At 42.8% G+C, this 57,671-nt stretch carries 56 protein-coding genes (1 of these 56 cut by a window edge); 33 read left to right on the top strand and 23 right to left on the bottom strand.

The window, feature by feature from the left end:
• Both ACQEXS_RS06610 and ACQEXS_RS06605 read left to right on the top strand, forming a co-directional pair.
• Positions 1-277: the 3' end of an AraC family transcriptional regulator gene (locus ACQEXS_RS06610; RefSeq protein ID WP_427013245.1), read on the top strand. It extends 320 nt beyond the left edge of the window; only the last 277 of its 597 coding nucleotides appear in the window; its start codon lies off the left edge, out of view; it ends in the stop codon at positions 275-277.
• An 80-nt stretch (positions 278-357) separates the two neighbouring features.
• On the top strand, positions 358-2,226 hold the full coding sequence (locus ACQEXS_RS06605) for a methyl-accepting chemotaxis protein (RefSeq protein WP_427013244.1): 1,869 nt from the start codon (positions 358-360) through the stop codon (positions 2,224-2,226).
• A gap of 41 nt (positions 2,227-2,267) precedes the next feature.
• On the opposite strand, the gene ACQEXS_RS06600 is transcribed toward ACQEXS_RS06605, so the two are convergent.
• Positions 2,268-3,623 (bottom strand): alpha-amylase family protein, encoded by a 1,356-nt coding sequence (locus ACQEXS_RS06600; RefSeq protein WP_427013397.1) that lies wholly within the window; start codon positions 3,621-3,623, stop codon positions 2,268-2,270.
• 315 nt (positions 3,624-3,938) lie between these two features.
• Between ACQEXS_RS06600 and ACQEXS_RS06595 the strand changes: the two genes are divergently transcribed.
• Complete coding sequence (locus ACQEXS_RS06595) at positions 3,939-4,598, top strand: DsbA family oxidoreductase (protein ID WP_427013243.1); 660 nt, start codon at positions 3,939-3,941, stop codon at positions 4,596-4,598.
• On the opposite strand, the gene ACQEXS_RS06590 is transcribed toward ACQEXS_RS06595, so the two are convergent.
• Entirely contained in the window at positions 4,595-5,500 is a 906-nt protein-coding gene (locus tag ACQEXS_RS06590; protein WP_427013242.1) for a DUF808 domain-containing protein, read from the bottom strand. The genes ACQEXS_RS06595 and ACQEXS_RS06590 overlap by 4 nt on opposite strands.
• Positions 5,501-5,721: 221 nt before the next feature.
• On the opposite strand from ACQEXS_RS06590, the gene ACQEXS_RS06585 reads away from it, so the two are divergent.
• The gene (locus tag ACQEXS_RS06585) at positions 5,722-6,645 is read left to right on the top strand and encodes a M14 family metallopeptidase (protein ID WP_427013241.1); all 924 of its coding nucleotides are present in this window, start codon (positions 5,722-5,724) and stop codon (positions 6,643-6,645) included.
• On the opposite strand, the gene ACQEXS_RS06580 is transcribed toward ACQEXS_RS06585, so the two are convergent.
• Complete coding sequence (locus tag ACQEXS_RS06580; RefSeq protein WP_427013240.1) at positions 6,637-7,425, bottom strand: AraC family transcriptional regulator; 789 nt, start codon at positions 7,423-7,425, stop codon at positions 6,637-6,639. The genes ACQEXS_RS06585 and ACQEXS_RS06580 overlap by 9 nt on opposite strands.
• Positions 7,426-7,525: 100 nt before the next feature.
• On the opposite strand from ACQEXS_RS06580, the gene ACQEXS_RS06575 reads away from it, so the two are divergent.
• The 3 genes from ACQEXS_RS06575 to ACQEXS_RS06565 all read left to right on the top strand — a co-directional run bounded on the left by ACQEXS_RS06575 (position 7,526) and on the right by ACQEXS_RS06565 (position 10,254).
• Positions 7,526-8,425 carry a DMT family transporter gene (locus tag ACQEXS_RS06575; protein ID WP_427013239.1) on the top strand — a complete coding sequence of 300 codons (900 nt, stop codon included), beginning with the start codon at positions 7,526-7,528 and terminating at the stop codon, positions 8,423-8,425.
• Positions 8,426-8,525: 100 nt separating this feature from the next.
• A complete protein-coding gene (locus ACQEXS_RS06570; protein ID WP_427013238.1) occupies positions 8,526-9,449 on the top strand; it encodes a sensor domain-containing diguanylate cyclase in 924 nt (307 codons plus the stop codon).
• Between the two features lie 82 nt (positions 9,450-9,531).
• A complete protein-coding gene (locus ACQEXS_RS06565) occupies positions 9,532-10,254 on the top strand; it encodes a helix-turn-helix transcriptional regulator (protein WP_367989708.1) in 723 nt (240 codons plus the stop codon).
• Here ACQEXS_RS06565 and ACQEXS_RS06560 read toward each other — a convergent pair.
• Positions 10,251-10,838: an acyl-homoserine-lactone synthase gene (locus tag ACQEXS_RS06560; RefSeq protein WP_427009667.1), complete on the bottom strand. Its 588-nt coding sequence runs from the start codon at positions 10,836-10,838 to the stop codon at positions 10,251-10,253. The two genes, ACQEXS_RS06565 and ACQEXS_RS06560, sit on opposite strands and share 4 nt — an antisense overlap.
• 274 nt (positions 10,839-11,112) lie before the next feature.
• Entirely contained in the window at positions 11,113-12,930 is a 1,818-nt protein-coding gene (locus ACQEXS_RS06555; RefSeq protein ID WP_427013237.1) for an MOSC N-terminal beta barrel domain-containing protein, read from the bottom strand.
• A 208-nt stretch (positions 12,931-13,138) separates the two neighbouring features.
• Between ACQEXS_RS06555 and ACQEXS_RS06550 the strand changes: the two genes are divergently transcribed.
• Together ACQEXS_RS06550 and pyrC are read left to right on the top strand one after the other, a co-directional pair.
• The gene (locus tag ACQEXS_RS06550; RefSeq protein WP_367989705.1) at positions 13,139-13,300 is read left to right on the top strand and encodes a YqaE/Pmp3 family membrane protein; all 162 of its coding nucleotides are present in this window, start codon (positions 13,139-13,141) and stop codon (positions 13,298-13,300) included.
• A 155-nt stretch (positions 13,301-13,455) separates the two neighbouring features.
• On the top strand, positions 13,456-14,484 hold the full coding sequence (pyrC, locus tag ACQEXS_RS06545; RefSeq protein WP_427013236.1) for a dihydroorotase: 1,029 nt from the start codon (positions 13,456-13,458) through the stop codon (positions 14,482-14,484).
• A gap of 74 nt (positions 14,485-14,558) precedes the next feature.
• Here the strand turns inward: pyrC and ACQEXS_RS06540 are convergent, their stop codons facing one another.
• Positions 14,559-14,912, bottom strand: coding sequence for an MmcQ/YjbR family DNA-binding protein (locus ACQEXS_RS06540; RefSeq protein WP_427013235.1), 354 nt, complete (start codon positions 14,910-14,912; stop codon positions 14,559-14,561).
• Between the two features lie 11 nt (positions 14,913-14,923).
• Positions 14,924-15,409, bottom strand: coding sequence for a MarR family winged helix-turn-helix transcriptional regulator (locus ACQEXS_RS06535; RefSeq protein WP_427013234.1), 486 nt, complete (start codon positions 15,407-15,409; stop codon positions 14,924-14,926).
• Positions 15,410-15,516: 107 nt separating this feature from the next.
• Here ACQEXS_RS06535 and ACQEXS_RS06530 point away from each other — a divergent pair, with 107 nt between their 5' ends.
• Both ACQEXS_RS06530 and ACQEXS_RS06525 read left to right on the top strand, forming a co-directional pair.
• Positions 15,517-16,401 (top strand): DMT family transporter, encoded by an 885-nt coding sequence (locus ACQEXS_RS06530; protein WP_427013233.1) that lies wholly within the window; start codon positions 15,517-15,519, stop codon positions 16,399-16,401.
• 208 nt (positions 16,402-16,609) lie between these two features.
• Positions 16,610-17,626 carry a GGDEF domain-containing protein gene (locus ACQEXS_RS06525; protein WP_367989700.1) on the top strand — a complete coding sequence of 339 codons (1,017 nt, stop codon included), beginning with the start codon at positions 16,610-16,612 and terminating at the stop codon, positions 17,624-17,626.
• Between the two features lie 61 nt (positions 17,627-17,687).
• Here ACQEXS_RS06525 and ACQEXS_RS06520 read toward each other — a convergent pair whose 3' ends face one another.
• Positions 17,688-18,620 (bottom strand): exopolyphosphatase, encoded by a 933-nt coding sequence (locus tag ACQEXS_RS06520; protein WP_427013232.1) that lies wholly within the window; start codon positions 18,618-18,620, stop codon positions 17,688-17,690.
• Positions 18,621-18,833: 213 nt separating this feature from the next.
• Between ACQEXS_RS06520 and ACQEXS_RS06515 the strand changes: the two genes are divergently transcribed.
• Positions 18,834-19,100 carry a putative hemolysin gene (locus tag ACQEXS_RS06515; protein WP_427013231.1) on the top strand — a complete coding sequence of 89 codons (267 nt, stop codon included), beginning with the start codon at positions 18,834-18,836 and terminating at the stop codon, positions 19,098-19,100.
• Between the two features lie 168 nt (positions 19,101-19,268).
• Entirely contained in the window at positions 19,269-19,946 is a 678-nt protein-coding gene (locus ACQEXS_RS06510; protein WP_427009674.1) for a hypothetical protein, read from the top strand.
• Here ACQEXS_RS06510 and ACQEXS_RS06505 read toward each other — a convergent pair.
• Positions 19,933-20,790, bottom strand: coding sequence for a YdcF family protein (locus ACQEXS_RS06505; protein ID WP_427013230.1), 858 nt, complete (start codon positions 20,788-20,790; stop codon positions 19,933-19,935). The two genes, ACQEXS_RS06510 and ACQEXS_RS06505, sit on opposite strands and share 14 nt — an antisense overlap.
• A gap of 206 nt (positions 20,791-20,996) precedes the next feature.
• Here ACQEXS_RS06505 and ACQEXS_RS06500 point away from each other — a divergent pair, with 206 nt between their 5' ends.
• Together ACQEXS_RS06500 and ACQEXS_RS06495 are read left to right on the top strand one after the other, a co-directional pair.
• Positions 20,997-22,367: an L-serine ammonia-lyase gene (locus tag ACQEXS_RS06500; RefSeq protein ID WP_427013229.1), complete on the top strand. Its 1,371-nt coding sequence runs from the start codon at positions 20,997-20,999 to the stop codon at positions 22,365-22,367.
• A gap of 220 nt (positions 22,368-22,587) precedes the next feature.
• Positions 22,588-24,063: a peptide MFS transporter gene (locus ACQEXS_RS06495; RefSeq protein WP_427013228.1), complete on the top strand. Its 1,476-nt coding sequence runs from the start codon at positions 22,588-22,590 to the stop codon at positions 24,061-24,063.
• Between the two features lie 63 nt (positions 24,064-24,126).
• Here the strand turns inward: ACQEXS_RS06495 and ACQEXS_RS06490 are convergent, their stop codons facing one another.
• The 3 genes from ACQEXS_RS06490 to ACQEXS_RS06480 form a co-directional block, all read right to left on the bottom strand.
• Positions 24,127-24,483, bottom strand: a complete 357-nt coding sequence (locus ACQEXS_RS06490; RefSeq protein WP_367989693.1) for a DUF3316 domain-containing protein — start codon at positions 24,481-24,483, stop codon at positions 24,127-24,129.
• Between the two features lie 455 nt (positions 24,484-24,938).
• Complete coding sequence (locus tag ACQEXS_RS06485) at positions 24,939-25,643, bottom strand: UTRA domain-containing protein (protein WP_427013227.1); 705 nt, start codon at positions 25,641-25,643, stop codon at positions 24,939-24,941.
• Positions 25,644-25,719: 76 nt separating this feature from the next.
• The gene (locus ACQEXS_RS06480; protein ID WP_427013226.1) at positions 25,720-26,256 is read right to left on the bottom strand and encodes an NUDIX domain-containing protein; all 537 of its coding nucleotides are present in this window, start codon (positions 26,254-26,256) and stop codon (positions 25,720-25,722) included.
• A 190-nt stretch (positions 26,257-26,446) separates the two neighbouring features.
• Between ACQEXS_RS06480 and ACQEXS_RS06475 the strand changes: the two genes are divergently transcribed.
• Positions 26,447-26,776, top strand: a complete 330-nt coding sequence (locus ACQEXS_RS06475; RefSeq protein ID WP_427013225.1) for a hypothetical protein — start codon at positions 26,447-26,449, stop codon at positions 26,774-26,776.
• A gap of 71 nt (positions 26,777-26,847) precedes the next feature.
• Positions 26,848-27,534, top strand: a complete 687-nt coding sequence (locus ACQEXS_RS06470; protein ID WP_427013224.1) for a helix-turn-helix transcriptional regulator — start codon at positions 26,848-26,850, stop codon at positions 27,532-27,534.
• 78 nt (positions 27,535-27,612) lie between these two features.
• Here ACQEXS_RS06470 and yjjG read toward each other — a convergent pair whose 3' ends face one another.
• Positions 27,613-28,287 (bottom strand): pyrimidine 5'-nucleotidase, encoded by a 675-nt coding sequence (gene yjjG, locus ACQEXS_RS06465; RefSeq protein ID WP_427013223.1) that lies wholly within the window; start codon positions 28,285-28,287, stop codon positions 27,613-27,615.
• Between the two features lie 196 nt (positions 28,288-28,483).
• Here yjjG and ACQEXS_RS06460 point away from each other — a divergent pair, with 196 nt between their 5' ends.
• The 3 genes from ACQEXS_RS06460 (at position 28,484) to yiaY (ending at position 30,775) form a co-directional block, all read left to right on the top strand.
• A complete protein-coding gene (locus ACQEXS_RS06460) occupies positions 28,484-28,624 on the top strand; it encodes a hypothetical protein (protein WP_367989680.1) in 141 nt (46 codons plus the stop codon).
• A gap of 78 nt (positions 28,625-28,702) precedes the next feature.
• Positions 28,703-29,353, top strand: coding sequence for an isoprenoid biosynthesis glyoxalase ElbB (gene elbB / locus ACQEXS_RS06455; RefSeq protein ID WP_427013222.1), 651 nt, complete (start codon positions 28,703-28,705; stop codon positions 29,351-29,353).
• Positions 29,354-29,626: 273 nt separating this feature from the next.
• Complete coding sequence (yiaY, locus tag ACQEXS_RS06450; RefSeq protein ID WP_427013221.1) at positions 29,627-30,775, top strand: L-threonine dehydrogenase; 1,149 nt, start codon at positions 29,627-29,629, stop codon at positions 30,773-30,775.
• Positions 30,776-31,134: 359 nt separating this feature from the next.
• Here yiaY and secF read toward each other — a convergent pair whose 3' ends face one another.
• The 4 genes from secF to ACQEXS_RS06430 form a co-directional block, all read right to left on the bottom strand.
• Positions 31,135-32,037, bottom strand: coding sequence for a protein translocase subunit SecF (secF, locus tag ACQEXS_RS06445; protein WP_427013220.1), 903 nt, complete (start codon positions 32,035-32,037; stop codon positions 31,135-31,137).
• A gap of 3 nt (positions 32,038-32,040) precedes the next feature.
• Positions 32,041-33,882 (bottom strand): protein translocase subunit SecD, encoded by a 1,842-nt coding sequence (secD, locus tag ACQEXS_RS06440; protein WP_427013219.1) that lies wholly within the window; start codon positions 33,880-33,882, stop codon positions 32,041-32,043.
• A 146-nt stretch (positions 33,883-34,028) separates the two neighbouring features.
• Entirely contained in the window at positions 34,029-34,481 is a 453-nt protein-coding gene (locus tag ACQEXS_RS06435; protein WP_427013218.1) for a hypothetical protein, read from the bottom strand.
• A 142-nt stretch (positions 34,482-34,623) separates the two neighbouring features.
• A complete protein-coding gene (locus ACQEXS_RS06430; RefSeq protein ID WP_427013217.1) occupies positions 34,624-35,283 on the bottom strand; it encodes a hypothetical protein in 660 nt (219 codons plus the stop codon).
• A 270-nt stretch (positions 35,284-35,553) separates the two neighbouring features.
• Here ACQEXS_RS06430 and ACQEXS_RS06425 point away from each other — a divergent pair, with 270 nt between their 5' ends.
• Both ACQEXS_RS06425 and ACQEXS_RS06420 read left to right on the top strand, forming a co-directional pair.
• Positions 35,554-35,871: a hypothetical protein gene (locus ACQEXS_RS06425; protein WP_427013216.1), complete on the top strand. Its 318-nt coding sequence runs from the start codon at positions 35,554-35,556 to the stop codon at positions 35,869-35,871.
• Positions 35,872-36,102: 231 nt separating this feature from the next.
• Entirely contained in the window at positions 36,103-36,663 is a 561-nt protein-coding gene (locus ACQEXS_RS06420; RefSeq protein ID WP_427013215.1) for a hypothetical protein, read from the top strand.
• On the opposite strand, the gene ACQEXS_RS06415 is transcribed toward ACQEXS_RS06420, so the two are convergent.
• Both ACQEXS_RS06415 and phhA read right to left on the bottom strand, forming a co-directional pair.
• Positions 36,660-37,004 carry a 4a-hydroxytetrahydrobiopterin dehydratase gene (locus ACQEXS_RS06415; protein WP_367989671.1) on the bottom strand — a complete coding sequence of 115 codons (345 nt, stop codon included), beginning with the start codon at positions 37,002-37,004 and terminating at the stop codon, positions 36,660-36,662. The genes ACQEXS_RS06420 and ACQEXS_RS06415 overlap by 4 nt on opposite strands.
• Positions 36,994-37,788: a phenylalanine 4-monooxygenase gene (phhA, locus tag ACQEXS_RS06410; protein WP_427013214.1), complete on the bottom strand. Its 795-nt coding sequence runs from the start codon at positions 37,786-37,788 to the stop codon at positions 36,994-36,996. The genes ACQEXS_RS06415 and phhA overlap by 11 nt, the downstream gene beginning before the upstream one ends.
• Before the next feature lie 223 nt (positions 37,789-38,011).
• Between phhA and ACQEXS_RS06405 the strand changes: the two genes are divergently transcribed.
• Positions 38,012-39,985: an acetoacetate--CoA ligase gene (locus tag ACQEXS_RS06405; RefSeq protein ID WP_427013213.1), complete on the top strand. Its 1,974-nt coding sequence runs from the start codon at positions 38,012-38,014 to the stop codon at positions 39,983-39,985.
• A gap of 78 nt (positions 39,986-40,063) precedes the next feature.
• Here the strand turns inward: ACQEXS_RS06405 and ACQEXS_RS06400 are convergent, their stop codons facing one another.
• Positions 40,064-40,639: a class I SAM-dependent DNA methyltransferase gene (locus ACQEXS_RS06400; protein ID WP_427013212.1), complete on the bottom strand. Its 576-nt coding sequence runs from the start codon at positions 40,637-40,639 to the stop codon at positions 40,064-40,066.
• A 142-nt stretch (positions 40,640-40,781) separates the two neighbouring features.
• Between ACQEXS_RS06400 and ACQEXS_RS06395 the strand changes: the two genes are divergently transcribed.
• Complete coding sequence (locus tag ACQEXS_RS06395) at positions 40,782-41,660, top strand: LysR family transcriptional regulator (protein WP_427013211.1); 879 nt, start codon at positions 40,782-40,784, stop codon at positions 41,658-41,660.
• A gap of 196 nt (positions 41,661-41,856) precedes the next feature.
• The gene (locus ACQEXS_RS06390; protein ID WP_427013210.1) at positions 41,857-42,750 is read left to right on the top strand and encodes a cation diffusion facilitator family transporter; all 894 of its coding nucleotides are present in this window, start codon (positions 41,857-41,859) and stop codon (positions 42,748-42,750) included.
• A gap of 58 nt (positions 42,751-42,808) precedes the next feature.
• Here the strand turns inward: ACQEXS_RS06390 and ACQEXS_RS06385 are convergent, their stop codons facing one another.
• Positions 42,809-45,169, bottom strand: coding sequence for a Lon protease family protein (locus tag ACQEXS_RS06385; RefSeq protein WP_427009698.1), 2,361 nt, complete (start codon positions 45,167-45,169; stop codon positions 42,809-42,811).
• Positions 45,170-45,380: 211 nt separating this feature from the next.
• On the opposite strand from ACQEXS_RS06385, the gene ACQEXS_RS06380 reads away from it, so the two are divergent.
• Complete coding sequence (locus ACQEXS_RS06380) at positions 45,381-45,875, top strand: hypothetical protein (RefSeq protein WP_367989664.1); 495 nt, start codon at positions 45,381-45,383, stop codon at positions 45,873-45,875.
• 12 nt (positions 45,876-45,887) lie between these two features.
• Positions 45,888-47,513, top strand: coding sequence for an ABC transporter ATP-binding protein (locus ACQEXS_RS06375; RefSeq protein ID WP_427013209.1), 1,626 nt, complete (start codon positions 45,888-45,890; stop codon positions 47,511-47,513).
• A gap of 87 nt (positions 47,514-47,600) precedes the next feature.
• On the opposite strand, the gene ACQEXS_RS06370 is transcribed toward ACQEXS_RS06375, so the two are convergent.
• Together ACQEXS_RS06370 and ACQEXS_RS06365 are read right to left on the bottom strand one after the other, a co-directional pair.
• Positions 47,601-47,762 carry a hypothetical protein gene (locus tag ACQEXS_RS06370; protein ID WP_427013208.1) on the bottom strand — a complete coding sequence of 54 codons (162 nt, stop codon included), beginning with the start codon at positions 47,760-47,762 and terminating at the stop codon, positions 47,601-47,603.
• Positions 47,763-47,932: 170 nt separating this feature from the next.
• Entirely contained in the window at positions 47,933-48,832 is a 900-nt protein-coding gene (locus ACQEXS_RS06365; RefSeq protein WP_367989661.1) for a LysR family transcriptional regulator, read from the bottom strand.
• A 164-nt stretch (positions 48,833-48,996) separates the two neighbouring features.
• Between ACQEXS_RS06365 and ACQEXS_RS06360 the strand changes: the two genes are divergently transcribed.
• The 6 genes from ACQEXS_RS06360 (at position 48,997) to ACQEXS_RS06335 (ending at position 57,653) form a co-directional block, all read left to right on the top strand.
• Positions 48,997-50,685: an L-lactate permease gene (locus ACQEXS_RS06360; protein WP_427013207.1), complete on the top strand. Its 1,689-nt coding sequence runs from the start codon at positions 48,997-48,999 to the stop codon at positions 50,683-50,685.
• A 162-nt stretch (positions 50,686-50,847) separates the two neighbouring features.
• Positions 50,848-51,987 carry an FMN-dependent L-lactate dehydrogenase LldD gene (gene lldD, locus ACQEXS_RS06355; protein WP_427013206.1) on the top strand — a complete coding sequence of 380 codons (1,140 nt, stop codon included), beginning with the start codon at positions 50,848-50,850 and terminating at the stop codon, positions 51,985-51,987.
• 137 nt (positions 51,988-52,124) lie between these two features.
• On the top strand, positions 52,125-54,956 hold the full coding sequence (locus ACQEXS_RS06350) for an FAD-binding and (Fe-S)-binding domain-containing protein (protein WP_427013205.1): 2,832 nt from the start codon (positions 52,125-52,127) through the stop codon (positions 54,954-54,956).
• Between the two features lie 162 nt (positions 54,957-55,118).
• Positions 55,119-55,913, top strand: a complete 795-nt coding sequence (locus ACQEXS_RS06345; protein WP_427013204.1) for a PhzF family phenazine biosynthesis protein — start codon at positions 55,119-55,121, stop codon at positions 55,911-55,913.
• 167 nt (positions 55,914-56,080) lie between these two features.
• Positions 56,081-56,710 carry an esterase/lipase family protein gene (locus tag ACQEXS_RS06340; protein WP_427013203.1) on the top strand — a complete coding sequence of 210 codons (630 nt, stop codon included), beginning with the start codon at positions 56,081-56,083 and terminating at the stop codon, positions 56,708-56,710.
• Positions 56,711-56,855: 145 nt separating this feature from the next.
• Positions 56,856-57,653, top strand: coding sequence for a Cof-type HAD-IIB family hydrolase (locus ACQEXS_RS06335; protein ID WP_427013202.1), 798 nt, complete (start codon positions 56,856-56,858; stop codon positions 57,651-57,653).
• Positions 57,654-57,671: the final 18 nt, after the last annotated feature.

Here is a 57,671-nt window from a genome sequence, read left to right as displayed (position 1 = left end):
AAGCGAGAACTCACCTTCTGAAATTCTAAATGTACTTAAACTTGAACTTGCTTCGATTAAGCCAGTGCTTGCTTTAACACCGTTAAGTGAACAGATTAATCAGTGGGCTATCACACACCACTCGTCCTTAACACCAGAAATTCAACTGGTACTAAAAATGCGTGAAGTGCGAAGACGCCTTCTTTCCGGACAAAAAGAGCTCAAAGTGGTAGAAGAGTTATTTAATGGAGAACGTGAGATATTCACCCAGCTATCCAGTTCAATACTTGGCCATTAATCATTAACGAAAGTTGGAAAAGTCGCCGTCTGCTAACTATAGATCTATAGATACCTATTCTAATTTCTAAGGACGGCACTATGAAATTTAGTCACAAAATCGTCGGGGCGTCAGCGATTTTACTGCTTCTTACCGTCGCCCTGCTCACTCTTCAGCAGTACTACACCGTTAAAACTGAAATCAAGCAACAAGTCGAAAGCAGCGTATCCGAGATCGTCGATGGTGTGAGAAATACAACTGCAGCTGAAATAGAATCTCGTAAAGCAATCGCCGCCTATGCGACCAGTATGATCGAACTTAACTTGGACAAGGGAGCCATTGAGGCGGTCATCAGCCAACCCGTTGTGAAAGAATCCTTTCTGCTTGCCGGTTTGGGTTTTGAAAGTGATGGCTCAAATGTAAACAATGATCCATCATGGAATCCTGGTTCATCATGGGATCCGAGAGTTCGCCCATGGTACATTGATGCAAAGCAAGCAAATAAGCTTATCATCACCGCACCTTACGCTGACTCCGCAACGGGGGAAATTTTGGTTTCCATAGCCGCACCCGTGAATGACAAAGGGCGTTTTATCGGTGCGATATTCTACGATGTAAGCCTCGCTAGGCTAGCGGAGCTTGTAAACAAAGTTAAGCTATTCAGCGCAGGATACGTATTCATCGTTTCAGGAGACGGCATCACTATCGCCCACCCTAATGCGGATTTGAATGGTAAACCGATGAGTGAATTTTTGGGCGATAGCCAAATACTCTCGAATCCCCAACAAGTTACTATCGACAATAAAGCATATACACTCGACTTTGCTGATGTTCCCGGTGAAGACTGGTATGTTGGTGTGATCTTAGATGAAGCTATTGCTTATCAATCTCTTGCGGATTTGCGTAATAGTTCCATCATTTACACGTCAATTGCCGTGATTATCAGTGTTATTTTGCTACTGATGTTAATCAAAGCACTGATGAAGCCGCTCGACGTGTTAAACAATGCCATTCAAGATGTCGCTTCAGGTCAAGGGGATTTAACCCAACGACTTGATACTAAAACCGATCCTGAGTTTTCGGTTCTTGCCGAAGGTTTTAATACGTTTACAGGAGCATTGCAGCAACAAATCACTCAATCCAAATCCATTGGTAGCGAGATTTTACGTGGCTCAGAAATGACATCGAGTGGATTACAGTCTTCCGCTGCCGCCATGCAAGATCAACTTCATGAACTCGAACAGTTGGCAACCGCCATGAATGAAATGGCTGTCACAGCCAACGAAGTTGCAAACAATGCTCAAGGTGCAGCTTCTTCAGCTAAAGATGCAGATGATGCCACATTACGCGGTTCTCAAGTCGTTAATGAGACGACAGCAGCGATCGACAATCTGTCTACTCGTGTTGATGAAGCGGTGGAAGAAGTAAAAGGATTGGAATCTGCGACTGCAAATATCGAAACCATTTTAAAAGTGATTAATGATATTGCCGACCAAACTAACTTACTTGCATTGAATGCTGCTATCGAAGCGGCCCGCGCCGGTGAGTCAGGTCGAGGCTTCGCAGTTGTTGCCGATGAAGTTAGAACGCTTGCCCAACGAACACAAGAATCCACCACAGAAATACGCGATATGATTGAGCAGTTACAAGCAGGCGCAACCTCAGTGTCTGCCGCAATGAATGCCAGTAAGGTAACTGCATCAGAAGCGGTGACCCAAGCTCAAGAAGCCAACGTCGCATTAGAACAAATCCGTGATGCAATTCAACGCATTAGCGATATGAATACACAAATTGCATCTGCTGCTGAAGAGCAAAGCCTTGTTGCAGAAGAAATTAACAACAACACCGTTAAGATAAAAGATCTATCAACGCAAGTTGCCGACTCAGCCGAGAACGCTAATATTGCAATGCAAGCACAAACGGAAAACATTCGTGAGCAGGATGCGATTTTAAATAAATTTATTGTCTAGGTCATATTGCTTGGCGCAGCGTCTCTGTTGCGCCAATTTATTCAATGAGTTTGTACCAGCATCATGCAACTTTGGCTTTCTGCAATAAATTCGAGATTCCCATCAACGGAATCAAAGCTTTGCTCTGAGAGCAAATCATTAAACGTACCTTCAATGGATAAATTGATGGTTTGTTTACGTCGTGACTTATTCAAAATCACCATACCTTGCTCACCGCGTGCGAACACCAACAAGTCATCATTGGCTTCGAGCACTTTCATCGCTTCACCATGCATTAGGTTATGAAACTTTATCATCCCTAACATTTTTGGATGGCGCCAACTATCTAACCATCTTGGCTTTCGGTCTTTTCTCTTAATCCCACTCGTATCTAAATCGGTATAGATTAACGGGACGCCTCCATCGCGACCAAGAACATAGGCGTATGCGAGCCATTCTAAGTTCTCATTCATCACAAGGTTTTTAAACACATCATTGTTTGGAATATCATGAGTTATAGCGAAGGTAATCGCACGTGAGTTATCTAAAGCCATTCCAAAGCTGTACGGGTTGATCAGGCTTTTCATGCTTCCTTTTTTCATCAACACATCAAACATCGTTTGAAACAGAGGAAAGTCATATGCTCCCAAGCGGGTGTTGGCTAAAAAAGGTTCCAAAAATAGATCGTATTCCGGCTTAGTCGCTCCGCCATTTGTGATGATTTCACCAAAGATATGAACACCTTCGCACAGCTCTTCTGTCCATACTTTATCTAAATGCTCCAGCGACATGTGTTTTGCTGCATCAACTCGAAAGCCACTCACGCCGAGCTTTTTCATCGCCCGAATGTACTCTTGTTGCTGTTTAATGACATGAAGGTTGTCTTTCAGGGTCGGTAATCCTGGATCTTGCGGGCTCCCAGTAATACGTCCATTTTGTACTTGCCATTGGTCTTGCCAATCCTCGATACCAAACGCTTCAACAAAATCCTGCTCTGTAAACAAAGGCTGCGTTAAGTCTCCATATAACCGCAATGCGTGGTAATGCTCGGTATTTGCTCGATACTCTTCTAACACAGTAGTCGCTGGATAGCATAAATCGACCCTTTCAAATGACTCGTTCGCCATGTGATTAAACACCACGTCGATATAAATTCTTATTCCACACTTCTTTAGAGCATCAACCATTTGCTTGAAATCGAGTGTATTCCCAAGTTGGTTGTCAATAAGCCGATAATCTTGGGGCTGATAACGCTGCCACCATCTCGTTCCCTTCTCGTTATAAAGCGATTTCATTGGAGGTGACACGAGTACAGAGCGATAGCCCGCAGCTTGAATCTGATTCGCTGCTTTTGCCACTTTTAGATATGGCCAATCAAAAACATGTAATATGACATCGGTGGAGGGAACATTATTAATCACTTTTCATTCCTTAGAAGTGAGTTTTCTAGGCGCTATAAAACGGCTTATGAACAAATATAACTTACTGATTCTTTATTATTCATTAGCTATTTCGCTTTGACTTCCCCCCTCTATGAATACGGTTCGGAGGAGTCGCAAGGCGTAGAGATACGCCCCAAGGATTCATGCTTAGACGTTTTTTAAGGTTGGGAAGTTAACGCGTTGATAAGTCGCCCATCCTGTTGCATAAAACAGAGCCAGCTATACTTATAACTAGCCAATGGCTTAAAGAAGTGACAAAGTGGTTACGATTTCCTCGATAAGGATATGACTATGCCAAAAGTACGAATTGATATTGTTTCAGACGTGGTGTGTCCATGGTGCATTATTGGTTATAAACGACTAGAGCTTGCACTCATGCAGTTATCCGAAACGATCGAAGCTGAGTTACATTGGCACCCATTTGAGTTAAATCCAGCAATGAAGAGCGAAGGACAAAACCTCAGAGAGCATTTGGCTGAAAAATACGGTACACCGATAGAAGCAAGCCAATCAGCTCGTGAAACGTTAACTCAATTAGGGAAAGAGCTTGGATTCGAATTTAACTTCAGTGAAGACATGCGAATTTACAACACCCGAAAAGCTCATCAGCTATTAATGTGGGCGAAAGGAGAAACTGAGCAGTTTGAACTGGAGTTGGCCTTGTTTCACGCCTACTTTACCGATGGGCTTGATATCAACAATGATGAAGTGCTGCTGAACTTAGTTGAGTCTGTTGATCTTGACCGAGAAATAGCGTCAAAAGTTCTTTACGATAGTGGCTGGAGTGATACGGTAGCCTCAACAGAAAGACAATGGCTGGAAGCAGGTATTAACGCTGTTCCAGCCATTATTATTAATCGAAAACACTTAATCTCTGGTGCGCAAAACACCGATGTTCTCGTTCAAGCTTTAACTGAAATTACCAAGCAGAACGATGAAGGACTAGATTAAGAAAAGGCTCCTTTTAATTTACCAAACACGGAAACAACACCAACGACAAGTAGCCCAACCACGAGTCCTACAACACCATTCAACAAGGTAGGTACAACTGCGGTCGCTAAAGAGATGTTAGGTAAGTCCATAATAATTGGCTCGATTAAGTGATGGACTGCTGGGATGCTATGCACAACAATCCCGCCACCAACAAGAAACATTGCAGCAGTGCCAACAATGGTTAAGCCCTTCATTAACTTAGGGGCAAACGAGATCAATCCACGACCAATAGCGGCACTCATCCCTTGCCCTTTGGCTTTTCTTTCGAGGAAGAAGCCTAGATCATCTAATTTAACAATCCCTGCGACAAGACCATATACACCAATAGTCATCAACGTAGCGATTAAGCTAACCACAATGATCTGTGTTGTCATAGACTGTCCTTGCACAGTACCAAGCGCAATAACAATGATTTCTGCAGATAAAATAAAATCCGTGCGAATTGCACCAGATATCTTGTTTTTCTCGTATTCGTCGATAGAGAGATTCGTTGGCACTGATTCACTTTTCTCTTCGTGCTCATGATGAAACAGCTTCTCTAAGATTTTTTCTGCACCTTCAAAGCAGAGGAACAAGCCACCCAACAGTAGTAATGGCATGATTAACCAAGGAGCAATCGAACTGATCAGCAATGCCGCTGGCACTAAAATCAATTTATTTCGAAAAGAGCCTTTTGCAACGCTCCAAACAACTGGAATTTCGCGTTCTGCTGCCACACCGGAAACTTGTTGAGCATTAAGGGCCAAATCATCCCCTAGCACGCCTGCTGTCTTTTTAGCGGCGACTTTCGACATTAACGCAACGTCGTCTAATACTGTTGCGATATCATCCAATAATGTTAATAAACTTGCACCAGCCATGAATTATTCTCTTCTAGTTATCGTTAGTGTAAGCAAATGTAACACCAGCATTATGAATCACCAACGAATTCTAAGGAAATGGCACTAAACCTATCTCAATACTCAAGAATGAGGAAAAAAATCAGTCAGAAAAGTCTCACATTAGCAGATCCTACCTACCGCTTACCTAACGTTACGTATATGCTCTCACTCTAAGTAAAGCAACAACGAAAGGCCACATAATGCAAAGCTCATATTCATACCCAATTGGTACCCCAGGCGAAAAATGGGGGGATGAAGAACGCACAGCTTGGCGCAACCAGACTGTTGTAAAGCGTGAGTATCAAGAAGAAGTTGTTCCAAAGATACAAGCATTATCGGACAAGTTTGATATCGAGCAGTACGGCTCACTGAGTTATAACCCACAACGTTTTCCACTGTATTGCATCAAAAGCCGTCAATGGGATAACAACAAACCAACTGTACTGATCACCGGAGGCGTACACGGGTACGAAACCAGTGGTGTTCACGGCGCATTAAAATTTGCCCAGCAGCACATGGAAAACTACACATCACATTTTAACTTTGTTGTTGCCCCCTGCATCAGCCCTTGGGGTTATGAAACGATTAACCGCTGGAATCCACTGGCTATTGATCCAAACCGTTCATTCTACGCGAACTCTCCAGCGGAAGAATCGGCAAATCTAATGACACTAGTTGCAAACCTTGAGCTAGAAGTCTTGGTGCATTTTGATTTACACGAAACAACCGATACTGACGAATCTGAATTTCGTCCAGCGCTAGCAGCACGTGATGGCATTGAATACATCGAGGGAATGATACCGGATGGGTTTTACACCGTTGGCGACAGCGAAAAACCAGTACCAGAGTTTCAAGCAGCTGTTATTGCGTCCGTCAGCAAAGTCACTCACATTGCTCCTGCAGATGAACATGGTGAGATCATCGGGTCTACCGTTGTGCAAACGGGCGTCATCAATTACCCGATGAAGAAGCTCGGACTATGTGGTGGTGTAACAAATTGCCAATTTGGCACCACAACTGAAGTATATCCAGACAGTGATAAAGTCACTGACGAAGAATGCAATGACGCGCAGGTTGCTGCGATCATTGGTGGCTTAGATTTCGTAATAAGCCAACTACAGTAATTTATTTTTGTATTGCTCCGGGGTTTGCCCGGAGTATTTTTTAAACATCGCAATAAATGGGCTAGCTTGGTTATAACCCAATGTTAACGCGACTTCTTTGACCGAGTGCCCTTTACGTAATAGCTCCATTGAATAGAGATAACGTACGCGAAGCCGCCACTCTGTAAAACTCATTCCTAGTTCACTTTGGCAGTGTCTGGCCAACGTTCTTTCTGTAGTATGAACCCGCTCAGCCCACTCCCCTAAGCTCGTATTATCCGTCGGATTTTCCTCTACAGACGCCAGTATTGAAGTCAGGTATTTATTATCTGTGGTGGGTAAGAAGTGATGTTGCGTGTCTCGAGTTGCAATTTGATCAAGCAACACTTGAATTAAACGGCTGTCTTCTTCCGTTTCAGCAACATTGACTTGTCGTTGACGAAAATCATCAATAATCGCTGAAACAATTGGCGTGACATTAATTAAGCTTGTTCGATCAGGAAACTGTTCTGTTAGATGATGCGCGATATTCAAAGAACAATAAGAGAGCGGTTTACGGTTAAAACTCGTGTGCATTACACCAGCTGGTACCCATATCGCTAGATGAGGCGGTGCTAAAAATCGCGTTCCTTCTGCTTCCATTTCCAGTATCCCACCGCTAATCAACTGAACTTGTCCCCAAGGATGGCTATGCACCCTCGTCTCCGTATTGGACAAAAAGGCTTCAAAATTCATAAATACATCCGATGGTGCCTTATCAATTGATAAAGAAGGATGCACGTGTTTTGCTAACTTCCTCAAACTTTGTCTTCCTATCGCGCGCAATGTCTTAATGGAGATATCTGCAATAATACAGACCTGAGACACTATATTCCAGTACACATAATGCGATAGGGCTCACATGATTTATTTTCTTCCTTTACTCACCGTTTTCATTTGGGGTGGTAACTCTATCGTGAACAAACTTGCCGCATCGGCCATTGAACCCAGCGCAATGAGTTTCTATCGTTGGGCAGTAGCTATGGCGGTACTGACGCCTTTTTGCTTGCCAAAAGTGGTCAAGAACTGGGCGACAATTCAACCGTACCTAAGTAAACTCGCTTTCCTCGCAATGTTGGGGATGGTGTTAAACCAGTCGCTAGGTTATTACGCTGGCTTAACAACTACCGCTTCCAATATGTCGCTGATTACTTCATTGGTCCCTCTTTTGAGTGTATTTTTAAGCTTACCATTACTCGGAAAACCGATATCTCCACTGAGTGTCGTCGGCGGTATTCTTTCTCTTGCTGGCTTGGCCTACATGCTGGGTAAAGGTGATCCGGCATTTTTCCTCAATCAAGAAATCACGCAAGGTGACGGTTTAATGGTGATTGCAGCTTCTGTATACGCGGCGTATTGCGTTCTATTGAAGCGCTGGAAAATGCCACTTTCAAACTGGACATTGATCTACATGCAAGGGCTTTTTGCTGTAGCGATGCTTACTCCACTTTGGCTTAGCAGCGATCAGTTGTTACCGACAAAGTCGTCTCTACCATTAATCGCTTATGCATCGCTTGCTGCATCAGTACTTGCCCCTTGGATGTGGGTTAAAGCAATTGACGTGATTGGTGCAGACTCCAGTGCGATGTTCATGAATTTATTACCCGTTGTTGCGGTAACCCTCGCCGCCACATTGTTAGGTGAGACAGTCCACAGTTATCATTTATTTGGTGGGTTGATGGTGATCACAGGTGTGATACTGTCACAGATCAAAATCTCCAACCGTGTCACATCTACCGTCAAAAACATTAATCATGTTTAACCTGACGCACCACTTTCCAGACGTTGTGAGCTATAACTATTGGTATAAATAGAAAAATATCAACGTCTGGCTAGACCTCACCCCATTATGAGGAGGTCAAATGCTTACATTAGAGCATATAGAAGATATCTACGTGAATAACCAGTTCACGTTGCATGAGTTCGTTCTAAATCAAATAGGCTCCTATGTATTTGTCAAAAATGTGAATGGCGAATATTTGTATGCAAATCAATTAACTCTAAAGCTCTTCGATACTTCGCTCGAAGAGCTCATTGGCAAAACCGATCATGATTTTTTCGAAGCTGAGCTAATTGAGGATATTCTCTACAGTGATCGTATGGTCTATGAAACAAAAGAGACCTTTGTCAATGAGGAGCACACTAAGGCTAAGGCAGACGGTAAAGTCACTGTCTATCGTGCAATTAAAAGTCCAATTATTTGCAGTAGCTCCGGAGAAGTTATCGGGCTTATTGGCGTGTCGGTCGATATAACAGACATGGTCATGCTACGAGAACAACTCAATGAGCTTGCTCATACTGACGATCTAACCCAACTCTACAATCGACGGAAAATGTGGCGGACGTTTTCTGCCGAATTTGATATTTCCAAAACCAACCAATATCCCCTTTGCTGTATTTCAATCGATATCGATAATTTTAAGCGGGTTAACGACACCTATGGTCACGATAATGGAGACAGGGTGATAAAAGCACTTGCTGATTTAGCAAAACAGCACATTCGTCAGCGAGACGCTTGTGGGCGGATTGGCGGCGAAGAATTTCTTGTCGTACTCCATCAAACCACATTAGATCACGCTTTTAAAGTTGCCGAACGTCTACGTATTGCATTTAATTCTATTTCTTTTTTTGACGACGAAGCACGTTTTAGCATCAGTTGCGGAATTACTGAGATTTACGATACAGATACTGACTTTTTTGACGTTTATCGACGCTCAGATCGTGCATTGTACAAGGCGAAACGTGCAGGTCGAAATAAAAGCATCTCTATTCCTGAAATTGCATAACCTGACCAAATATATGATTTTATTTGCTATTTCTTTGAGTATTCTGATATAAGTGCCGTATGTCACACGGCCATTATCACGAATGAAAGAAATCCTCCGACTTATTGAAGAGCATAAAGTGGTCAATACTGCTGAAGAACTAGAGACGGTTCTGAGCAAACTGAACCATATTCTGGAAAACGAGTTTTTCCTACTCGGGTTATCTCTTGATCCAATGCTCAAAGAAGGCCGGACGATTATCATAGATAACTATCCAAACGAATGGCGTAAACAATATGACGAAGCTGGGTTCATGTATATTGACCCTATCGTCAAATACAGCATGAATAATGCCCTTCCTGTGTTCTGGGATAGCATTCGCGAAAGAGACAATTCTGGAAAAGTGTTGTTCGAAGAAGCTCGAATTAGCGGTTTGAAAGCCGGAATAAGCATTCCAATCCACGGTTTAAAAGGTGAATTTGGAATGCTTAGTTTTGCCACCTCAGACACTAAGTCATTTACTGCCAATAATGATAACCTAGTGCTCTCACAACTTGTGGTTCCCTTGATCACCCAAAATATAGAACGTATTACTCAAACCATTGACCATCTCAAGCCCAGCGTGGCATTAACAAACCGTGAGATTCAATGCTTATCATGGGCCGCAGAAGGCAAAAGTGCCTGGGAAATCGCAACAATTTTGGGTTGCTCAGAACGTACAGCTAAATTCCACATCAGTAATGCCTGCCAAAAACTAGGCGCTACCAATCGCTATCAAGCCATCACAAAAGCGATTCTTGGTGGTTACATCGATCCTCAGCTTTAACTCTGTAAACCAACACTGTCTCGGTATGTACGATTCATTGGGATATGAAGCGCAACTGAGCGTGTATCACCAAGAACATGGACTTGTTGATCACCTATACGTTGGTTCGGAATCCCCATTCGCGTGATCAGTTTTTCAATCGCCACTGAGGTCACTGTTACATACGACTCAATATCGTTTTGCTTGGCGTAACGATAAAGAGCTTGGAACATAGTCATTGTCACATTACTAACGCCTCCAAGTTGTTTCGAATGATCTTTATCAACGGCGAAGCGACTCAACTCAAATATACGTTTACCTTTTGGGGCTTGCTGCTCCCCAAGCAATACAGAAAACGTATTTTTTAGCATGTACCGGGTCGTTGTAGGCAAAACGCGCCAACAGCCGATCACCTGTCCCCCATCACCTTTGATATAGATATAGCTTGCTTTATCGACATCGTATTCATCACGCTCTAACTCGGACTCCGTTTCTACATCCCAATTTAATCGTTGGGCAAAGACTTTGTACCGAAGTGACAACAAAGCGTGAAAATCTGACTGTGAGATATTGATAAAGTTATTTGCATGTACAGAAATAGACATATTGACTTCTCCTATTGGTTAAAAGGAGAAGTAACTTATTGTATCAAGCCTGAGATAAAAAACCTGTTCGATCGGACAGTTATATGTGACTACTGTTTGGTTTATCATTAACACCTGACGTATAACTAACCGTCAGTTGGCCCGGCATAACCACTCAAAAGCAAATAATACAAATGCCACATGTAAAGCCTTCACGCTAATGCGGAAGGCTTTATTTTTGGAAAAATAGAAGGCCCGTCATTGACGAGCCTTATAAAAAACCGCTGCCGTTTATTCAACTAATCACATCAATATCTGTTTCAGGTACACAACAACAAGCCAATGCAACACCACTGTTACGCTCGTGATCTTGCAATGCAGGAACATCTGGCTGGTGAACTTTTCCCGACTCAACAACGACTTTACACACCCCACATAAGCCTGCGCGGCAACTGTTAGCAATGGCAACCCCATTCAGCTCTGCCTGTTCGAGCAGCGACGTCTGATTATTACCAATAAATGTAGCGCCATTAATACTAATGCTCACCTCTTTTAAAGGTTGGACTGTTACTTGCCCCACTCCGAACGCTTCTTGATGGTATTGCTCTTCTGGCAAACCTTTTTTAAGCAGTAAGTTTTTTGCTTTCTGCATAAAACCATCTGGGCCACAAACAAATACTTGTCTCTTCTCTAACCCTTTAATTTGTTTGATGTGTGATAGGCTCAAACGGCCCTTTAATCCGAACCAGTCGATTGGAGCCTGTGTTAACGAGATAAAAAGTTTCAGTCCGGGATGCTGTTGTTGAAGCGATTCCAGTTCATTTCGACAAGGAATATCTTCAACTGAACGACACTGATGATAGAAGACAACATCATCGATTTGGTTATGATCAGCTAAGTAACGTAGCATCGACATCATCGGTGTCACACCACTTCCCGCAGATAACAATAGTAAAGGTTGATTATGAGATTCAGTGAGATGGAAGCTACCATCCGGTGTTTCAGTCGTCAGTACGTCACCCACAGCTAAATGATCATTGATCCAATTCGAAACACGTCCACCATCAACTCGTTTAACTGATATAGCAAGTCGTCCTGGCCGAGAAGGACTGGAAGACAAAGTATAACGGCGAGCAACCGTTTGACCATCAATAACAACTTCAATAGGTAGATGTTGTCCCGGAAGATAATGAGGCATTTCATCATGTTCAGGTTCAAGCCAAAACGTATTGAAATCCCGCGCAATTTCCTCACGTTCAACACAAGTCATTGTGAGCTTCTTAGGCGAAGTATCGGGATAATATTCCTTTTCTTTAAACTCTATCACTTCTACGCTGTCACCAGCCTTGATCATGCCTTCGTTTAGTGCCACAAGGTTTTGTCCAAAAAAGACGCCCCCTCTCTCATTCGCACGGAACTGAGAAAGTATGCTTAATGGTTCTTTGCTCTCTCTGAATTTACCTGTTTCAACATCCACTGTGGTTAAAATGCATCGTTCACACGGTTTAACAGACTCAAACTCGACCTCACCAATGCGTATGCGTTTCCAACTGTCTTCTTCAAATGCCCCCGTCCCCTTAACAACCAGATTGGTTCTAAATTGATCCATAGTATGTTTTTCTGTGCTACGTCGATTCAACTCTTCTAAGGAAGCTTCTGAGATCACTAACATCGGATAACCATCGGCAAAAGTGACGTTGTGACCTAATTTGTCTCGATGACGATTTGACTGTTCTCCGCAAAACAGAAGTTCGACTCTTTGTCCTATGATTCGACTAAACCAATCATCCGCTTCATCTGTAGTGGTATAAGCAGTGAAGTTATCATTCCACACCTGCGCTGGTGCTTCCTGCATTTTTAAGTCTTGGTATCGCACATGAAGGGAGGGATGATTTTGAGCTGTAAACCTCACGCCGTCTGCAACTAGGCATGAGTTTACCGTCACCATTTGCGGATATTTACGTGCGGTCACCATTGATCCGTCCGCAAGCGCTAACATAAAGCGGCGATCAAAAGCCAAACCTTGCTTTTCTACCCATGATGACGAAACAGAAAGCCCTCCAACGGATTTAACCGGAAAAACATTGATTTGGGAAAGTGCTGGTGCCGACATTTTTCTTCCTAATTATTGTTATCGTTGCGTGATGATACTGGCATCACTGTTACATAAGCAACCTTACATAAACGAATGTAATCCATTCATAATCCTAAGAATTGACAATTTGTTTACTTTATAAGTTTGAATATATGTGATGAAAAGCCCATACTGTGCGTCAAAATAATGACAACAAACTATTGACTCGATTATTGAGGTAAATCTAATGAATAAACTAATCATGATCATTCTATGTGTGCTTCTTCCACCTTTAGCAGTGTTCATCGACAAAGGTCTTGGTAAAGACTTCATCATCAACTTAGTTTTAACACTGTTCTTCTTTGTTCCAGGTATGATCCACGCACTGTGGCTAACGCTTAACAAGTAGATTCTTAAATGCTCCTGATTGATTAATCAGAAAAAAGGGATGAAATATAAAAGCGTTTGCTCTATCATCCTGTCGCCTAAGCGTAAGCGTTTGCGTTAACAGTTTTCGCTCTGCTTAGGCTCCAATCAGCAAATTACTCATGGTGGGAGCATTTAATGACACAACTTACGATTACTCGTCCTGACGACTGGCACGTTCATCTACGCGATGGCGATGTACTGACAGACACTGTTCGCGACATCAGCCGATATAATGGCCGCGCGCTTATCATGCCAAACACCGTCCCACCTGTTACCACCACTGAAATGGCCCTTGCCTACCGCGAACGTATTATGGCCGAGAAGCCATCTACTCAGTTTGAACCTTTAATGGCGCTTTACCTGACCGATAACACATCTCCAGACGAAATTCGCAAAGCAAAAGCTTCCGGAAAAGTAGTGGCTGCGAAACTCTACCCAGCGGGTGCAACAACGAACTCTGATTCAGGTGTGACCTCCGCGAAAAACATCTATCACGTATTAGAAGCAATGCAGGAAGTCGGAATGCTTCTGCTGGTTCATGGTGAAGTGACCACACACGATGTTGATATCTTTGACCGTGAGAAAGCTTTCTTAGATAACGTACTTGCCCCTATCGTAAACGATTTTCCTAATCTTAAAATCGTACTTGAACACATCACCACAGCCGACGCTGCAGAATTCGTAAAGAATGCAAATGAGAATGTAGCGGCAACCATTACTGCTCACCACCTGATGTACAACCGTAATCATATGCTCGTGGGCGGGATCAAACCTCATTTTTACTGCTTACCAATTTTGAAGCGCAACACGCATCAAAAAGCTCTGGTCGAAGCCGCGACAAGTGGAAGCAAAAAATTCTTCTTAGGGACAGATTCAGCACCACACGCAAAAGGAATGAAAGAAGCAGCATGTGGGTGCGCGGGGTCATATACTGCTCATGCGGCACTAGAGCTCTATGCAGAAGTATTTGAACAAGAGGGTAAGCTTGAGCTCCTAGAAGCGTTTGCTAGCCATAATGGACCTGATTTTTATGGCGTACCAAGAAACTCAGACACTGTAACATTGACCAAAGAGACTTGGTCAGTTCCTGAAACCATGCCTTTTGGTCAAGATATCGTTGTTCCAATCCGAGCTGGTGAAACTATCAGCTGGACAATCAGCTGATCTGTTTCCTAAGAATACACAAGCCGCCTTTATTTGGCGGCTTTTTAAGACCTTAGTTCTGCGCTCTATTGGTTCTACAAGCCAAGTTCACAACGATCCGCTTTTTTGAGTTTACTGGCTACTAGCTTATAAGATCGCTCACACAATTCATAAACAAGGCTATCTTCAACGTCACCACCAAAATAAATCGTGATCCAGTGTCGTTTATTGGTATGGTACCCAGGAGTGATATCAGCAAACTGAGAAGCCATGATTTCATTGTCTTCTGGCAGGCCTTTAACCGTGACGTATTGCCGCCCTTCTCTTTCCGCCAATATGGCAAACATCTTATCTTTTACTTTAAAGACCAGCGCTTCTGGACCAAATGGATAGCTTCCTTCAGCAGCTGTATAGGTATTTAGATGTGACTCTAGTTGGGCTATATCCATACTTATGTACCTTATCCTTCAAATTGAGCTAACCAATATTTTAACAGCTTGTTGAGTTCTGTTCGCTGAACGCCATTCAAACTTCTGACCAATTCTTGTTGCTTTGCCACATGTTCACAAATTAAAGAATCGATTAATGTAAAGCCCTTTTCAGTTAGAGCAACAGTGACGCTTCTGCGGTCTTCTTGGCTATGTTGCCTTGCGATCAAACCCTTAGCTTCTAACTTGTCGAGTCGATTAGTCATCGCTCCTGATGTAAGCATTAAAGAAGACAATAATTCAGAAGGCGTCAGCGCATAAGGTTCACCACTTCTCCTTAATGTTGCTAATACATCAAACTCCCCCATTTTAAGGTCATATTGACGATGAAGCTCTGAAACCTCTCCTTCAAGATGCTTTGCTAACCGCATCATCCTGCCCATGATTGCCATGGGTTCAGTCTCTAACTCAGGCTTTTCTAATGCCCACTGATTTGTCACTTTTTCTATCGCATCCATTTCGTTCTCTAAATACAATCAGCAATATATTTTGACGTAAAGATACTTTACACCGAACAACATAGCAATTACATTACAGTTATTATCTCTATATAAAGATACTTTATATGAATATACTTTTAGCCATGATCCCCGCTTTCTTTTGGGGTAGCACATACGCTGTTACGAAGTTCACACTTCCAGACTGGCCTCCTATACTACTTGGTGCGTTGCGTGCACTTCCTGCTGGCTTGTTATTACTCATGTTAAAGCCGACGCTACCAAAAAAATCGGAACTCAAGATCTTGTTTGTCCTTGGGGCCGTAAACATTGCGCTATTTTTCAGTTTGATATTTGTTATGGCCATGACTCTGCCTTCTGCCGTCTCGGGTGTTGGTATGGTTTCTGTACCCGTATTTGCGATGCTATTTCACTGGCTATACAGCAAGCAGACACCAAATCTGATCCAAGGATTGAGCGGCCTAGCCCTTATCGCTCTTGCTTATACCTTATTTAATCCAGCATCCATGACATTAAGTGTGTTTGGGTTGATCGCTATGCTTGCAGCAATCATGTGCATTATCGTGGGGAGCACAATCACTAAATCTTTAGGGAGCAAGTTGCATTGGTGGAAGGTTCTAACATGGCAATTGATCTTTGGTGGAGCAATACTCGCCTGCGTTAGCACAGTGCAAGCCTTTATTTCACCAGAACAGTACATCAATACATGGCACAGTTTTAACCAAGTGAATGCACTTGGCCTTGGGTGGGTCATTATTCTTAACACAGTGTTGGGTTATGGCTTGTACGTATGGTTATTACAACGAATGTCTGTGGTCGATTTTACATTTGGCGGCATTGCTAATCCAATCGCTGGAATTGTGTTTGGTCTGGTGTTATTAAACGAGTCATACAACAGCCACCAATATGCGTTAATGCTGGCCATGATTTTGATGTCTTTAACACCTCAGCTTATTGCGGTCATCAAAATGCGCAAAACTACGACGGCTTAACACACAATTTTCTGAAATATCATTATTATCTAACTCCTTAATAAATATAGAAAGATCATTTATTAGCCAATAGTGACTAATATATGTGCGCTCAGTTTAAAAAATTAATACATTAGTTAAGAAATTCGACTTTTTATGGAGCAACAAAAGCCAATATCCGCTAATCTTAAAGATAATTAACGTTGACTGAGCTTTAAAAACGAACTTCATGACAGACGACGACTTCAAAAAATCGACAGCTAACCTAAAGAAAGCCGTCCCACTAATGATGAAAAACCACGTAGCAGCCACGCCCGCAAACTACGCGCTTTGGTATACCTACGTGGACAACGTCATTCCTAAATTAAATAAAGAGATGGACGCCGTTATCGAAGATTACGGTCTTTGCCCTCCTGCAACCTCCAAGCAACTCTACCTTAACCACATCGCTAGTCGCTCAGAAACTGACATCAGCGATCTTAGAGCAAACTTAGAAATCCTACTCGGCGAAGTTTCAAGCTCTATGAATGATACTCTCACAGATACATGCCAATTTTCTGAAATGATCGATAAGAGTTTCACCAGCTTAGAACGGGTTGAAGACGAAGGGATGTCGATCGACGAAGTCATGGCAGTGGTTCGCCAGCTTGTCTCAGAGTCACGCGATATTCGACACTCAACGCGTTTTCTCAACAATCAACTGACGACGGCAAGTGATGAGATATCACGCCTTAAAGAGCAATTAGCAGAAGTCCAAAAAGATGCGTTATTCGACAGCTTGTCTAGCTTATATAATCGAAGAGCTTTTGATGACGACCTATTCACCCTATGCGCAGCAGAACGAAAGGTCAGCCTGATTCTTCTTGATATAGACCATTTCAAGTCATATAACGACAATTATGGTCACTTATTTGGCGACGCGGTGATCAAGGGAATAGCGAAGCGGTTACAGCTTAGCTGTCGCGAAGGCGCCACTGCTTATCGTTATGGCGGTGAGGAGTTCGCAATCATTGTTCCAAATAAATCCCTGCGTATTGCACGCCAGTTTGCAGACTCTCTTCGTCGAACCATTGAGAAACTATCGATAAAAGATCGCAGAACCGGACAACAGGTCGGCAACATCACGGCCAGTTTTGGTGTTTCTGAGCTCCAACCGGGAGACTCTGCCAACGACCTTGTCGATAGAGCAGATAAACTCCTCTACGAAGCCAAAGAGCTTGGACGAAACCGTGTGATGCCACTATAAAAAGAGCCCCTGAGAACAGGGGCTCTTTTTTCATATATGGTTAGTTTTTTCTGGAGTCTTGTTAACCATCAGAATTAATTTGTGAAATTAGCGCCGCAAGCACTTCATCTGCATTATCTGTTGCTATTTGGCAGGTTCCCGCAGCTTTGTGACCTCCTCCGCCAAATTTCAACATCAGTTCGCCAACATTGGTCCGAGAACTACGGTCAAAAATTGATTTCCCTGTAGCAAAGACAATATTCTGCTTTTGAAAGCCCCAAAGCTTATGAATGGAAATATTACACTGAGGAAACAAGGCATAGATAATAAAGCGATTGCCTGCAAAAATAACCTCTTCCCCGGTAAGATCCAGTACCACCAAGTTATCGTAAACTGTACCGCAGCGCAGAATTTGATCTTTAAATTTGTTCTCGTGCTCGCGATACAATTCGATCCGCTCTTTGACATCAGGCAGTTGCAGAATTTCTTCAATGGTATGGTTTTTACAATAATCAATTAAATCCATCATCAAGCTGTAATTAGAAATACGGAATTCACGAAAACGTCCTAAGCCTGTTCTGGCATCCATTAAGAAATTGAGTAAATTCCATCCCGTTGAATCGAGCACTTCATCACGGTTAAACTGTGCGGAATCTCCCTTATCAACCGCTTCCATCATTTCATGCCAATCGGCAGGGAATGTGTCAGTACCACCATAGTATTCCCATACAACACGCGCAGCAGAAGGTGCGTCAGGGTCGATAATATGGTTTTTATGGCCTTCTTTATTACGAAGTAGCTCTGATAAGTGGTGATCAAAAACCATATAGGCCTGAGGAACGTATGGGAGATTGGTGACAATGTCATTTGAGGTGATTTCTATTTTTCCATCTTGCATATCCTTGGGGTGTACAAACTTGATATCCTCTATCAAATCAAGTTGCTTCAACAATACCGCGCAAACGAGACCGTCAAAATCGCTGCGAGTAACCAGACGAAATTTCTTTTCTGACATGCTATACACCCTTTGCTGTACGCCATTCAACTCTAATGGCAGATGGCTCATCTCATCTTTTTGTTTTAGATTTTTCTGCGCTTTCAATCAATAGCACTAACCCTTAGTTTTAATTTTAGTCAGCATCGATCTTTTAACAAACTTAAGACAATGTTTTTTCACCATTCTTCTACAATTCTTATGCTACTAATTGAGCTAAGTCGGAGATTTAAAATGAAAAAAGCTTTTCTGTTTGCAGCAATAGGGGCAGTAACAGTTTTGGCAGGTTGCGCTAACGAGCCAGATGAGTACGAAGTAAAAGATTACACCTCGATGGCTAACCCTGCCGCGGTTTACTGTGTGCAGCAAGGCGGTGAACTTGAGACCGTAACAGAAAACAATGAGCGTACAACGTATTGTGTATTTTCTGAAGACGACAAAATCGAACAGTGGGAATATTACCGTAATAACCACAAGCAAGAAGAACAAACTGAGCAATAATCACACATTAGGTTTTTGCTACGACAAAGGGGCAACGCCCCTTTTGTTTTATCTCCTGACACTCACCTGACATAAATATTACATTTCTCATAAATAATGTGGCATAGATCTCATTTGTTGGCTTAACGGATTAACCAACTAGGAAACAACTACACTGGGTCAAACGCTATGAAATCTAACATTCAGTCCCTGAGTGACAAGCAATGTGACGACCTTACCGTCACCTCCGAGTCGGTAACCGCTACAAGCAAAAAAACACTCTACAAATTCTCCCTGAACGCACTCATCATTGTTGCGATCAGTATCTTGGTAAATATAGCTATTCGAGCTGATTATCTTTACTTTCAGTTATCTCACGGACAAATTTCCGTCACTGAAACCATTCAGTTGATTATGCTTGGTATTACAGCCGTGACATTTGTGAATATAGCCCGTACTCAAAAAGCAGTATCACATGCAGCCTTACTCATCGCAGGTTTTTTTGCTGTTCTTATGATCAGAGAAATGGATGAATGGCTAGATCACGTTTACCATGGCTTTTGGGTCGTTCCCGCTCTAATTACAGCCAGTGCAGCAATTTACTATGCCTACACCGGTGGTCAGCGAACCATCAATGAAATGGCAGCAATTCTTAGAGCTCCATTTATGAACATGCTTGTTGGTGGCGTTGTTTTATTACTAGTCTTTTCACGGTTATACGGCATGGGAAGTTTTTGGAGTGGCGTAATGCAAGATCATTACATCCGCGACGTTAAAAATATCTCAGAAGAAGGTATCGAACTGCTTTGTTACTGCCTCATCGCTCTTAGCGCTATGAAAGCCCGTCGTGCAATCAAGAAGTGCTAACTGATCTCAACCCTCTGCTTTCAGGATCTAATCTCTGATTTAACGTAGTCAAAGTGTGGTGAAAAAGCTTCAATCCACCTTTGACTTCGCTTAAAGGTGTTTTCGATCCTGTGTTGTCGAAAACCGTTAACAGAGCTTGGAATTCTGATCCATATTCACTCTCATACTTCTTTTCCCTCAATAGAGCAATACTGCTGTTGACGGCTTGTCGCACGTTATTTTCAATATCTGGTCCATTGTAGCCAGGTGTAGAATGGATGAGCCCTTCTAAAAAGACTCGGTAAGTCGTCAGCTTTTCTATGTGAAGAAACAGGCCACTCTCTTCGATACTATACGGATAATTCGCCAAGATATGATTTCTTACATCCGGTGAGACATTCACACTTATCGATTTCTTACTACACATCTCAGCAAACACACTAAGCAAACCTTGTTGCTTCATTAGAGACTGAATCTCTAAGATACGTTCAACATGATAGTCACTTGAAGCTAACTTGACTTCAATCATACGTGAGGGAGAAACGTCTATTTGAGTAATGAGTAGGTTTGCCGCATTGCGAAAGTTTTGAATGGTATTGGTCGATCGCTCTTCAACCCAGAGCTTATTACTCGGAAAACTTAGCTTGTTTAACCTACATAGCGTGTCGAAGTAGTCTTTCATTGCAAGGGCTTCACTGACAACCTGCCCATTCCATTGACCACCGCAAAAAATAATCAGTGGTTGGTTTGCTAGGTGCCCATGTATATGTTCAAAAACGGACTCCACACGAGCTTTTCCTTCCCTAGTCAATTTGTTATTCACCAGACGCTTCCCTAATACCAAAACGACGTGATCAAATTCCATAAAAGTGCTTACCTTCACTCTTTAAATCAACCAGCTGCTAGCGTATTGAACAAGAAAAGCTGGTTAAAAGGTTAATTATTTGTTAAATACAGAAATTCCACTAAGGTTTATACTTTTTATTGGAAGTGGTTTTATTTTGTAAGAATGATGCCAGTTGCTAAATCTCAACTAAATCAGGGCAAATGATCAGATAAAAGGATGTAGTTATGCTCTCTATTTTCGACATTTTCAAAGTTGGTGTAGGCCCTTCGAGCTCACACACAAATGGCCCTATGCTTGCTGGCTATCAGTTTACGCAATTATTAAGTGAAACCCTCTCAAAAGTCTATCGCATTCAGGTCGATTTATACGGTTCTCTTTCCTTAACAGGTAAAGGGCACCATACAGACAGAGCGGTTATTCTTGGCTTATTGGGCAACAAACCCGACTCAATAAAAATGACAAGCGCCAAACAAGCACTACATTCTGTACTTACGGACAAAAAACTGCCTCTCGCTGGCGCGCACACCGTCGACTTTGTTGAAGAAAGCGATCTGCTATTTCACAGTGATAATCTGCCATTACATGAAAATGGCATGACCATCACTGCCTATGACCACCTTGGTAGCCAACTCGCATTTGAAACCTACTATTCTGTAGGCGGTGGCTTTATCGCAACAGCGAAAGAACTTGAAAATGATGTGTCTGGCACCACTGTCGACGTCCCCTATCCTTTTCGCTCAGCAGAACAAATGTTACAGCAAGCTGAAGAGCATGGCTTTAGCCTTGGTGGCATGATTTTGCAAAACGAGGCGGTATTCCAACATCAAGATGAAATCGATAGAAAGGCTGAACAAATTTGGAGAGTGATGTCTCTATGCATGCAGAGAGGGTTTGAGACCGAAGGTATTCTTGAAGGTGGACTTAATGTGACAAGGCGTGCCCCTAATTTACTTAAAAAACTGGAAGCAAATGCCGCCATCGAAAACGATCCGATGGAAATTATGGATTGGATAAACCTATTTGCCTTTGCCGTAAGTGAAGAAAACGCGGCTGGTGGACAGGTGGTGACATCGCCGACCAACGGTGCAGCTGGCGTGATCCCTGCCGTATTGATGTATTACCATAGATTTATTAAAGAACTCGATACAAAACAACTAAAGGATTTCCTTGCTGTCGCTGGTGCGATTGGCATTTTATACAAAACCAATGCATCAATCTCTGGTGCTGAAGTGGGTTGCCAAGGTGAAGTTGGTGTGTCGTCTTCCATGGCAGCCGCTGGCCTTACTGCGCTTCGAGGTGGGAGCAATGAACAAGTTTGCATCGCAGCAGAAATTGCAATGGAGCACTCTCTAGGCATGACATGCGACCCAATTGGGGGGCTCGTTCAAGTGCCGTGTATAGAGCGAAATGCCATGGGAGCAATGAAAGCAATTAACGCTTCTAGGATGGCATTAAAACGAACAAGTAAATGTCTAATATCGTTGGATAAGGTGATTGAAACCATGTACCAAACAGGGAAAGACATGAACAAAAAGTACCGCGAGACGTCATTAGGCGGACTTGCTGTTATCCACCAGGGTCCTCCTTGCGAGTAGGATCAACTCACCAGACTTAAGGAGGCGTTTGCCTCCTTTTTTATTCTCTTCTACTCGTTGCAAACGGTTTCGATCAATCCCATTAGAAAAATAAAGCTTCAGATTAGAATAAATCGTGCATCAAAATCGAATTCTGCGATAATCACGCCAAATATTACATACCAATAATTATATTATTTTTAGTACGTATAACTATATCAAAACAAATTGAGAGATATTTATGTGGAATAAACTCAATAAATCCATGATGTTCTGTCAGGCCATGTTTGGACTTTCCTTCTACGGTGTGATGGTCATATTAACTCGCTTTTTTCTGGAAGATCTTGGCTACACGGAAGCTGATACCATGATGGTTGTCGGAGCTTTCTCTTCGATTGGTCCCTTATTCGCAATCGCTGGCGGCTTTATCGCCGACAAATTTTTGGGTGCTTATCGCTCTTTGACTATTGCTTACGGTACCTTTGCTACAGGCTATACACTCTTAGTGTTGGGAGCATCGTCAACAAACGTCCCAATGAGCTTGGTTGGTATCGCATTAGCGAGCTACGCCCGCGGATTAATGTCCCCTTCCTACCCAAGTTTGTACAAGCGCACTTTTAAGACCGAAGAGGACTTTGAAAATGGCTATCCAGTTAACTATTCTGTTAACAACATTGGTGCGCTGTTAGGCCAATACTTGTTCCCGATGTTTGTACTAGCTATCGGATTTAACGGTAGTTTCGGCTTATCAGCAATCATGGCAGGACTGGCATTTTTCACTCTCGTCTTCTTTAACAAACCACTAGTGAGCATCGGTGCTGATATTGATAAGCAGCCTGTTGGTGCCAAAAATTGGGCTTCATTCCTTGTTCTATCCGCCGCGATGATCGGTCTGGTATTCTTTATGTTCTCGAACATGAATATCGGAAAAAATATCGTCTACGCCATTGGTGCAGCCGCTATTCTTTACTTCATCTCCCTGATGCTTAAGTCCGAAAAAGCTCAAGCACTAAAGATGGGTACGATTTTAATCATGACAGTGCTAACAACGTGTTTCTTTGTGTATTACGGCCAGATGATGACTTCGATGACCATGGTGACCATCAACACAATGCGTGGTGATCTGTTCGGGTTTATTCCAATTGCACCAGAAGCATCGATGGCGATGAACCCGCTTTGGTGCATCGTTGCCGGTCCTGTTATTGCGTTTGTATTTTCATCTTTAGAAAAGCGCGGTATCAACTTTTCAACTGCGACAAAAATCGGCTTCGCATTTATCTTCACCGCCATCGCTTTCGGCATACTAACCATGGCTGTAACTAATGTCGGCGAAGAAGCTATCATTTTGCCTGAAGTTTTCTTATTGATTCACTTCTTCCAAGCCTTCGCTGAAGTCATTGTTGGTAGTTTGGTGGTTGCATTTATCTTATCTGTTGCACCAAAACACATTGAAAACTTTTCAGTAAGCCTGTTCTCTGTGGCGATGGCATTGAGCGGCATTGTTGGCGCGGTATTCTCTACGTCTATCGCTTTAGAAAAAGGCCAACAAGTTACTCAGGAAGTCGTTCAAACAGTTTATGGCGATTATTTCCAATTACTCACTGTACTGGCAGTTGTTATGGTCGCCATCGCATTGGTTTGCTCCTTCATCATTCGTAAAATGCTTGAAAACGCAAAACATCACGAGCAGCCAGAATTAAAAGAAGCCAACGTTTAATTAAGTAATATAAATAACAAAAGCGCCTATTTCGGCGCTTTTTTATTGCTAGCAAAAACTCATTTAATTTCTTTCTCTTGCTCTGTACTCATAATTAACACTGATGACAGGCTGATAAGCAATTTCACCTTCACTAGTTACAATTTCTTTAACTGAGACTGTAGAATTTCTTACTTCAAATGAATTTGGGTCGACTTTATCATTTGCTGAGTAATTCACCGCTTTACTAAGCTCATAAGGTGACTTGTTGTTAATATCCATCAACATGTCACGACCCGCTTCCAATGCAGCATCTTTAGACGCCACGACCTGACCATTCACGCTGTCTGTATTTACTATTTTAGAATAATGCCCACTTAATCCTGCTACTGTCATGGAGCTAAATAGTAATGCAGAGAACAAACTTATTGCCTTAATCATAACTGACTCCTTACTTACCCAAAAGTCGAACTTCCTAAGCTCAACATAATAATGGTACGTAATAAAAGACCAGTTCGTATTAAAAATAATTGCACCACACTGTCTATTATTTTGAAGTAAAAGAAGAATGAAAAACTATAACAATAGTGTGTGTATCATGGCTTATATTATGCAGTTTAAAATAACATGATGAATACCAATAAGTTAGTTTTAATAATTTATGTAGTTAAAATTGTATTCAAAATATTCTTTAGAGTCATTTGTTATATACAATTGAATATATTTTATATCAACAAATGAAATAATGAGGATGTTAAGAGACAAGCACGGCATGTATTGTTGCACACAGCAAAGTTGGCATGAGTTATTCATGCGAAAGTACCAGCCTTGCTTAATGTTCACCTTAGAAAGCATCAAAAGGAGTGTGAGAGAAATAGATTATCAAAAACAATAAATTACTCAGATATAACCACTTCAGCTTCGATACAAATCGCATCATGGCGCCACTGCATGATTTCACAGTCTATAATATTTCCATTTTTGTCTTTGTTAACCCGCTCAATCACCATAGAAGGCGTTCCTAACGTTGCTCTAAGTGAACTAGCCTCATCACCCAATAATGAGCTCGTAGCAATTCGATATTGGCTTTTTACTAGCTCAATACCAAATTGCTCTCGATAAAGAGTGTGGAACGAAGATGTTAAGTCTTGATCGAGTAAATTTGGCAATCCATCACTTCGGATATAGCGCGTTACGTAGGCAACTGGTCTATCATTTAACAAATGCAGACTATCAATACGATAAACATCAGAAAACGGAGGTAGTTGAAGTAATCTGGCCGCCGTTTTATCCGCGATGACACTCTTGGCAACCACAATTTGATTAGAAGGCGTTCGTCCCTGTTGTTTGGCAATATCGACAAAACCATCAGCATTTAAAGGGTTATATTTAAGCGGTGGCGGTGAGATAAACCAACCTCGACGATCTTCTCTATACAATCGCCCTTCAGCTTCAAGAAGTGAAAGCGCTTCCCTCAAAGTCACTCGTGTGGTGTCAAACGACTCAGCTAGTTTGCGCTCGGACGGCAATTTTTGCCCTGCCGCTAGCATCCCCGCCTCTATTTGCTCTTCGATTGATTCTTTGATTTTTATGTATTGCACGAATCGTCCTTTACCGTAACCCATCACACTAAACAGCCTGATACTAGCGCATAAGAGCCTCTAAAACATCATGTTATTATACGAGACCTTTTAATTTCGCTAAGCCATAAGCTGCAACGGTAACAACATCTTTAATTTCACCATCGATCATCATTTGTTCAAATTCGTCGAGTGTAAATGATTGGGTAATTAAGTCCTCTTCTTCAGAATCCAGTTGGTTGCCTACACCATGAAGCTGAGTTGCAAAATAGACGTGACATGTTTGGTTGAGGAAACCATAAGCAATAAACTGCGGACCAACATATTCCATGACTTGTGCTTCTAACCCAGTCTCCTCTCTCAGTTCACCTTTGGCTAATGCTAAATGATCCGCATCAGGGTTCGACTCCCATCCACCTTGAGGTAGCTCCCAACAACGCTGACCTACGGTGTACCGATATTGCTGCACTAAATGAACGCTTCCCTTGTCGACAGCTAAAATCGCTGCACAATCTGACTTATCAACAACACCATAAATTCCTTCGGCGCCGCTGGGTCTTAGTATTTTATCCTCTCTTACGGTCATCCATTTGTTTTGATAAACGACTTTACTGTCTAGTTGCTTAATTTTCATGCTTTTGGTTTCGAGTAATACATTAGCAATAAGGATATAAATTTTATCCTGTTAGATCTAAGACATTTGAGGCATAAAAAGAAAGCTCATTTAATTTGCATATCACATCTACTGACATGTTCTGACAAAGCCGTGATTTATTCTCTACCTCGAATTCATCAGTAATGTCATTAATATAAGGAACAAACTCATGGAAAACGTCATCGAAATTGTTAGCTTCAAAGTGTTAAGTGAAGCTTCTGAAAGTGCGCTATTAGAGGCAACACATGAAAGCCAAGGCTTTGTGGAACAACTGCAGGGGTTTCAATATCGCTCACTAAGTTACAATAATGATACGCATACATGGACTGATGTAGTCTACTGGGATTCTATGTCCGATGCGCTGAGTGCCGGAGAGAAATTTATGGATAGTCCGCAATGCCAGCCTTTAATGGCGCTTATAGATATAGAAACCGTGAATATTCAGCGCCAAGTTATTAAGATGTGTAAATTGGCAGACAGATACGCAACGCCAGCGTAATGTTGCACCAAGGAGCTCTCAACCGAGCTCCTTTTATCATTCCATTAGCCACTTTATTCTCGGGAAAAGACATGAGTAAATCAGAACGTCTGTTCGAACTTCTTACCTTGCTGCGCTCTAAGCGTTATGCAGTAACGGCAGCAGAACTGGCAGAAAAAATGGAAGTGAGTGAACGAACAATTTACCGTGATATTCAATCTTTAATATGTTCTGGTGTACCCATTCAAGGTGAAGCGGGTGTTGGTTACATGCTTCAGGCTGGCTCTCACCTCCCTCCACTTATGTTTAACGAACAAGAAATGATGGCCCTTGAACTTGGCATGAGAATGGTCAGAGCTTGGTCTGATAGTGAACTAGCCAAAGCCTCTGAAACAGCCTCGGCTAAGATACTTTCGGTACTTCCAGATAAACTCAAACAACAAGTGGAAAACTTCCCGCTTATTGTGCCAGACCTTTACACTCATTCGGTCTCCGCGCACCATTGCCAAATGTTGAGACACGCCACAGATGCGAAATTAAAAATCGAAATTAATTATCAAGCCGAAGATGGGCAGAAAACTCATCGTACGTTGCAACCGCTTGGCCAAATCTTTTGGGGTAAGGTCTGGACACTAGTCGCTTGGTGTGAGTTACGAAAGGACTACCGTCATTTCCGCTTAGACAGAATAGAAAAGCTGATAGTTCTCGATGAGTTATTTGAAACCAATAAACACAAATCTCTCGAACACTATATTGCCATGTATGCTCCTCGAGATTGAGGAGCGTACCGTCATCCAAGTAATCAACGAATGCTTGATATCACACAAGCATCCATCGATACAAATCGACTAAAACGATTAAGCATTAAGAATGGCTTTCAATTCGTGTAAAGAATTCACAATATAATTCGGTTCGATCCCTTCCGCCAAAACTTGTTCTGCATGATTTAGCCAACACGTTTCAATACCAAAATTAATGCCACCTAAAATGTCAGAATGTTGGTTGTCACCGACCATCAATACACGACTCTTGCAAGGATTCCCCATTGTATTCAATGCATGCGTAAAGATACCTGTATCTGGCTTAGCGATCCCGACTTCTTCTGAAATAATAACGTGCTCAAAATAATCAGACATCCCCGTCCTTTCAAGTCTGATCGCTTGCAGTTCAGTAAAACCGTTTGTGATAATACCGAGCTTCGCTTTTCCTTGTAACGAGGTGATCAGCTCTTTTGCACCAGGTAGCAAAGTACAAATGTCAGCCATCGCTTCTAAAAACGCGCTATTGAGTTCTGAGGTCGTGGTTTCCAGTTTATTTGCCCACGATTCAAATCGAGTGTGCTTTAGCTCATCTGCAGTGATGGTTCCATCTTGATAGTCAACCCACAATGGCTTATTAACGGTCTGATATAACTGAAAATCGTCTTTAGTAAACTCAACACCTTTACGCTCAAACATAAGCTGCATACCTTTAAAGGCATCAAAGTGGAACAGCGTCTCGTCGGCATCAAATAAAACCCAATCGTACTTCATTACTTTATCCCTGTTATTTATTGCGATTAGTTTAAACGCTTCTCACCGCTCATAGCTACCTAAAAAAGAGTTCAGTGATCTATCACCCAAATCCCAAAGCTCACCACTCTAAGCGAAAGGCAATATGACCTGAAGCACATCGTTTATTTGGCATATCGCTAGGATAACCAGTACTACGTACTAAACAGGAGCTGTTATGAAACATTTTCTCCCATCTAGCGTTATGCTGACTCCTTTTGTTGTCAAATACTATCCAGAGCCGGATGAAGAAATTGCCGACACCGATGAAGTAAACGAGGTAAAATCTGAACATAGAGAAGACGATAAATCAGAGTAAGTTGATTCCACTCTCTGGGGTTTGTTCTATCTTTTACAGACTAACGCTTGTTGACCTTAACGGGATAAGGAAACTCGAATGAAGAAAATCGCCGTAATTTTAAGTGGCTCCGGTGTTTTTGATGGTGCAGAAATTCACGAGGCTGTTTTAACGTTGTACGCTATCGAAAAGCAAGGTGCGAGCTGGCATTGCTTTGCCCCCAACATTGAACAGCTTCATGTGATCAACCACATTACTGGTGAAGAAATGGCAGGGCCACGCAATGTGCTTGAAGAGTCGGCCAGAATTGCACGAGGTAACATTGAAGACGTAGCTAAGCTGCACGTTGATGATTTTGATGCACTCGTATTACCCGGTGGTTTTGGTGCTGCGAAAAACCTAACTGATTTTGCGGTAAGCGGTGCAGAGTGTAGCATTAATGCACATGTTGCTAGTGCCTGTCGCGCCTTCGCTCACGCTAAAAAGCCAGTGGGCTATCTTTGTATTGCACCTACGATAATTCCTATGATTTATCCAAACGGAGTGAAAGGCACTATTGGCAATGACGAAGCCACGGCAGCTGCGTTTAATCAAATGGGGGGACAACATGTAAATTGTCCTGTTGATGAGTATATTTACGACGAACAACATAATGTACTTTCGACACCTGCTTATATGCTTGCAGGTAACATTGCTCAGGCAGCAAGTGGCATTGAAAAATTGATCGAAAAGCTCGTCACATTGGCTTAGCATTACTCCAAATAAAGTGACAAAAAAGCACCACACCAGTGGTGCTTTTTTTGTTCTTACATACCTAAAAACAATATATGTTGAAAAAACGATTGCGTTAAATTATTAATTTATAACGATTTTAATTTCACTATATATGCAACCAGATCAACCTCACACTTTAGTTGTTACACATAATTTTCCCCGAAATCAATTGTCACAGATCAAAGTTGAATATCCACTTTATGCCACTCTGGATAACAGTAATCTATAACCAAAATACGGAGCAATCCTATGACAAGTGCTTTTTTCATCCCTACCGTTAACCTAATGGGTGCAGGCTGCCTTAAAGACGCTGCGGACAACATTCAATCTCAAGGTTTTAAGAAAGGTTTGATCGTTACGGACAAGATCCTTAACCAGATCGGTGTGGTGAAACAGGTTCAGGATTTACTAACTGAACGTGATGTAGAAACAGTAGTATTTGATGGTACACAACCAAACCCTACTATCGGTAACGTGAATGCTGGTTTAGAACTTCTTACCGATAACGACTGTGATTTCGTAATTTCACTTGGTGGTGGCTCGCCTCACGATTGCGCTAAAGGTATCGCATTAGTCGCTTCAAACGGCGGTAAAATTGCTGACTATGAGGGTGTTGACCAGTCTGCAAAACCTATGCTACCACTAATCGCAATCAACACCACGGCCGGTACGGCATCAGAAATGACTCGCTTCTGTATCATTACGGATGAAGAGCGCCATATTAAGATGGCTATTGTTGATAAGCACACCACGCCACTGGTTTCTGTTAACGATCCTGAGCTTATGCTTGCTAAACCAGCATCATTAACTGCTGCAACGGGTATGGACGCGCTAACTCATGCGATTGAAGCGTATGTTTCAATTGCCGCAACACCAATTACTGACGCTGTAGCGATAAAAGCGATTGAGCTGATCCAAGCACACCTACGTACTGCGGTTAAAAATGGCGAAGACATTCAAGCTCGCGAGCAAATGGCTTACGCGCAGTTTATGGCAGGCATGGCATTTAACAACGCATCTCTTGGCTATGTTCACGCGATGGCACACCAGCTTGGCGGTTTCTACGATCTTCCACACGGTGTTTGTAACGCAATTCTATTGCCACACGTACAACGCTACAACGCACAAGTTTGCCCAGAGCGTCTGCGCGATGTCGCCAAAGCCATGGGTGTTAACGTTGAAGGCCTAAACGCAGAACAAGGCGCAAATGCCGCTATTGATGCAATTGTTGAGTTGGCTAAGGACGTCGGTATCCCTGCGGGCATTAAAGAGCTAGGCGCTAAGCTAGAAGATATTCCAACACTAGCAGACAACGCGTTAAAAGATGCTTGTGGCTTTACTAACCCTAAACAAGCGACACACGAAGAGATCTCTGCAATTTTTGAATCTGCGATGTAATCAATTTCGTAACGGATAAAGCCTCACAATGTGAGGCTTTTTTATTTGGATGTTACTTTAAAACAAGTGATACGCTTTAACTGAAAACGGATATGTTCTATGCCTTCATTAAACTGGCATGGTAAAATTTACATTGTAAATCCCCGTTATAACAGGGGTTAAAGCAGATAATGCTTATCTAGCGTACCGTTCTAGTCACTATGAAGCTCTTGCCTACGAAAGGCAGCATCACTTATGCAACTTTCAAGCAGTTACAAAGCTAACTAATAGGTATTACTCAATACTTGTTCACATACTATCAATAAAAAGGGTTAGAAATTACTTTCTAACCCTTTTGCACTTTACACCTTACCTAAACGTTAAGGAGCTGCATCCACTTCCACAGGAAGGTAATGCTTAGGCTCCAGTTTTAACCATTCAGGTAAAACCGTACCGATCGAAATGGAAGACCAAGTACCAGACAAAATACCGATGAACATCGCAGTAGCGAAGCCTTCAAGTGCGTTTCCGCCTAATAGCCATAGCGCAGCAACGGTAATCAACGTGGTACCCGATGTGACCATAGTGCGTGAAAAAGTCGCAATCACAGCCTGATCGTTGATTTCTTCCACAGGCTCACTTTGTTTTGCCACCAGCAATTCGCGAATACGGTCCGCGATAATAATTGAGTCATTCAATGAATAACCAAGAATTGCGAGAATGGCAGCAAATACCGTCAAGTTAAACTCCATCTGAGTTACGGCAAAGAAACCAAGTACCAGCACAACGTCATGAAGTAGAGCAAGTAACGAACCACTGGCTAAACGCCATTCAAAACGGAAGCACAAGTAACCCAATATACACAACATAGAGATCAGTAATGCAAGACCACCTTGATCGACCAAATCTTGCCCTACCTGTGAGCCCACCATGCTATTGCTTACCACATCAACATTGTGCGAAATGCCGCTTAGAAGCTGACCTACATCTGGAGCTTCTTGTCCTTGTTCAGGGACTGGGTAGCGAATAATCCAACGCCCTTCTTCATTTGAATGCGTTACAGAGGTAAATTCACCCAGCTCAGGCTTAAGCACTTTTAGCATGTCAGCGCTTGTTAAGGCTTTATCTAACTGAACTTCAGTAACCATGCCCCCTGTAAAATCAAGCCCCATATTGAGCCCTCTCAAACCAAGAGCGACTAATGAAACGATCATGAGCGCGACTGAAATAAAGCCAGTAACGTAACGAATACGACGGATATGTTGTTTTAAAAATTCCACCATGACTTACACCCTTACATCACGACGAGCATCGCGACCCCAAATTAAATTGATGATAGCGCGTGAAGCAAATACGCCACTGAACATACTGGTTAGCAAGCCCAAGCCTAGTGTTAAGGCAAAACCTTGGATAGGACCATTACCAATCGAGAAAAGAATTACCGCGGTGATCATCGTGGTAATGTTGGCGTCAAGGATGGTGCTAAGTGCACTACCAAATCCTTGATCAATGGCTTGAGCAAATGTGCGCCCTTCTGCCATCTTGTCTCTTATACGTTCAAAAATAAGCACGTTTGTATCAACGGCCATACCGACAGTTAAAACCAAACCGGCGATTCCCGGAAGGGTCAATACCGCACCCGGCAGCAGCGCAATCAGACCAAGCAAACAAACCATGTTGATGATCAGCGCAACGTTGGCAACCCAACCCAATCGGCGATACCACAAAGCCATAAAGGTCAGTGTTAATCCCATGCCTAAAGCAAGTGCCGCAAAACCATTTTGAATGTTCTCTGCACCTAATGACGCCCCAATAGTACGTTCTTCCACGATGGTCACTGGCGCTGTTAATGAACCAGCACGAAGTAATAGAGCTAAGTTTTGCGCCTCTTCCATTGAACCTGCTCCCGTAATGCGGAACTGGCTACCAAGTTGAGATTGAATGGTTGCAACACTAATAACGCGTTCACTACGTTCAGTTTCGCCACGAGCATTCGTGGTATATTCACGGTATACCGTCGCCATTGGCTTACCGATGTGTTTACCGGAAAAGTCACTCATCACTTTACCACCCGCGTGATCAAGTGAAATATTAACTTCAGAGAAGCCCATTTTGTCGACACCAGCGCGTGCATTCACAATGTGCTCACCCGTCAAGACTGGACGTTTCGCCAGAATCACATCTCGGCCATCGTTATCTTTCAACACGACATCAGACGCCGTAATACCACGAGATGCCTCTTTTGCTTCATGAAAGGCAAGTGTTGCCGTAGCACCGATAACATTCTTCGCTTGAGATGGATCTTGTACACCCGGTAACTCAATGCGAATGCTGTGTTCACCTTGTCTCTGAACCAGAGCTTCGGTAATACCTAGCTCTTCAATACGATCACGCATGATCTTTAAGTTTTGCTTGATCGTGACAGTCTGAAACTCCGCTTTGTTTTGTTGTGTTGGTTGTACACTGACATAATCTGAGTGGCGTTTTACATCCCAACCTGGGTAGTTTTGTTTGACGTAATTTGCAGCGGTGTTTAACGCATCGTCACTTTTTGCCTTAACTTCGAATCCATCAACACCAGTATCAGCAAACTTAACACCGCGAATGCGTTCTTGACGTAGCATGTCACGCATTTCATCCACCATGGTATTACGTTGCTCTTCAAACGCTTTGTCCACATCAACATTTAGCAAGAATTGAACACCACCACGTAGATCGAGACCAAGTTTGATTGGGTTGAATCCCATCTCGCCTAACCATTTTGGTGCGACTGACACATAAGAGAAAGTGATGCTGTCGCCTTCGCCAAGCAGTTTATCAATTGCCTGACGAGCATGGGTCTGCTCAGTTTCGTTGTCGAACACAAGCGTTGTAACATCGCCTTTCTGTGTGATTTCATCGACGTTGATGTTTCTTTGATCCAAATATCGATCGAGTTCAACTACCGAACGAAGTGGACCAGCTTCATGTGACGTTGTCACCTGAATTGAAGGTTGCTCGCCAAACCATGTCGGAATAGCGCTAAGTGCTAACATCACTACAGTGACGATTAACACAACGTATTTCCATGCAGAATAATGATTCATCAGACGAACATTCTTCGCCTGTCTTAGTTGTTTTTTCTTCATACCGTTATCCCTCGGAAAAGTCCGAGTTAATAAGTTATTTGTTTGATTACGAGAATCGCGGGATAACAAGCTACTGATAACGAGTGACGTAATTTGCTGTTTGCAAACCACCTCCCTTTACCTCAGTTAGCTCGGATTGAAGAAAATTAGTATTGGCTGTTTAACGCAACATAGAGCGCGTTCGTCTCTTTCCAACCGGACAGACGATGATTGTGATAGAAGTAGGCTCCTGTCCATCCTTTAAAGTCATGAACTGGGTAATAATATTGCCGATAAAGTGGTAATGAATCGAATGGATTGTCAGCATCCGAATTCAAAGAGTCATCGTGATCATCAATACTTCGCGGAGGCTCTCCCCAACGATTACTGTTAATGATCGCAACCGCTTTTTCTTTTGGCTCTGAATGTGTTTGAGGTTTGGATTTTGTTGACGCAGTTGTCGTTGGCGACTCATTGGACTGTTCTTTAGCTTTCAGCACCAAATAAGAGAGCCGATAACTTGCATCCGCTTCGCTTTTCTGAAGGTACGACAAAGCCTGTGCGGGCAAAGCCATCACAAGCAAAATCAACCAGAAAAATCTAACGAATGTATGTGCCATTCACATCATCAATAAGGTAAGAACCCGGCCATAGTAAGTAGGAAAGTTCATGACAGCAACAAAAAAAATCTAAAACTTATCTTTTCAATTTTGAGTGGTTATAAACGCTTAGAATGTGTACGACATCCGCATTGGAACGAATTTATTTGTAAAAAGTTTCTCCACTATGAATGTCTAAATAAATTTTGTTTGCCTGTTTCAGTCCCCCACAATAAATAAAGTACACATCTCTTTCTTTATAACGAACTGAACGTACCCACCCTCCTAGTTCTTCGAAATCTTCGGGAGTACATGTTTTTTCAGTCAGCAGGTCTTCAGTTTTCTTGATAAACATTTCAAAGTGCTGTTTAAAATCGTCGGATTTCTCAATGTATGCAGTGACGGTTTCTTTACGCTCTTTTTCTGTAATGATAGGGGCGACTTCAAGTAAAGCCTTCATAGGAACCCACTCAGCGACTTCCGGTCCGCCTTCCTCATACACATAGTAAGGGGAAATTCGGCCCCAACCGTCTTTCTTTTCTAGAATATGCAGTTTGTCACCACGATACACCACACTCTCTATGAAGGCTTCATGGTCGGGGAACTCACGCACACCCAGTTTAGGTGGGCTGACGTAATAGTCTGTAACCTCTGGCTTTGGTGGTTCTTGTTCCTCTTCTTCTTCGATGATTGGCGTGATCTCTTCTTCCTCGACAGTTTCAAGCGCTTGGTCTTGCTGTGGTTTGAGGTAAAACACATAGTAGCCGCCTCCGGCACACGCAATGCCAACAAGCAACAATACAATCATCATTACTTTTTTCATTTAAACTCTGTCCTAGCCCACTTCCTATCACTCTATATAACTATAACGGCAGCAATCACTTTTGCTTTACCCACCAGCACATTTTCATTTCGGGTTTAACGCTAAAACGCCAAGACCGGAATAAAATCAAAAAATTTCATCAATATTTTCGAACAACTTGTATAAAAATTAGTGATAGAACGTGATTTGAATCACACCTAATATACCTCTCAAGCGCTAACCAAGCGCAGAAATAAAAAACATATAACTTTATTCAAAAGGAAATAAACTATGAAAAACGTAATCTCAACACTAACGCTTGCCGCTCTATCTTCAGCATTTGCTTTTTCTGCATCAGCTAGTGATTTAGAGTTAAAAATCAGCACATTTGATTCTTCAGCGCGTGCAACTGTACTAAAGGATGGTCAACCAGTTTCAGGCGTACCTGTAACAGTGACTGGCTCAGGTACACAAACCTATACCACTTCAGAATCCGGCTATGTTAACGTTTACAACCTTCGTAACAACGGTCGTACTTTTACATTCGAAATTACTGATGATGAAGGAAACACAATCACTGAACGTCGTTTTGTCCGTGGAGATAGCTAAGTCTAGGTACGCCTAATGTATATCCTTAGTTTCCCCAAAGTCAGTAGAGGGATTTACTGACCAGAAAACGACTCAGAGAATAATGTCTATGCGATATAGTTCTAAAGCCTGCTTTCAGTCAATGGATGGCGAAGCAGGCTTACGCTTTTTATTCCCTCTCATGCCTTCTTGACACCCCTTTATCTTTGACTCGGTTTATACTCTTACTATCTTAGTTATTGATTACTTATTATGAACCGATTAGAACTAGTACTTGTTGGCTCAGTTTTATTGTTCTATTCACCTAACATTCTCTTTGCTAAACATTGCTCGCAGCGAGACTGGAACCAGTTGCTACATAAGCAACAATACATCGATCGTCTGTATAACCAACAAGCCATCAGTTTCAATCAATCTCTTAATGAACAACGTAACCAAATTCTGATCCATAAAACGTTTTCACCGAAAGAAATTGACGCATTACTTTCTGTCGAAAATTCAAACAAAAGAGAAATGTTGCTTAAACAAGCTGAATCAGCATTAGTTACGGCTGCCGATTTATTGCATCAACACGAGAAAATGTCTGAACAGCTTCCTTCATTCATCCAGCAAGCCAAACAATGGCAAACCATGAGTACACACTGCCAAAGCGCCGATAAACAACTCAACTCAATTGCCGCTCAAAAATACGTACTACACAATCAAGCACTCATAAATGACGTGCAGGTATTAATGCAAAAATATGAGCAGCTAAGAGAGATCTACCTCACCGAATACCAAGCATTGCGGAAAGCAAAGAATCGTAATAACTAGTCTGAGGAAGCAACAAACAACTCATCGCACTTGGCTGCACATATAAAGTCGTTTTTATGCAAGCCTTTAATGGAATGACTCCACCACGTTACTGTCACTTTGCCCCACTCAAGAAGGATCGCGGGATGATGAAATTCATCTTCAGCTAACTGAGCGATTTGGTCAGCAAAAGCCCACGCTTTTTTAAAATTTTTGAACTTATATACCTTCTCTAACTGAGGGATCTCATTTCTCTCAATAAGAGACCAATTATCGAGTTCATTCAAAAGGCTGTTGCGCTCATTCTGTGTTAACGCAATCGCATCAATACTGCATGCCTCACAACGCAGTTCATTTAACATTTATTTCTTCCTTAGTTTCAAATAATGGAGGGAGTAAACCGGCAGACATGGCTTGGTGGACTTGTTGCAGTAAGTCGACCTGACTAAGCTCATACAACGCTTCAATATCATTCAGTACATAGTAAACAGGCTGCATGATGTCGATTCGATAAGGCGTTCTTAATACGCGTTGAATATCGAAAGTCTGTCTTTGTGCTGTTTGGCTATCCAGTGAATACACCGTTTCTCCCGGTGACGAGATAATCCCGCCGCCGTAAATTTTTGTTTCACCGTTTTCACGCACTAAACCAAACTCAACCGTAAACCAATACAGCCTCGCCAAATAAACACGTTCTTTTGCGGTTGCTTCTTTGCCAATTTTTCCATAAGTATGGGTAAATTGAGCAAAATCTGGATGCGTTAACATTGCGCAATGGCCAAATACCTCATGGAAAAAATCAGGCTCTTGTAAATAGTCAAACTCTTCCCTGCTTCTTAAAAACGTTGCGACGGGGAATTTTTTCTCCGCAAGCAAACCAAAAAAGCGGTCAAAGTTAATCAGCGCAGGCACTGGTTCAACTCGCCATCCTGTTTGCTCAACCAGCACTTGATTGATATCTCGCAGTTGCGGAACCCTATTCGTTGGCAAATCCAACATCGCAAGCCCATCGAGATAAGGCTTACATACTCTGTCACCAATCAATGAAAGCTGCCGCTTCATCAAGTCGTGCCAAATGTGATTTTCACTGTCACTCCAGTTAATGAAGCCGTTATCATTCATAGGCTTAGATTGATACTTAGTCATTACGTAAACCTTTTACAACCCGTTTACAATTAAGCCTATCCACTGGTGTTTCACCTGCCAATAGTCAAGGTAATATCAAGCCCAAACCAAATGTAACATTTATTTTACATTCTGCGTTTTTCTCTATATTTTTCAGCCATATGTTTCCCTGCTCCAAGTTTGACTTTGAGTAAAAAAGCATCAAGACTTAGAAGGATTTCGCGGAATTTTGACGAGGAATGTCATGCCTAACACACAACCTTTGTGGACACCTAGCCGCTCACGCATAGAAACCTCCAACCTTTATCAGTTCATCCAGCATATCAACATGCAAGGGGAAGCTATTTCCGACTTTAACGAGCTGCACCAATGGTCTATAGATTCAAAAAAAGAGTTTTGGTTAGAAATTTGGCAATATTGCGATGTGATTGGTTTTAAAGGCGACTGCATCCATGGAGAAGGCATTGCTAAATGGGGTCAATTTTATTCAAGCCGTGATACCATTTGGTTTCCACAAGCCCAGCTCAACTACGCGGAAAACCTACTTTCATATGCCTTCCAAGAGCCTGAACGAACAGCTATCTGGTTTAAAAACGAACGGGGACAAAGCCGAAAGCTGACATGGCAACAGTTGTGTGATCAGGTCTCGATTCTTCAACAATGGCTAAAGCAAAATGGGGTTGAAAAAGGTGATGTCGTCGCGGGTTACCTCCCCTACTTACCAGAAACGGTTGTCGCGATGCTCGCCACGACAAGCCTTGGTGCGATTTGGACATCAACATCTCCTGATTTTGGTGTCGAGAGCGTCATCGAGCGTTTTGGCCAAGTTCAGCCAAAAATCCTCTTCTGTTGTAATGGTTACTCTTTCAATGGGAAGTCATTTGATATGGTGGAAAAAAATCGTCAGCTTGCTGATGCCCTTTCCAGTATCCAAAACACCTGTCAAATCGACTACCTACAGGCCACACCACAAGATGCATTTTACAATGAAACATTTTCAGACTGGGAAGCCATACTGGCTAGCTATATCCCACGCGGATTAAGGTACGAACGTGTTGGGTTTAATGATCCTCTGTTTGTACTTTACTCCTCTGGAACAACGGGTAAACCCAAATGCATCGTTCATTCTGTTGGAGGAATCATCCTTAATCACTTGAAAGAACATCAACTTCATTGTGATATTCAACCCTCAGACTCCGTGTTTTATTACACAACATGTGGCTGGATGATGTGGAACTGGCATGTCTCGGCTCTTGCCAGCGGAGCGACACTTATTATTTATGACGGAAGCCCAATGTATCCAATGCCCGGCGTATTGTGGGAACTGGCACAAGAAGCTAATGTCAGCTTGTTTGGCACATCAGCGAAATATCTCGAGACGCTACAAAAAGTCAATTATTCACCCAGCCAGTATTACGCCTTACCGCACTTAAAAACGTTATGCTCTACCGGATCCGTACTTTATCCAGAACAATTTGATTTTGTGTACGCCAATATCAAAGCGGATCTCCACTTAGCCTCTATTTCTGGCGGTACAGATATTTGCGGCTGCTTTGTCCTCGGTAATCCAATCTCTCCGGTATTTCGTGGGGAATGCCAAGGCCTTGGACTGGGTATGGATGTGCAAGTATTTGACGAGAGCGGTCATTCTATTCGAGAAAAACGAGGAGAGCTCGTTTGTGCCAATAGTTTTCCTAATCAACCTATCGGGTTTTGGCATGATGATGGTGAACGCTATCATCAAGCGTATTGGGATAAGTTTGAAAACGCATGGCATCACGGAGACGATGTCGAGCTTTCACCGAACTCAGGGATGATTTTCTATGGGCGAAGTGATACCACTTTGAATCCTGGTGGTGTACGAATCGGAACATCAGAAATCTACCAACAGGTAAATCAATTCGATGCTGTGCGAGATTCAATCGCAGTTGGACAAGCATATCAAGGGGATGAGCGTATTGTGTTGTTTGTTGCTTTGAACAACCAACAAAAGCTAACAACTGAACTCTCTGCTCAAATAAAAGCACAACTTAAAGCACATTGTTCACCTCGGCATGTTCCTGCTGAAATATACGCCGTTAGTGATATCCCTAAAACCAAATCCGGCAAATTGGTTGAACTGGCGGTAAAGCAAGTGATCCATGGAAAAGAAGTACAGAACAAAGGTGCAATTGCCAACCCGGAAGTATTGGATGAAATTGCTCAACTGTTTATATAACAACAAGTATATGGCAACAAAGCCCTGAAACACGTTCAGGGCTTTGTATTGTAATCTAAGTCAAATGATGCGGATGCTTTATTTGGTACCGACACCCATCACTACTTTTAGTTTGCCTTCCGGAGTTTCAATTTCAAACGGAGTTGAAATAGTCACCTCGTTGAAACCCACACTTGAAAGCACACGCTCAATCTTATTTGCTGTCAGTCCTTCGCTGTCATTTTCAGCTAACCAATCCCACTGCACAAACTGGCCGCCTTCATCGAGCAAAGAATAAACGATATCCATAACATCAGAGTAATTGGGTAAAAAACCACAAACGGACGAAGCAATAATTAGGTCAAATTGTTTACGAAACGCAGGATGAAGTGCAACTAACCCACGAGAAAGCACATCAACAACAGGTTCGACGTTTTCTAACTGCTTGTCGTCTAACTTCTCAATCATTGCTTCAGAGCTATCAAGAGCCACAATATCTTTGGCAAACGGAGCCAATTTCTGACTCATTAGACCCGTACCACAACCAAAATCTAGAACGTGTTTACCTTTAATACTAACTGCTTTAGTTAACGAATCGAATGCACTCTCAGCATATGTGTGCGTCGCTTGATTCGCTTCCCATTCTGCAGCGTATTCGTCCCAGTTTGTCGCCATTATGATCTCCCTATTACTTCTTGTATCAGGCACCCACCAAGAGTAAACCAAAACCTATGTGTCTTCATAGTCTTATACCAACATTTCTTGGTGTTTTGGTATAAGATACACTCGTTAATGCAGTGAAACTAATGAAGTTACTATGAACCTTTCTCAAATCGAAGCGTTTTGTCATGTTGCAGATACTGGCTCAGTGTCAGAAGCAGCACGCCAACTTGAATGTAACCGTACCAAGCTCAGCATGGCAATTAAAGCACTGGAAAAAGAGCTAGGTATTGAACTTTTTGTTCGTTCTGGGAACCATCTAGTACTTTCAGAGGCAGGAAAAGCCATTTACAAAGATTGCGAAAGTTTATTGGTAACGTCATCAAGAATTCGACAAACTTGTGCGCAAGCTTCTGGAGAGTTCAACGCCGAGCTATGGATAGCACGTGATGACTCATTACCTGATGACATGTGGCTAGATTTAGCGCACCGCCTTAACGATCAATTTCCCGCTACATCCGTCAATATTGTTCTGGCATCAAGTGGTGATTTAGCCAACCTAGTGGCCACTCACCAAGTCGATTATGCATTCGGCGTTGACTACGAAAGAATTGACGACCCTCAACTCACCTATCACCCGTTAGGCAAGATCCGAATGATGTCGGTGTGCAAATCAGGGCATCCGCTTACTCAGTTAAGACGAGTCTCTGATGAAGATTTACGCAAGCAATTACAGGCTGTGATGGTTTATCTGAACGAAAAAGACAATCCTGAACTTCAACCGATGTCCCTGAGACACATCGGTTTTTCAAGCTTCGATTACATGTTGAATACCATTCTTGCGGAAGACGCGTGGGGAGTATTGCCTGAGCCCCTTATTCGTCATTACCTTCGCCAGCAACAACTCGCTGTAATTAAACACACTTATGGTTTGACTCAAGAGGACTACTGCATGTTCACGGCATCAGGGCGTGCGGAACACCCAGGCGTCTCTTGGTTAGCGGATCGTTTAAACGAATATCTGTTTGATTTTTAGAATCAAAGCCATATGCCATACGCAATTAATCACTGAGCGTCAATAATAATGACACCGCAATATCTTCTTAACCAGTTGTTTTAATTAAACTTAGTCATACACACTCATTTCTCAGGTTATTTTTAACACAGATCATATTTGTCAATTTCGCACTAAAAGAGAACAATATAGATATGTTCAACAGCGAGTATTTAATATGTGTGCCAGGACAAGCTTAAATGAAAAACGAATCCTTACCGTCTCAGCCCTTTTAGCTTCTGGGTTTGCGGTTGGAGGGCTTGTGCTCGGTCTACTCGTTGGTTCTCTGGTTATTGTTTTCGACGGTGCTTATTCGCTCGTCAGTTTACTGTTAACTTTATTGTCGCTCGCGGTTTCTCGTTATATCCAAAAGCCTAGCCAACATCATTTCCCTTTCGGTAAAGCCGTACTTCAGCCTGTCGTTATTGCGATTAAAGGGGCGGTGATTCTCTCAGTGGTTGGTTATTCGCTTTACTCAGCGGTTTTAGCCATGTTTAGCGGCGGTCGTGAGGTCGATGCGTCTATCGCGACATTGTTTGGCGTTATTAATGTAATCGGTTGTGGTTACGCGTGGTGGTACATTGCCAAAACCTCTAAACGCTTTTCTTCAGGATTAATTGTTGCTGAATCAAAACAGTGGCAAATGGATACGCTATTAAGTGTGGCTGTGACACTCGGCTTTATTGCCGCTTGGTTGGTCACGTTATCACCATGGGCTCACTATTCTGTTTATGCCGATCCAATGATGATGATTCTAATGTCGTTTTACTTTATTAAAGTACCTTTCGACATGCTAAAAGGCGCAATGCGTGAACTCTTGATGATGGCGCCAAGCAAAGAAATTCGCCGTACAGTTAAGCAAGAAGTATCAGCTCTGGATAGTCAGGTGTCTCAACATATTGAGCTTGCGGGCGTAACGAAGGTTGGCCAAGAGCTAAGAGTTAACTTGGATGTATACACTAAAGATGACAACGTTGAGGTTGCTGAGTTAGATAAAGCGCGTCGAGTGTTAAAAGACAAGCTATCGAAACTCTCACTTGATTTGCATCTAACGATGAACATTGCCAATTAGTCAGATTAGAAGATAAAAAAAAACACCGACATGATTGTCGGTGTTTTTGTTTTAATGGTTATTTACGTAATGCATTGAGCTTCGCTTGAGCAATACCAAAGATGGTATCAATTGGATAGCTGCCCTCATCACTCGGCTCTCCCGCCGCTTTCCCTGTAAACAGCTCAATGGCCTCGGTTACATGGTCAATCGCCCAAATATGGAATTCACCACGTTCAACAGCTTTCACGATATCCGGCCGTAGCATCAAATTGTGAATATTCGAACGAGGAATAATGACCCCTTGCTCATTAGTACGTCCTTTGATCTCGCATACATCAAAGAATCCTTCAATCTTTTCGTTCACACCACCAATAGGTTGTGCTTCACCAAATTGGTTCATAGATCCCGTAATTGCGATATCCTGACGGTTGGGTTGTTTAGAAAACGCAGACACCACGGCACAGAACTCCGCCATACTCGCACTATCACCATCAACCCCACCATAGGATTGCTCAAAGGTAATCGTCGTGGTTAATGGCACACGAGCGGTACGGCCAAACACGGAAGATAGATACGCAGTTAAGATCATCACGCCTTTCGAGTGAATACTGCCACCTAAATCAACGCTTCGTTCGATGTCGATTACATCACCTTCACCATAGCAAGTTGTTGCCGTAATGCGGTTTGGCGCACCAAACATATACTCGCTGGTGCTTAAAACAGAAAGCGCGTTCACTTGCCCAATCGCATGTCCGTCAGTGCGAATCAAAGTGGTTCCGTTGATAAACCCTTCCATAACACTGTCTTTCAAGCGACTAACTCGCATTTCCTGATTACTCAATGCTTCTTCGACATGGCTCGAGCGAATCATATTCGAGTTTGCTTGGCGCGCAACGTAATTAGACTCACGAAGTAAATTCGCAATGTGAGCTGAATGGAGTGACAATTTATTCTGATCACCAGCTAAACGAGCGCTGTGTTCAATGATCCGTGCCATCGCCTTTTTATCGCAATGCAACATGCCATTGTCATGCACCACACTGGAAATAAAGCGTGCATAATGCAATTCAGAGTCAACAGTGCGCTTCATTTCATCTTCAAAATCAGCGGTTACACGGAAAAGCTCGCTAAATTCTGGATCGTAGTGTTGCAGTAGCTGATAAGTACGATAATCACCAAACAAGATGATTTTCACATCGAGTGGAATCGGCTCCGGATCCAATGAAACCGCACCGGTGAGTGTGACTTCTTTTTCTAAGGAAGTGAAACTCAGTTGGCGAGCACGCAATGCACGTTTTAACCCATCCCAGACATATGGCTGTTCGAGTACCTTCTGTGCATCCATCAATAGCACGCCGCCATTTGCTTTGTGCAAACTGCCCGGACGGATCAATGAGAAGTCAGTAAAAACCGTGCCTTTAAAGGTCGCTGTTTCAATATATCCAAATAGAGAATGGTAGTTTGGCGTTTCTTCCACGACAATCGGAAAGCTGTCATCTTTACGGCTTACTAAAACGTTAACTTTGTATCTTCTTGGTAGTTTCTTGTCTAGAGAAGCGTTTGCGATCTCCGCTTGCTCACTGCCCTGCTCCAAGAAAATATCTGCATTTTCGACGATGTCTTTTTGCAGATCCGTTAAATAACCTTTGATTGCCGGATACTGGCTGTAATCCGTTTTGAGTTGTTTGATAAAGTGGGCAATCACATCTAATGTGACATCATCATTCAGCTTTTTAATTTTTTCGCTGTAGCTTTCTTCCCACTCCGTCAACTGGCGCGCCATATTGCGTAGCTGTACTTCGAGCTCATCAATAGCGGCACCAAATTGCTCTTGCTCTTTTTTCGTCAGTTCTTCAAAGGACTCTTCGGTATGTTGGTCTTCCCCATTCATTGCAACAAACTGATAGTCACCTTGAGGTGTGATCGTCAAACTGATGCTTTTCGATTTTGCATCGCGACTGATTAATTCAAGCTCGGCTTCTTGTTTTTGGGCTAACTGGTTTTTCAGTTTGTCAGCGCGACTAAAATACAGTTCGTTATCAAACGCTAGAGGCATCGCATTAACCAATTTAGACACCAACTTTTCAATGTCTTGTTTTAGTTTAGCGCCAACGCCACGCGGCAGCTTAAGCACTTTCGGTGTACGTGTATCATCAAAGTTTGAGACGTAACACCAATCAAATAGAGAGTCCGCTTCATGCTGATGACGATTAAGGTAACGAAGGATCATGGTACGTTTACCTAACCCATTTTGCCCAATCGCATAGATGTTGTAGCCTTTCTCTTTGATCGACATTGCGAACTCTACCGCTTTCTGAGCTCGCTCCTGACCGACAATCTCGTCAATGGGAGCCAATTCTTTGGTCGACTTACTTGGCAGAGTTTCTAAATCCGTATCCAGATATAGCTGGTCTGCCATCAATCTTTGTATCGCCATCACTCCCTCCTTATTTTAATTATGGGTTGTGGTTCCTATTCATTGAGTCTAGATGACTTTCATTTAAATTTTAGTGACTTACAGCCAAATCATGTTTAAGTGCTCAAATAACCATCAAATCCAACTTAATTGAACAATTAAATGATAATTATTTGCATTAGTTAATAAATTGCATTTAAATATCCATGTTTCTTGTTGGCGGAGTCAATTCATGGATTTACATCAGTGCTGGGCACATTACCTCAAAGCAGAGCAACTTTTAGAGCAAGGCCATTGGCCGGAAGCCAACTATTTGTTTGAACAAGTTCTCAACCATATGCCCGGACACATCCAAACTGCCCTACACAGTGAAGAGACCAAACCATGTCAGTTTGTCTGTTTACTCACGGGTTTGAGAGACGCAGCCATTTCCCAATCAGAAATTCTTAACCGAATGGGGCAACAACAACACGCGTTTGATGTGCTCAATCACGCTTACGCTTTGCTCCAATTCATTTCAATTGAGACGCTGCCTCTGGTTGAATCCGCTGCCAACATTCTTCATAAGCATAGTGAAGATCTCATGAAGCATTTAGGTGCATTTTGTAGTGCGCAGAGAAACGCAGAATGGATGCTGGAATTTGAACATGTTCAGAAAGCTCATCACCATTTCAGTGCCCTAAAGAGCTACCAACCCGAGTCTTGCTATTCCCATGTTGTCAATTGATAAGGACGTACAATGTCACAACACACTATTCTCAATGTTCGGAACCTTTCCGTTAGTTTTACAACCAATGACGGTATCGTCGATGCGGTAAAAGACATTAGCTTTGATCTTTTTACCAGTGAAACGCTGGCGATTGTTGGTGAGTCTGGAAGCGGTAAATCAGTATCGACAAACGCACTTATGCGCTTGTTACCTAATAACGCCATCGTGAATCCAGACGCAAGTATTGTGTTTGAAGGCGAAGAGTTGCTTCAGAAAAGCGAAAAGGAGATGCAAGCAATTCGTGGTGATCGTATTGGGATGATTTTCCAAGAACCGATGACTTCACTCAATCCTTACATGCGCGTGGGTATTCAGGTTGCTGAAGCCATCATGTGTCACCGTTCAGTTAGTCGGTCAGAAGCAAAGAAAAAAGTCTTAGAGCTGTTTGATTTAGTCCATTTACCAAATCCTGAAACCGCATACAGCAAATATCCGCACGAGTTTTCCGGTGGCCAATTACAACGGATCATGATCGCAATGGCGCTCATCAATGAGCCCGATATTTTGATTGCTGACGAACCAACAACAGCACTTGATGTAACGGTTCAAGCAGAGGTTCTTAACCTTATTAAAGAGATACAAGGCAAAATGGGAATGGCGATTTTGTTCATCACCCATGACCTTGGTGTTGTAAAGCACCTTGCTGACCGTGTTATTGTGATGTGTAAGGGCGACGTAGTTGAAACTGGAGATTGCGGGCCAATATTTGCTTCGCCTCAGCATGACTACACCAAAATGTTAATTAACTCTGTCCCTCGCGGGCAAAAAGAACCGATCGCAGAGAGCGCAACGCCACTGCTAAAAGCAGAAGATATTCGCGTTAAGTTTCTAATCAAACCTCATTTTATTGCCAGTAAAAGCCAATACTTTGAAGCTGTTAAAGGGATTTCCCTCGAACTTAAACAAGGTGAAACTTTAGGTATTGTCGGTGAATCGGGATCTGGGAAGTCAACGCTGGGCCGCGCGCTAATCGGTTTGTTGCCATGCACCGGTGATATTCATTATAAAGGGCAAGATATTGGCCAGCTCTCTGCAAAGGCAAAGTTTGAATTAAAGAAAGACATTCAAATGGTGTTTCAGGACCCTTACGGCTCACTTTCTCCACGTATGACCGTCGGTGATATCATCACAGAGGGGTTAACTGTCCATCAACCCCATCTAAGCAAAGCTGAACGTATGCAACGTGCACGAAAAGCGCTGGAAGAAGTAAGACTCGAACCCCACTCTATTAACCGATATCCACACGAGTTTTCAGGTGGACAACGTCAACGTATTGCAATTGCACGTGCGTTGATACTTGAGCCCTCCTTCATTTTGCTTGATGAGCCGACTTCTGCGTTGGACCGCTCAGTACAACTTACCGTCATTGATCTTTTGAAAGATATTCAGAAGAAACACAACATCGGCTTCTTGTTCATTAGTCATGATTTAAGTGTCGTCAAAGCGCTATCTGATCGCGTACTAGTGATGCAAAAAGGAGAAGTGATGGAACACGGCACTGCCGAAGAAATTTTCCATCAGCCAAAGCATGACTACACGCGAAAGCTCATCAATGCTTCATTTGATATTGATGATGAAGAAAGCGTGGCTGCTTAGTTAATACCATAACAACGTCAAAGAAAACTTCGGTTTGGCCGCCGAATCAAAAATGCCGCATGGATGCGGCATTTTTCTCGTGAAAGATTACAAAGTAAACTGTTTGTCTAAAGCCATATCCTCTAGCTTGAGCTCTATTTTTCTTCGCGTCTCTGCTTTTTTCTTCTTTTTTAATTGAACGTCTTTTTTTCTCTTTTTATTGGCTGCGTCCTGATAATTTCTATATGAAAAAATATCGCAATTACTCATAATGAGGTTCCACTATCCCTAGAATGCGTCTTTCAATCATCTGACCATATAGCTGGATAAGTTATTGACCAAATACCCAATTAAACCATATCAACATAGCAATAAAGTTCAATTTAAAAGCCATTAACTATCATTAGCAGTCGTTAGTTTGCTTTACGCAGTTTAATATTCTAAAAATAGTGTGAGATGGCCAAGTACCTCGTCTTAATATGCTCGATTAATAACTTCACTTTTTGCGGTGGTTGTCGGGTAAATGGATAGACAGCATAAACCCCAAGCTTTTTACCCACTTGCTCTGGAAATATATCCACCAATTGGCCATTTCGAATATCATGATAAACCAAGCAACGAGGAACATAAGCGATACCATGCCCCCCCAATGCCGCTTTACGCAGCGCGGTAGCATTATCTGTTGAAAAACTGCCATCGACTCTAACAATGTAGTTCCCGCTACTGCGTTTAAACTCCCATTCTGACGCCCCAGTTGTTTGATATGCGTATTGCAAACAATTGTGATTAGAAAGATCCTGCGGTTGCAACGGTTTACCATTTTTAGCAATGTAAGATGGCGATGCACAAACCACCCATTGCGAATCGAGTATGTGGCGGGCAATCAAGCTTGAGTCTTCTAAATATCCAGTACGAATAACCAGATCGTAACCACCAGCGATTAAGTCAACAAAGCGATTGTCTAACGACATGTCCACTGACAAACCCGGATGCATGTTACAGAATTCAGCTACCGCATCAGCGAGAATTAAGTCTCCTGAGATTGTAGGGACGGACATCTTAATGTGTCCACTCAAGCGTTCACCAAAACCGGAGACGGCATCCATGGCTTCTTGAGCGGCTTGCTTCACATTTTTTGCGCCAGCCAATAATGCCTTGCCAGCTTCAGTTAGCGTCAATTTACGCGTAGTTCGATATAATAACTGAACACCAATATCTTCTTCTAATCTTGCAATTCTTTTGCTAACTACTGAATTTGTAAGGTTATTTATCTCAGCCACCTTGCTAAAGCTGCCCATTTCCACCACCTGTGAAAATAAGATTAAGTCGTCGGCTCGCATCTTATTATGTCATTTTTGGAATTAATCATTTTCATTATTTCTCTATATCGAGAAAAAAGGAAGAAGTAAATTCACTCCGTATTAACAAAAACATCACAACTATAAAAATTAAGTGAACTTAGCTTCCGGAAGAAGGAAGGATCAGCCCGTACGAGGATGTACCGATGAATGAAACCCTATTAGCCTTGATGGCCTTCTCACCCATTGTGATCGCCGCCATATTATTAGTTGGCCTTAATTGGCCTGCTAAAAAAGCCATGCCAGTGGCATTTGTAATAACTGTTGTCATTGCTTCTGTATTTTGGGACATGTCAACCAGCCGTATTCTTGCTTCAATCTTTCAAGGTTTAGGCATTACCGCTTCTGTGTTGTGGATTGTGTTTGGTGCTATCTTTTTGCTTAACACCTTAAAACATACTGGCGCCATCACTACCATTCGCAACGGTTTCACCAATATTTCTGCCGATAGACGAGTTCAAGCCATCATCATTGCTTGGTGCTTTGGGTCTTTCATAGAAGGCGCTTCCGGTTTTGGTACCCCTGCAGCCATTGCCGCCCCGCTACTGGTTGCGATTGGCTTTCCCGCTTTAGCCGCCGTGCTCATGGGAATGATGATCCAATCTACACCTGTATCATTTGGTGCAGTGGGTACGCCAATCATAGTTGGTGTAAACAAAGGTCTGGACACTCATAATATCAGTGAGACCTTAGCTACAAACGGCTCAAGCTGGGAAGTCTACCTGCAACAAATCACATCGAATGTCGCACTGATCCATGCTTGTGTTGGTACGTTAATACCCGTACTGATGGCCATGATGTTAACCCGATTTTTCGGCAAAAATCGAAGCTGGACAGAAGGCTTAGACATTTTACCCTTTGCCGTTTTTGCTGGCCTTTCATTTACAATTCCATATGCATTAACCGGTGTATTCCTTGGCGCTGAATTTCCTTCTTTGATTGGCGGTTTAGTTGGCCTTGCCATTGTCGTATCGGCTGCCAAACGGGGTTTTCTTGTTCCAAAATCAACATGGGATTTTGAGAAAGAAGTACTATGGCCCAAAGAATGGTTGGGTTCACTCAAAATCAACTTGGATGAGCACAAAACTAAACCAATGAACATGGTCGTAGCTTGGTTGCCTTACGTATTACTTGCCGTGATTCTGGTGGCCAGTCGCGTCAGTGCTGATTTCAAAAATCTGCTTAAAAGTGTCAGTCTTTCTTTCAGTAACATTCTTGGTGAAGCAGGAGTAAGTACCGCCATTCAACCGCTGTATTTACCGGGAGGCATTCTGGTTTTTGTCGCCTTGCTTGCTGTCATGATCCAGTCTCGCAGCCTAGCGCATCTGGGCAAAGCATTTGGTGAATCGAGCAAAACCTTGATCGGCGCGGGCTTTGTATTGATTTTTACTATCCCGATGGTGCGTATTTTCATTAACTCAGGTGTAAACGGCGCAGAACTCGCCAGCATGCCAGTCACCACTGCTAATTTTGCGGCAAGATTGGTCGGTGAGGCCTTCCCTGCCCTTAGTGCAACCGTTGGAGCTTTAGGGGCTTTCATTGCTGGTTCAAACACCGTTTCCAATATGATGTTTAGCCAATTTCAATTTGAAGTTGCACAAACCCTCAGTATTTCTAGTGCCGTCGTGATTGCACTTCAGGCGGTGGGAGCCGCAGCAGGCAATATGATTGCTATACACAACGTTGTTGCCGCTTCAGCCACTGTTGGATTACTCGGACGAGAAGGTGCAACACTGCGTAAAACTGTTATTCCAACCTTCTACTATTTAGTTGTAACCGGGGTGATTGGCCTATTGGTTATTTACAGCTTCGGCGCCACCGACGCTCTTATGTGACAGCGACATTGGTGCTGATATCCAATCCCCGACAAGTACCAACATTCCCAGTTAATTGCGAATGTATAACCGTGGGTATCAGCACCACCTCTTTTTGTATATGTGACCTAATTCCCATCCCTGTGGCGTATTTGATTATTTTGATATTTCAGGACTGAATTTATGATTATTTCTGCTTCAACTGACTACCGTGCGGCGGCAAAAGCAAAGCTCCCCCCGTTTTTGTTCCATTACATTGATGGCGGGTCTTATAACGAGCATACCTTAAAACGAAATACCGGCGACTTAGCCGATATTGCACTGCGTCAACGTGTTCTCAATGACATGTCCGAATTAAACCTAGAAACAGAACTGTTTGGCGAAAACCTGTCGATGCCCATTGCATTAGCCCCTGTAGGTCTGACCGGAATGTACGCGCGCCGCGGAGAGGTTCAAGCAGCAAAAGCCGCAGATAACAAGGGGATTCCCTTTACCATGTCAACGGTTTCGGTGTGCCCTATTGAAGAAGTCGCGCCCACCATCGCTCGTCCAATGTGGTTTCAACTCTACGTTCTTAAAGACAGAGGCTTTATGAAAAACGTATTGGAGCGCGCAAAAGCTGCTGGGGTCACAACACTGGTTTTCACTGTCGATATGCCCGTCCCCGGTGCACGTTACCGCGATATGCATTCTGGCATGAGCGGTCCAAACGCAGCGATGAGACGTGTTTTCCAAGCAATGCGCCATCCACGTTGGGCAGTCGATGTTGGGCTACTCGGCAAACCTCATGATCTCGGAAACATATCCACTTATCGTGGTGAACCAACCAAATTAGAAGACTACATCGGATGGCTAGGCGCTAACTTCGACCCATCAATTAGCTGGAAAGACCTAGAATGGATTCGTGATTTTTGGGATGGTCCAATGGTTATCAAAGGCATCCTAGATACTGAAGATGCGAAAGATGCCGTACGTTTTGGAGCTGATGGCATTGTGGTTTCTAATCATGGAGGAAGACAATTAGATGGCGTTATGTCTTCTGCAAAAGCACTTCCGGCAATCGCTGATGCCGTCAAAGGTGATTTAAAAATCTTAGTCGATTCAGGAATACGAACCGGGCTCGATGTGGTTCGTATGCTTGCCCTTGGTGCCGATTGCACTTTACTCGGACGTTCATTTGTTTATGCGCTAGCCACCCATGGTCAAGCTGGTGTTGAAAACCTGCTTGAGCTCTATGATAAGGAAATGCGAGTTGCCATGACTTTAACCGGAGCCAAGCAGATTTCTGATCTTTCTCAAGATTCATTGGTGCAAATGAAGTAAACCTTTTGAGTGTCACAGCAAATCGTTTCTATCTGTGACACCTTTTACTTGCTGATTTAAAACAAAAAATAACAATACACCTGAGCGCTTTAAGGCGATTTGGGCAAAGCAAGAATCAATACACAAGGAAGCAAAGCATGGCAGACACACAAGACCTCGCTAAATACAAACAATTAGAGGAAACACTTGCGCTGCAGATAGACAAACAACGTATTATCACGCAGGAGGCTAAGCGCCTCGCTTATGGCACTGACGCAAGCTTTTATCGTCTGATACCTAAGGTTGTTTTACGGCTTAAGAATTTAGAAGAGATCATTTATACCATCCAATGCTGCCAAAAGCTGAGTATCCCTTTCACCTTTCGTGCCGCTGGTACCAGCTTATCAGGGCAAGCGGTGTCGGACTCTGTCCTAATCACATTAACCGACGACTGGCGCGATCATAAAATTATTGATGATGGGAACAAAATTCTATTGCAACCCGGCGTGATTGGCGCTGACGCCAACAAATACCTAGCACCCTACCAGAGAAAAATTGGGCCGGACCCGGCTTCCATCAATACCTGCAAAATTGGCGGTATTGCTGCAAATAATGCCAGCGGTATGTGCTGTGGTACAGCGCAGAATTCCTATCGCACCGTCGATAGTATGAGAGTTGTGTTTTGTGACGGAACAGTGCTAGACACCGCCAGCCCAGAAAGCGTGACTGCATTTAAAACCGCACGACCTGATCTTATTGAAGGCATCACGCAGCTTTGCCATGAAACGACCAGCAACACTGAACTGGCTGAGCGTATCCGCCATAAATATCGGCTTAAAAATACCACCGGTTATGCCCTCAATGCGTTGGTCGACTATCAAGATCCAATCGATGTTTTACAACATCTTATGATTGGCTCAGAAGGTACGTTAGGGTTCATCGCTGAAATTACCTACAACACCGTTGTTGAACATGCGTATAAAGCCTCTGCTTTGCTCGTTTTCTCAAATATCGAAGAAGCAAGCCGCGCTGTAACAACTTTATCGAAAACACCTGTTGCTGCCGTCGAGCTCATGGATGGTCGCGCAATGCGTTCAGTAGCTGACAAAGCTGGAATGCCTGATTTTATGCAAGCGTTAGACTTAGAAGCTGCTGCGCTGCTAGTTGAGTCTCATGCAAAAAATCAAGATGAATTGGATACTCAATGCCAATCCATTATGGCTTCACTTACCAGTTACAACATCATCCAATCAGTCTCTTTTACATCTGAAGCAAAAACCGTTGCCACACTTTGGGGTATCCGCAAAGGTATGTTCCCCGCAGTAGGTGCTGTGCGAGAAGTGGGTACAACTGTGATCATTGAAGATGTCGCCTTTCCTGTCGACAACTTGGCCAATGGAGTTCGTGATTTACAAGCGTTATTCGATAAATACCAATACAATGAAGCCATTATTTTTGGTCATGCGCTTGAAGGTAACCTTCACTTTGTGTTTACCCAAGGATTCGACTCACAAACCGAAATCCAACGCTATGGCGGATTTATGGATGATGTAGCCGATTTAGTCGCCGTCAAATATCAAGGTTCGTTAAAAGCGGAGCATGGAACAGGCCGAAATATGGCCCCGTATGTGGAGCTTGAATGGGGAAAAGATGGTTATGCGCTGATGCAAAAAATCAAAGCCTTATTCGATCCTGAAGGCTTGCTAAACCCTGGTGTAATCATCAATACCAACCCGAACTCACATATCGAAAACCTAAAACCGATGCCTGCGGCTGACCCGATAGTCGACCGTTGTATCGAATGTGGTTTCTGTGAACCTGTTTGCCCTTCTCGAACCCTTACACTCTCTCCACGACAACGTATTGTGCTTTATCGCGAGCTTCAGCGTAGGCAAGCTGCCGGAGAGCAAACAGAAGCATCTGAACTGGCAAAGATCTTCGAATATCAAGGGCTTGATACCTGTGCTGCCACAGGTTTATGTGCTGATCGTTGTCCTGTTGGGATCAACACAGGCGATCTGGTAAAACAACTCCGTACAATAAAGTATGAGAAGTTCACACCAATCGCACGTTGGACCGCTAACCATTTCTCAACTACGACCACCCTTGCCCGCGCCGGCTTAAAATCCAATCAACTGGCCGTTAAAGTCTTGGGGGAAAACAATGTCGGTAAACTCACCAATGGGTTACGAACCTTAACTAAAGGTGCAACGCCTTTCTGGCTTGCAGAGATGCCACAAGCCAATACTCATAAGCCGGAAATCATCACAAACCACACTCAAGAAAAACGTGTTGTTTACCTTCCTTCTTGCGCTAGCCGGAATATGGGACAACAAGTGAGTGCCGCCGATCAACGGCCATTGACAGAAGTGACTCTTTCGTTACTGGAGAAAGCCGGATACCACGTTATTATTCCTAATCAACTCACAGAACAATGTTGTGGAATGCCCTATGACAGCAAAGGAATGAACGACATTGCGAAGCGCAAATCTCAGCAACTCGAAGAACTGCTCTGGCATGCGACTTTACAAGGCCAACTTCCTGTATTGATGGACACCAGCCCATGTGCGAAACGCAGTATTGAGCAATTTAGTAAACCAATCAAAATTTATGAACCAACAGGTTTTGTCAGCCAATTTTTGCTCGAACATTTGGAGATCACACCACAGCAAGAAACCGTCATGCTTCATGTCACGTGTAGCTCACGAAGAATGGGATTGGAAAACGACATGTTGAAGTTGGCACAAGCGTGTGTGTCTGAGGTGATTGTTCCAGAACACATCCAATGTTGTGGCTGGGCTGGTGACAAAGGGTTTACCACACCAGAGTTAAATGAAGCGGCGGTGCATCCATTGAAATCTCAAGTCCCGTCACACTGTAAGCGTGGTTTTAGTAACAGTCGCACGTGTGAAATTGGCTTATCTCACCACAGTGGTGTGCCTTACCAATCAATATTGTATTTGGTTGATGAAGTATCTACTGCAAAATAGCCCATTCTTTTAAATTTAGGCTCTATGCTTTGGGGCCTGAATTTACTTGAAATCCTCTTTCATCGTCAGTTTGGGCAACATGCTTCGCATCGTTACATTTTATCACTTATAAAATGCATAAAAACTCATATGTTTGTGGCATCACAACTCAAAGGAGCTGAAATGGAACTAGAAATATTTGTGTGCGACGCATTCACCAACCAGAAGTTTTCAGGAAACTCAGCAGCAGTCATTCCCGTAGCAGACTGGTTAAGCGATGAATTAATGCAAAATATTGCAGCAGAAAATAACCTCTCTGAAACCGCTTTTGTAAAGCAATTAGGTCATGATGAATATCAGATTCGTTGGTTTTCACCATTAACCGAAGTCGATTTCTGCGGTCATGCAACTTTGGCTGCTGCGTTTGTTTTGTTTAAGCACTTTGATGCCAGCCAGCAAATCACCTTTGACACTGCTTCTGTTGGTGTATTGACGGTAGAACAGACACCGGACAGCCGTATACATATGAGCTTTCCTAACCGTAAGCCTGAACATGTGGCACAACCACCAGTCGAACTTCTGGAAGGACTTTCCATCGCTCCGGTAAAGGTACTAAAAAGCTCGCAAGCTTATTTCGCTATTTATGAAAATGAGCAGCAGGTGAAGAGCATCCAAACCAACAGTGAACAGCTAAAAAAACTGGCTCCCTATGATGTAGTCGTGAGTGCTCCTTCTGAAACTGGCTTTGATTTTGTTTCTCGTTATTTCTGGCCTGCCAATGGTGGAGATGAAGATCCTGTAACGGGCTCAATTCATGCCGGACTTGCCCCTTACTGGGGAGAGCAGCTCAACAAATCCAACCTGAAAGCCTTCCAAGCGTCAAAGCGTGGCGGCGTCTTATACTGTCATTTACTTGAAGAGCGAGTTTTAATCTCAGGTGATGCGGTGCTCTACTCTCACGGTAAAATATTTATTTAACCCGCAATATAAAACTCAGTCTAAGCAATGGAATCAGGGCAAAATTTGACACTTTTTCCATTGCTCTTTTTCTGCATTTTCAATACGGTATTTGTATCCAAAAGCACTTTAACAAAGCTTAACGTGTTCCTTGGAGAAGCGTTCACTTATTTGGGAAGGAGGCAGTAATGAAAATCATCATTCTCCATGGCCTATATATGCACGGGCTAGTGATGCATCCACTCAGCCAAAAACTTCGCAAGCTAGGTTACCAAACCAAAGTACTCACCTATAACACTCTCGCTATTAATGAACATAAAGTTTTTGATGCCATAGACACAGCGTTGAGCCAAACTGAAACTAACGTGTTGGTAGGCCACAGTCTTGGTGGTTTAATGATTAAGTATTATCTTGCTGCACGGAAGCCAACTGCTAAGCATATTTCTCATGTTATTGCGTTGGGCTCCCCGCTTCAGGGGGCTTCCATTGTTAAACGGATACAAGATCTGGGGTTTGGTGCCATGCTTGGAAACTCTCCAGAACATGGTTTAACAACACATGAAGACAAATGGATTTATCCACAAAAGCTTGGCAGCATTGCTGGAACGGTACCATTTGGGGCAAGAGCCTTACTAATGATGGATGGTAATGATCTTTCTGATGGTACTGTAACCATTGAAGAAACAAAAATTGATGGCATGACAGATCACTTAGAAATCCCACAAACTCATACCAGCATTATTTACAGCTCCTTTGTACCAAAGCAAATAGAATACTTTATTCGCAACGATGAGTTTCGACATTCGCAGCATCATTAATTCACCGCTACGATGCAGGTGAGACATTCAAAATATTCGCTTAGATAATGGTTGAGAAATCGAAGAATTGTTGTACTTTAACGGAGTATGACTGCAGCACAACGCACCTGTCACAATTCAACATAATAAAATAAGTATCTATTTCATGTCACAGCCCAATATAAAATTTATCGCCGCCGATATGGACGGAACCCTACTCGATGAGAACAGCCAGTTAAACCCTGAGTTTTTTAACCTCCACCAACAATTAGAGCAAAACAACGTTATCTTTGCCGCTGCTTCTGGTCGACAGTATTACAGCCTCATCGACACCTTTGAACCGATAAAAGATCGCATGATGTTTATTGCCGAAAATGGCACATTGGTAATGCATAAAGGCGAGGAGCTTTACAGTTGTTCGATTAGTAAAGAAGAAATTATAAACATCGTTGAACAAGCCAGAGCTATCCCTGATGCGTACATTGTGCTTTGCGGAAAAAACTCAGCCTATATTGAAACACAAGATCCTAAAGCGCTGGCTGAATTCAGTAAATATTACAAGCGCTGTCAATACGTTGAAGATTTGCTCTCTGTTGAAGACACTTTCATCAAAGTCGCGATTTGTCATTTTGATGGAACTGAAGCGTTAGTTTACCCTTCGTTCAGCCAACAGTTTGGCAACAGTCATCAAGTGGTTGTCAGCGCAAAAATTTGGCTTGATGTCATGAACGCTAAAGCGTCAAAAGGCGCAGCCATAGCGCATTTGCAAAATACGTTAGGCTTTTCCTATGAAGAAACCATGAGCTTTGGTGACTATTTGAATGACTTAGAGATGTTACAAGCTAGCTATCATTCATATGCGATGGAAAACGCACACCCAAAAGTAAAAGAGATCGCTCGATTTAAGGCGCCAAGCAATATCGATGCGGGCGTTTTAACTGTGATAAAACAGCAAGTACTCTGAGCAAATTGTAGAAACCTA

It is taken from the genome of Vibrio sp. TRT 17S01 (genome assembly GCF_050113695.1).
Classification (GTDB): domain Bacteria; phylum Pseudomonadota; class Gammaproteobacteria; order Enterobacterales; family Vibrionaceae; genus Vibrio.
Note: the sequence above shows the minus strand (reverse complement) of the source record. Positions and strands in the feature narration are given on the sequence as shown.

Bases quoted from the DNA above. Each gene is read 5' to 3' on its own strand.
- ACQEXS_RS06605 (WP_427013244.1), top strand. From the start codon at position 358: ATGAAATTTAGTCACAAAATCGTCGGGGCGTCAGCGATTTTACTGCTT.
- ACQEXS_RS06595 (WP_427013243.1), top strand. From the start codon at position 3,939: ATGCCAAAAGTACGAATTGATATTGTTTCAGACGTGGTGTGTCCATGG.
- ACQEXS_RS06590 (WP_427013242.1), bottom strand. From the start codon at position 5,500: ATGGCTGGTGCAAGTTTATTAACATTATTGGATGATATCGCAACAGTA.
- ACQEXS_RS06585 (WP_427013241.1), top strand. From the start codon at position 5,722: ATGCAAAGCTCATATTCATACCCAATTGGTACCCCAGGCGAAAAATGG.
- ACQEXS_RS06575 (WP_427013239.1), top strand. From the start codon at position 7,526: ATGATTTATTTTCTTCCTTTACTCACCGTTTTCATTTGGGGTGGTAAC.
- ACQEXS_RS06570 (WP_427013238.1), top strand. From the start codon at position 8,526: ATGCTTACATTAGAGCATATAGAAGATATCTACGTGAATAACCAGTTC.
- ACQEXS_RS06565 (WP_367989708.1), top strand. From the start codon at position 9,532: ATGAAAGAAATCCTCCGACTTATTGAAGAGCATAAAGTGGTCAATACT.
- ACQEXS_RS06560 (WP_427009667.1), bottom strand. From the start codon at position 10,838: ATGTCTATTTCTGTACATGCAAATAACTTTATCAATATCTCACAGTCA.
- ACQEXS_RS06555 (WP_427013237.1), bottom strand. From the start codon at position 12,930: ATGTCGGCACCAGCACTTTCCCAAATCAATGTTTTTCCGGTTAAATCC.
- ACQEXS_RS06550 (WP_367989705.1), top strand. From the start codon at position 13,139: ATGAATAAACTAATCATGATCATTCTATGTGTGCTTCTTCCACCTTTA.
- pyrC (WP_427013236.1), top strand. From the start codon at position 13,456: ATGACACAACTTACGATTACTCGTCCTGACGACTGGCACGTTCATCTA.
- ACQEXS_RS06540 (WP_427013235.1), bottom strand. From the start codon at position 14,912: ATGGATATAGCCCAACTAGAGTCACATCTAAATACCTATACAGCTGCT.
- ACQEXS_RS06535 (WP_427013234.1), bottom strand. From the start codon at position 15,409: ATGGATGCGATAGAAAAAGTGACAAATCAGTGGGCATTAGAAAAGCCT.
- ACQEXS_RS06530 (WP_427013233.1), top strand. From the start codon at position 15,517: ATGAATATACTTTTAGCCATGATCCCCGCTTTCTTTTGGGGTAGCACA.
- ACQEXS_RS06525 (WP_367989700.1), top strand. From the start codon at position 16,610: ATGACAGACGACGACTTCAAAAAATCGACAGCTAACCTAAAGAAAGCC.
- ACQEXS_RS06520 (WP_427013232.1), bottom strand. From the start codon at position 18,620: ATGTCAGAAAAGAAATTTCGTCTGGTTACTCGCAGCGATTTTGACGGT.
- ACQEXS_RS06515 (WP_427013231.1), top strand. From the start codon at position 18,834: ATGAAAAAAGCTTTTCTGTTTGCAGCAATAGGGGCAGTAACAGTTTTG.
- ACQEXS_RS06510 (WP_427009674.1), top strand. From the start codon at position 19,269: ATGAAATCTAACATTCAGTCCCTGAGTGACAAGCAATGTGACGACCTT.
- ACQEXS_RS06505 (WP_427013230.1), bottom strand. From the start codon at position 20,790: ATGGAATTTGATCACGTCGTTTTGGTATTAGGGAAGCGTCTGGTGAAT.
- ACQEXS_RS06500 (WP_427013229.1), top strand. From the start codon at position 20,997: ATGCTCTCTATTTTCGACATTTTCAAAGTTGGTGTAGGCCCTTCGAGC.
- ACQEXS_RS06495 (WP_427013228.1), top strand. From the start codon at position 22,588: ATGTGGAATAAACTCAATAAATCCATGATGTTCTGTCAGGCCATGTTT.
- ACQEXS_RS06490 (WP_367989693.1), bottom strand. From the start codon at position 24,483: ATGATTAAGGCAATAAGTTTGTTCTCTGCATTACTATTTAGCTCCATG.
- ACQEXS_RS06480 (WP_427013226.1), bottom strand. From the start codon at position 26,256: ATGAAAATTAAGCAACTAGACAGTAAAGTCGTTTATCAAAACAAATGG.
- ACQEXS_RS06475 (WP_427013225.1), top strand. From the start codon at position 26,447: ATGGAAAACGTCATCGAAATTGTTAGCTTCAAAGTGTTAAGTGAAGCT.
- ACQEXS_RS06470 (WP_427013224.1), top strand. From the start codon at position 26,848: ATGAGTAAATCAGAACGTCTGTTCGAACTTCTTACCTTGCTGCGCTCT.
- yjjG (WP_427013223.1), bottom strand. From the start codon at position 28,287: ATGAAGTACGATTGGGTTTTATTTGATGCCGACGAGACGCTGTTCCAC.
- ACQEXS_RS06460 (WP_367989680.1), top strand. From the start codon at position 28,484: ATGAAACATTTTCTCCCATCTAGCGTTATGCTGACTCCTTTTGTTGTC.
- elbB (WP_427013222.1), top strand. From the start codon at position 28,703: ATGAAGAAAATCGCCGTAATTTTAAGTGGCTCCGGTGTTTTTGATGGT.
- yiaY (WP_427013221.1), top strand. From the start codon at position 29,627: ATGACAAGTGCTTTTTTCATCCCTACCGTTAACCTAATGGGTGCAGGC.
- secF (WP_427013220.1), bottom strand. From the start codon at position 32,037: ATGGTGGAATTTTTAAAACAACATATCCGTCGTATTCGTTACGTTACT.
- secD (WP_427013219.1), bottom strand. From the start codon at position 33,882: ATGAAGAAAAAACAACTAAGACAGGCGAAGAATGTTCGTCTGATGAAT.
- ACQEXS_RS06435 (WP_427013218.1), bottom strand. From the start codon at position 34,481: ATGGCACATACATTCGTTAGATTTTTCTGGTTGATTTTGCTTGTGATG.
- ACQEXS_RS06430 (WP_427013217.1), bottom strand. From the start codon at position 35,283: ATGAAAAAAGTAATGATGATTGTATTGTTGCTTGTTGGCATTGCGTGT.
- ACQEXS_RS06425 (WP_427013216.1), top strand. From the start codon at position 35,554: ATGAAAAACGTAATCTCAACACTAACGCTTGCCGCTCTATCTTCAGCA.
- ACQEXS_RS06420 (WP_427013215.1), top strand. From the start codon at position 36,103: ATGAACCGATTAGAACTAGTACTTGTTGGCTCAGTTTTATTGTTCTAT.
- ACQEXS_RS06415 (WP_367989671.1), bottom strand. From the start codon at position 37,004: ATGTTAAATGAACTGCGTTGTGAGGCATGCAGTATTGATGCGATTGCG.
- phhA (WP_427013214.1), bottom strand. From the start codon at position 37,788: ATGACTAAGTATCAATCTAAGCCTATGAATGATAACGGCTTCATTAAC.
- ACQEXS_RS06405 (WP_427013213.1), top strand. From the start codon at position 38,012: ATGCCTAACACACAACCTTTGTGGACACCTAGCCGCTCACGCATAGAA.
- ACQEXS_RS06400 (WP_427013212.1), bottom strand. From the start codon at position 40,639: ATGGCGACAAACTGGGACGAATACGCTGCAGAATGGGAAGCGAATCAA.
- ACQEXS_RS06395 (WP_427013211.1), top strand. From the start codon at position 40,782: ATGAACCTTTCTCAAATCGAAGCGTTTTGTCATGTTGCAGATACTGGC.
- ACQEXS_RS06390 (WP_427013210.1), top strand. From the start codon at position 41,857: ATGTGTGCCAGGACAAGCTTAAATGAAAAACGAATCCTTACCGTCTCA.
- ACQEXS_RS06385 (WP_427009698.1), bottom strand. From the start codon at position 45,169: ATGGCGATACAAAGATTGATGGCAGACCAGCTATATCTGGATACGGAT.
- ACQEXS_RS06380 (WP_367989664.1), top strand. From the start codon at position 45,381: ATGGATTTACATCAGTGCTGGGCACATTACCTCAAAGCAGAGCAACTT.
- ACQEXS_RS06375 (WP_427013209.1), top strand. From the start codon at position 45,888: ATGTCACAACACACTATTCTCAATGTTCGGAACCTTTCCGTTAGTTTT.
- ACQEXS_RS06370 (WP_427013208.1), bottom strand. From the start codon at position 47,762: ATGAGTAATTGCGATATTTTTTCATATAGAAATTATCAGGACGCAGCC.
- ACQEXS_RS06365 (WP_367989661.1), bottom strand. From the start codon at position 48,832: ATGCGAGCCGACGACTTAATCTTATTTTCACAGGTGGTGGAAATGGGC.
- ACQEXS_RS06360 (WP_427013207.1), top strand. From the start codon at position 48,997: ATGAATGAAACCCTATTAGCCTTGATGGCCTTCTCACCCATTGTGATC.
- lldD (WP_427013206.1), top strand. From the start codon at position 50,848: ATGATTATTTCTGCTTCAACTGACTACCGTGCGGCGGCAAAAGCAAAG.
- ACQEXS_RS06350 (WP_427013205.1), top strand. From the start codon at position 52,125: ATGGCAGACACACAAGACCTCGCTAAATACAAACAATTAGAGGAAACA.
- ACQEXS_RS06345 (WP_427013204.1), top strand. From the start codon at position 55,119: ATGGAACTAGAAATATTTGTGTGCGACGCATTCACCAACCAGAAGTTT.
- ACQEXS_RS06340 (WP_427013203.1), top strand. From the start codon at position 56,081: ATGAAAATCATCATTCTCCATGGCCTATATATGCACGGGCTAGTGATG.
- ACQEXS_RS06335 (WP_427013202.1), top strand. From the start codon at position 56,856: ATGTCACAGCCCAATATAAAATTTATCGCCGCCGATATGGACGGAACC.